At 60.2% G+C, this 57,671-nt stretch carries 38 protein-coding genes and 2 pseudogenes (1 of these 40 running past the window's edge); 16 read left to right on the forward strand and 24 right to left on the reverse strand.

Translation table 11 applies throughout. The features are described 5' to 3' along the window. The 9 genes from F8N62_RS07075 to F8N62_RS07110 all read left to right on the forward strand — a co-directional run. Positions 1-1,182, forward strand: a 1,182-nt coding sequence (locus F8N62_RS07075) for an acetyl-CoA hydrolase/transferase C-terminal domain-containing protein (RefSeq protein WP_318181470.1), incomplete at its 5' end; no start/stop codon positions are given. Positions 1,183-1,332: 150 nt separating this feature from the next. Next, complete coding sequence (araD1, locus tag F8N62_RS07080; RefSeq protein WP_150710277.1) at positions 1,333-2,325, forward strand: AraD1 family protein; 993 nt, start codon at positions 1,333-1,335, stop codon at positions 2,323-2,325. Between the two features lie 10 nt (positions 2,326-2,335). Next, positions 2,336-3,916, forward strand: a complete 1,581-nt coding sequence (locus F8N62_RS07085; RefSeq protein WP_150710278.1) for an aldehyde dehydrogenase (NADP(+)) — start codon at positions 2,336-2,338, stop codon at positions 3,914-3,916. 199 nt (positions 3,917-4,115) lie between these two features. Then, positions 4,116-4,412 carry a DUF5629 family protein gene (locus tag F8N62_RS07090; protein ID WP_150710279.1) on the forward strand — a complete coding sequence of 99 codons (297 nt, stop codon included), beginning with the start codon at positions 4,116-4,118 and terminating at the stop codon, positions 4,410-4,412. Further along, complete coding sequence (locus tag F8N62_RS07095; protein ID WP_150710541.1) at positions 4,405-5,574, forward strand: lactonase family protein; 1,170 nt, start codon at positions 4,405-4,407, stop codon at positions 5,572-5,574. Before F8N62_RS07090 ends, F8N62_RS07095 begins: the two co-directional genes overlap by 8 nt. A gap of 155 nt (positions 5,575-5,729) precedes the next feature. Then, entirely contained in the window at positions 5,730-5,909 is a 180-nt protein-coding gene (locus tag F8N62_RS07100) for a hypothetical protein (RefSeq protein ID WP_150710280.1), read from the forward strand. Between the two features lie 211 nt (positions 5,910-6,120). Next, a complete protein-coding gene (locus F8N62_RS32055) occupies positions 6,121-6,246 on the forward strand; it encodes a hypothetical protein (RefSeq protein WP_263597208.1) in 126 nt (41 codons plus the stop codon). A gap of 115 nt (positions 6,247-6,361) precedes the next feature. Next, positions 6,362-6,574 (forward strand): hypothetical protein, encoded by a 213-nt coding sequence (locus F8N62_RS07105; protein WP_150710281.1) that lies wholly within the window; start codon positions 6,362-6,364, stop codon positions 6,572-6,574. After that, positions 6,571-6,828: a hypothetical protein gene (locus F8N62_RS07110; protein WP_150710282.1), complete on the forward strand. Its 258-nt coding sequence runs from the start codon at positions 6,571-6,573 to the stop codon at positions 6,826-6,828. The genes F8N62_RS07105 and F8N62_RS07110 overlap by 4 nt, the downstream gene beginning before the upstream one ends. Positions 6,829-6,979: 151 nt before the next feature. Here the strand turns inward: F8N62_RS07110 and F8N62_RS07115 are convergent, their stop codons facing one another. The 10 genes and pseudogenes from F8N62_RS07115 to F8N62_RS07160 all read right to left on the reverse strand — a co-directional run bounded on the left by F8N62_RS07115 (position 6,980) and on the right by F8N62_RS07160 (position 22,928). After that, positions 6,980-7,576, reverse strand: a complete 597-nt coding sequence (locus F8N62_RS07115; RefSeq protein ID WP_150710283.1) for a glutathione S-transferase — start codon at positions 7,574-7,576, stop codon at positions 6,980-6,982. Continuing rightward, positions 7,573-11,214, reverse strand: a complete 3,642-nt coding sequence (locus F8N62_RS07120) for an AAA family ATPase (protein WP_150710284.1) — start codon at positions 11,212-11,214, stop codon at positions 7,573-7,575. Before F8N62_RS07120 ends, F8N62_RS07115 begins: the two co-directional genes overlap by 4 nt. Next, on the reverse strand, positions 11,211-12,455 hold the full coding sequence (locus F8N62_RS07125) for an exonuclease SbcCD subunit D C-terminal domain-containing protein (protein WP_150710285.1): 1,245 nt from the start codon (positions 12,453-12,455) through the stop codon (positions 11,211-11,213). The genes F8N62_RS07120 and F8N62_RS07125 overlap by 4 nt, the downstream gene beginning before the upstream one ends. 178 nt (positions 12,456-12,633) lie before the next feature. After that, positions 12,634-12,846 (reverse strand): annotated as a pseudogene (locus F8N62_RS07130) (protein BatD); the annotation flags it as partial. Positions 12,847-13,962: 1,116 nt separating this feature from the next. Further along, a complete protein-coding gene (locus F8N62_RS07135; RefSeq protein WP_150710286.1) occupies positions 13,963-15,096 on the reverse strand; it encodes a hypothetical protein in 1,134 nt (377 codons plus the stop codon). Beyond that, positions 15,077-15,331, reverse strand: a complete 255-nt coding sequence (locus tag F8N62_RS07140; RefSeq protein ID WP_150710287.1) for a hypothetical protein — start codon at positions 15,329-15,331, stop codon at positions 15,077-15,079. Before F8N62_RS07140 ends, F8N62_RS07135 begins: the two co-directional genes overlap by 20 nt. After that, positions 15,328-16,458 (reverse strand): SoxR reducing system RseC family protein, encoded by a 1,131-nt coding sequence (locus F8N62_RS07145; RefSeq protein WP_150710288.1) that lies wholly within the window; start codon positions 16,456-16,458, stop codon positions 15,328-15,330. The genes F8N62_RS07140 and F8N62_RS07145 overlap by 4 nt, the downstream gene beginning before the upstream one ends. Continuing rightward, positions 16,439-20,068 carry a toxin VasX gene (locus F8N62_RS07150; RefSeq protein ID WP_150710289.1) on the reverse strand — a complete coding sequence of 1,210 codons (3,630 nt, stop codon included), beginning with the start codon at positions 20,066-20,068 and terminating at the stop codon, positions 16,439-16,441. The genes F8N62_RS07145 and F8N62_RS07150 overlap by 20 nt, the downstream gene beginning before the upstream one ends. Beyond that, positions 20,065-20,931: a DUF4123 domain-containing protein gene (locus F8N62_RS07155; RefSeq protein ID WP_150710290.1), complete on the reverse strand. Its 867-nt coding sequence runs from the start codon at positions 20,929-20,931 to the stop codon at positions 20,065-20,067. The genes F8N62_RS07150 and F8N62_RS07155 overlap by 4 nt, the downstream gene beginning before the upstream one ends. Next, complete coding sequence (locus tag F8N62_RS07160; protein ID WP_150710291.1) at positions 20,928-22,928, reverse strand: type VI secretion system tip protein VgrG; 2,001 nt, start codon at positions 22,926-22,928, stop codon at positions 20,928-20,930. Before F8N62_RS07160 ends, F8N62_RS07155 begins: the two co-directional genes overlap by 4 nt. A gap of 381 nt (positions 22,929-23,309) precedes the next feature. Here F8N62_RS07160 and F8N62_RS07165 point away from each other — a divergent pair, with 381 nt between their 5' ends. Continuing rightward, positions 23,310-24,893: an ABC-F family ATP-binding cassette domain-containing protein gene (locus F8N62_RS07165; protein WP_150710292.1), complete on the forward strand. Its 1,584-nt coding sequence runs from the start codon at positions 23,310-23,312 to the stop codon at positions 24,891-24,893. Positions 24,894-24,899: 6 nt separating this feature from the next. Here F8N62_RS07165 and F8N62_RS07170 read toward each other — a convergent pair whose 3' ends face one another. From F8N62_RS07170 to F8N62_RS07200, 7 genes are all read right to left on the reverse strand, one after another. Then, positions 24,900-26,540: a BatD family protein gene (locus tag F8N62_RS07170; RefSeq protein WP_150710293.1), complete on the reverse strand. Its 1,641-nt coding sequence runs from the start codon at positions 26,538-26,540 to the stop codon at positions 24,900-24,902. Beyond that, positions 26,537-28,273, reverse strand: coding sequence for a tetratricopeptide repeat protein (locus tag F8N62_RS07175; RefSeq protein ID WP_150710294.1), 1,737 nt, complete (start codon positions 28,271-28,273; stop codon positions 26,537-26,539). The genes F8N62_RS07170 and F8N62_RS07175 overlap by 4 nt, the downstream gene beginning before the upstream one ends. Further along, positions 28,270-29,349 (reverse strand): vWA domain-containing protein, encoded by a 1,080-nt coding sequence (locus F8N62_RS07180; protein ID WP_150710295.1) that lies wholly within the window; start codon positions 29,347-29,349, stop codon positions 28,270-28,272. Before F8N62_RS07180 ends, F8N62_RS07175 begins: the two co-directional genes overlap by 4 nt. Further along, entirely contained in the window at positions 29,342-29,836 is a 495-nt protein-coding gene (locus tag F8N62_RS07185) for a DUF4381 domain-containing protein (protein WP_150710296.1), read from the reverse strand. The genes F8N62_RS07180 and F8N62_RS07185 overlap by 8 nt, the downstream gene beginning before the upstream one ends. Further along, positions 29,833-30,777: a DUF58 domain-containing protein gene (locus F8N62_RS07190; RefSeq protein ID WP_150710297.1), complete on the reverse strand. Its 945-nt coding sequence runs from the start codon at positions 30,775-30,777 to the stop codon at positions 29,833-29,835. Before F8N62_RS07190 ends, F8N62_RS07185 begins: the two co-directional genes overlap by 4 nt. A 5-nt stretch (positions 30,778-30,782) precedes the next feature. Continuing rightward, positions 30,783-31,742 (reverse strand): AAA family ATPase, encoded by a 960-nt coding sequence (locus F8N62_RS07195; RefSeq protein ID WP_003218556.1) that lies wholly within the window; start codon positions 31,740-31,742, stop codon positions 30,783-30,785. A gap of 285 nt (positions 31,743-32,027) precedes the next feature. Beyond that, complete coding sequence (locus tag F8N62_RS07200) at positions 32,028-32,381, reverse strand: hypothetical protein (protein ID WP_150710298.1); 354 nt, start codon at positions 32,379-32,381, stop codon at positions 32,028-32,030. Between the two features lie 503 nt (positions 32,382-32,884). Here F8N62_RS07200 and F8N62_RS07205 point away from each other — a divergent pair. Beyond that, entirely contained in the window at positions 32,885-37,795 is a 4,911-nt protein-coding gene (locus F8N62_RS07205) for an NAD-glutamate dehydrogenase (RefSeq protein ID WP_150710299.1), read from the forward strand. Between the two features lie 86 nt (positions 37,796-37,881). Here the strand turns inward: F8N62_RS07205 and F8N62_RS07210 are convergent, their stop codons facing one another. The 5 genes from F8N62_RS07210 to F8N62_RS07230 form a co-directional block, all read right to left on the reverse strand. Further along, positions 37,882-38,394, reverse strand: a complete 513-nt coding sequence (locus F8N62_RS07210; RefSeq protein ID WP_150710300.1) for a hypothetical protein — start codon at positions 38,392-38,394, stop codon at positions 37,882-37,884. 214 nt (positions 38,395-38,608) lie between these two features. Next, a complete protein-coding gene (locus tag F8N62_RS07215; protein WP_150710301.1) occupies positions 38,609-39,319 on the reverse strand; it encodes an ATPase in 711 nt (236 codons plus the stop codon). A gap of 221 nt (positions 39,320-39,540) precedes the next feature. Then, complete coding sequence (locus tag F8N62_RS07220) at positions 39,541-39,951, reverse strand: cupin domain-containing protein (RefSeq protein ID WP_150710302.1); 411 nt, start codon at positions 39,949-39,951, stop codon at positions 39,541-39,543. A 156-nt stretch (positions 39,952-40,107) separates the two neighbouring features. Then, positions 40,108-40,401 (reverse strand): putative quinol monooxygenase, encoded by a 294-nt coding sequence (locus F8N62_RS07225; RefSeq protein ID WP_150710303.1) that lies wholly within the window; start codon positions 40,399-40,401, stop codon positions 40,108-40,110. A gap of 123 nt (positions 40,402-40,524) precedes the next feature. Then, positions 40,525-41,958 carry a PLP-dependent aminotransferase family protein gene (locus tag F8N62_RS07230; protein ID WP_150710304.1) on the reverse strand — a complete coding sequence of 478 codons (1,434 nt, stop codon included), beginning with the start codon at positions 41,956-41,958 and terminating at the stop codon, positions 40,525-40,527. A 200-nt stretch (positions 41,959-42,158) separates the two neighbouring features. Here F8N62_RS07230 and F8N62_RS07235 point away from each other — a divergent pair, with 200 nt between their 5' ends. Further along, on the forward strand, positions 42,159-42,599 hold the full coding sequence (locus F8N62_RS07235; RefSeq protein ID WP_150710305.1) for a carboxymuconolactone decarboxylase family protein: 441 nt from the start codon (positions 42,159-42,161) through the stop codon (positions 42,597-42,599). 5 nt (positions 42,600-42,604) lie between these two features. Here the strand turns inward: F8N62_RS07235 and F8N62_RS07240 are convergent, their stop codons facing one another. After that, positions 42,605-42,952 (reverse strand): hypothetical protein, encoded by a 348-nt coding sequence (locus tag F8N62_RS07240; protein WP_150710306.1) that lies wholly within the window; start codon positions 42,950-42,952, stop codon positions 42,605-42,607. Between the two features lie 152 nt (positions 42,953-43,104). Between F8N62_RS07240 and F8N62_RS07245 the strand changes: the two genes are divergently transcribed. From F8N62_RS07245 to F8N62_RS07255, 3 genes are read left to right on the forward strand one after another with little or no spacing between them, the layout of a single operon-like run. After that, a complete protein-coding gene (locus F8N62_RS07245; protein ID WP_150710307.1) occupies positions 43,105-43,818 on the forward strand; it encodes an STN domain-containing protein in 714 nt (237 codons plus the stop codon). Then, positions 43,815-44,363, forward strand: a complete 549-nt coding sequence (locus F8N62_RS07250) for an RNA polymerase sigma factor (RefSeq protein ID WP_150710308.1) — start codon at positions 43,815-43,817, stop codon at positions 44,361-44,363. The genes F8N62_RS07245 and F8N62_RS07250 overlap by 4 nt, the downstream gene beginning before the upstream one ends. 34 nt (positions 44,364-44,397) lie before the next feature. Further along, positions 44,398-45,339, forward strand: a complete 942-nt coding sequence (locus tag F8N62_RS07255; protein ID WP_150710309.1) for a FecR family protein — start codon at positions 44,398-44,400, stop codon at positions 45,337-45,339. 19 nt (positions 45,340-45,358) lie between these two features. On the opposite strand, the pseudogene F8N62_RS32130 reads toward F8N62_RS07255, so the two are convergent. Beyond that, a pseudogene (locus tag F8N62_RS32130) lies at positions 45,359-45,430 on the reverse strand (type II secretion system protein GspJ); the annotation flags it as partial. Between the two features lie 303 nt (positions 45,431-45,733). On the opposite strand from F8N62_RS32130, the gene F8N62_RS07265 reads away from it, so the two are divergent. Continuing rightward, positions 45,734-57,671 carry the 5' portion of a filamentous haemagglutinin family protein gene (locus F8N62_RS07265; RefSeq protein WP_150710310.1) on the forward strand. The gene runs 545 nt beyond the window's last position, so 11,938 of the gene's 12,483 nt are visible here — the first part of the coding sequence; the start codon lies at positions 45,734-45,736; the stop codon falls past the right edge of the window.

A 57,671-nucleotide genomic window follows, 5' to 3' on the forward strand; every position in this document is an offset into this window, starting at 1 on the left:
GGGACCTTGCAGATCGGCATCGGCGCCATGGGCGATGCCCTGACCGCCGCGTTGCTGGCGCGGCAGGCGGATAACGGTGGCTACAGAGCGTTGCTGGCGGATGTGAATCTCAGCCAGTGGGCGCAGTTGATCGACCGCGAAGGCGGCGTCGAACCGTTTGCCAAAGGCCTTTATGGTTGCAGCGAAATGTTCGTCAACGGCTTGCTGGTGCTGGCTGATGCGGGGATTGTGCGGCGCAAGGTCTACCCCGATGTTCCGACTCAACAACAGGCGAATGACGGCACGCTGGACGAAGCCGCGCAAACCGATGGCATTTCGGTGCACGGCGGCTTTTTCCTCGGGCCGAGCAGTTTCTATGAGCGCCTGCGCGAGTTGCCGCAAAGCAAGCGGATCGAATTCAACATGACCCGCATCAGCTACATCAACGAGCTCTACGGTCAGGAAGAGCTCAAGCGTCTGCAACGCCTCGATGCTCGCTTTATCAATACCGTGTTCACCATGACGCTGCTCGGTGCCGGTGTGGCCGATCAGCTCGAAAACGGCCGGGTACTCAGCGGCGTCGGCGGCCAATACAACTTCGTCGCTCAGGGTCATGCGCTGGAAGGCGCGCGTTCGATTCTGCTGCTGCGTAGCTGGCGCGAGGCGGGTGGGGAGGTCAGTTCCAACATCGTCTGGGAATACGGCCATTGCACGATCCCGCGCCATCTGCGCGACATCGTGATCACCGAATACGGCATCGCCGACCTGCGCGGTAAAACCGATGCAGCAGTGATCGAGTCGTTGCTGAACATCAGCGATTCACGGTTTCAATCAGGGTTGATCGAGCAGGCGCAGAGCGCGGGCAAATTGCCGAAGAACTTCCGAATCGATCCACGCTTTGCCGATAACCGCCCGGAGCGTTTGCAGGCGATTCAGGCACGGCATCCGCAGCTGTTTCCGGAGTATCCGCTGGGGTGTGATTTCACGGTTGTAGAGCGCGATTTGTTACGGGCGCTGAACTGGTTGAAGAGCAAGTTCAAACTCACGGAAATTCTGGAGCTGGGCAAGGCTGCGCTGGATGCGCCGGAGCCTTCGGCGTTTCCCGAGCATCTGGAACGGATGCAGCTGACTAACCCCGAAGGCCTGAAAGAAGACCTGTTCCAGCGCTTGCTACTCACCGGCCTCAAAGCCACCGCGCAATAACAGCCAACACAAAGCAACTGTGGGAGCGAGCTTGCTCGCGATGGCGCCGGTTCAGTCAACATTGATGTTGGATGTGATACCGCTATCGCGAGCAAGCTCGCTCCCACAGTGGGCATAGCCAACTTCGAGATTCTTTACAGGAGAAAAATCATGCGTTTGGTGCAATTCGAATTGATTAACGGCGAGCGCCGTGTTGGCGTGGTCGAGGACGATCTGGTCCGCGAAGTACAAGACGCTCGCACGGTGCGCGATCTGGCGCTGGGGGCGATTGAAGCCGGGGTCAATCTTGAGCAACAAGTGAATGCCCTCGGCCTGGGCGTCAGCCACGACTACGCAGAACTGCTCGCCACACTGCGCATCCTGCCGCCGCTGGATCACCCGGACCCGGCGCACATGCTGGTCAGCGGCACCGGCCTGACCCATTTGGGCAGCGCTTCGGCGCGGGACAAGATGCACCAGCAGGCCGGCGATGAAACAGCGATGACCGACACCATGCGCATCTTCAAATGGGGCGTGGAGGGCGGCAAACCGGCGGCAGGGCAGGCCGGTGTGCAGCCGGAATGGTTCTATAAAGGTGATGGCAGCATCGTCGTCCGTCCCGGCCAGCCGTTTCCGCTGCCACCTTTTGCCGAAGACGCCGGTGAAGAGCCCGAGCTCAGCGGGCTCTACGTTATTGGCCACGACGGCAAACCCTATCGCCTCGGGTTCGCGGTGGGCAACGAGTTCTCCGACCATGTGATGGAGCGCAAGAATTATCTGTACCTCGCCCACTCGAAATTGCGCAGCTGCAGTTATGGCCCGGAACTTCGGGTGGGTGAACTGCCTCCACATCTGGCAGGCACCAGCCGTATCCTGCGCGACGGCGAAGTGCTGTGGCAGAACGAGTTTCTCAGCGGCGAGGCCAACATGTGCCACAGCCTGGAAAATCTCGAGTACCACCATTTCAAATACAGCCAGTTCCTGCGGCCGGGGGACGTGCACATCCATTTCTTCGGCACCGCGACCCTGTCCTTTGCCGACGGCATTCGCACCCGGCCGGGTGACGTGTTTGAGATCAGTCAAGCCGAGTTCGGCGCACCGTTGATCAACGGCATTGCTTCGGTTGAAGCGGCCTTCGAGCCCGGCACCATCGGCACTCTTTAAGGAGAAATGCATGACCCAGATTCTTGGTCACAACTACATCGGCGGCCAGCGCAGCGCGACCGGCACTGCCATAGTCAACAGCGTTGATGCCACCACGGGCGAGCACCTGCCTTACCGTTTCCACCAGGCCACCCTTGAAGAAGTCGACGCCGCCGCCCACGCCGCCGCAGCCGCTTACCCCGTCTATCGCCGCCTGAGCGCAGAACGGCGGGCGCAATTTCTCGATGCGATTGCCGATGAACTGGACGCGCTGGGCGATGACTTTGTCGCCGTGGTCTGCCGCGAAACCGCATTGCCGGCCGGCCGCATCCAGGGTGAACGCGGTCGCACCAGCGGCCAGATGCGTCTGTTCGCCAAGGTCCTGCGCCGGGGTGATTTCCATGGCGCGCGGATCGATCAGGCATTGCCGGATCGCCAACCGTTGCCACGTCCCGACCTGCGGCAGTACCGCATAGGCCTGGGGCCGGTGGCGGTGTTTGGTGCGAGTAACTTTCCGTTGGCATTTTCCACGGCCGGCGGCGACACCGCATCAGCCCTGGCCGCCGGTTGCCCAGTGGTGTTCAAGGCGCACAGCGGCCACATGGCCACCGCCGAGCAGGTCGCCGATGCGATCATCCGCGCCGCCGAAAAAACCGGCATGCCGGCGGGCGTGTTCAACATGATTTACGGTGGTGGCGTGGGGGAAGCGCTGGTCAAGCACCCGGCGATTCAGGCGGTCGGTTTTACCGGTTCGCTCAAGGGGGGTCGGGCGTTGTGCGACATGGCGGCGGCGCGTGCGCAACCGATTCCGGTGTTCGCCGAGATGTCGAGCATCAATCCGGTGATCGTCTTGCCGCAGGCGCTGGAGGTTCGAGCTGAAACCGTCGCCCGAGACCTCACCGCGTCGGTGGTTCAGGGCTGTGGTCAGTTCTGTACCAATCCGGGTCTGGTGATCGGCGTTCGCTCACCGCAGTTCAGCGCGTTCGTGCAGCAGGTGGCGGGATTGATCAACGATCAACCGGCGCAAACCATGCTCAATGCTGGCACCCTGGGCAGCTATGGCAAGGGTCTGCAAAAGCTCCTCGCCCACCCTGGCGTGACGCACCTGGCCGGCACCCCGCAGCAAGGCAAGCAGGCTCAGCCGCAGCTGTTCAAGGCCGATGTGAGTTTGTTGATCGACGGCGATGAAGTCCTGCAGGAAGAAGTCTTCGGCCCGACCACGGTGTTTGTCGAGGTGGCGGATCAAGCGCAACTCAGTGCCGCGCTGAATGGCCTGCATGGTCAGCTCACCGCAACCATCATCGGCGAACAGCGAGATTTCGAGCAGTTCGGCGAGCTGACAGCGCTGCTGGAACAAAAGGTTGGACGCATTTTGCTCAACGGCTATCCGACCGGTGTCGAAGTCTGCGATTCGATGGTCCATGGCGGCCCCTACCCAGCGACCTCCGATGCACGGGGCACCTCGGTGGGCACCCTGGCGATCGACCGCTTCCTGCGGCCGGTGTGTTTCCAGAACTATCCCGACAGCCTGTTGCCGGACGCGTTGAAAAACGCCAACCCGCTGCGCATCCAGCGGCTGGTGGATGGCCAGCCGAGCCGCGATGCCCTCTGACGGATAGCGCGATCCCATGTGGGAGCGAGCTTGCTCGCGATGGCGGACTAACAGTCAATATTGATGTTGAATATTAAACCCTATCGCGGGCAAGCTCGCTCCCACAGTTGTTCGGCGTCGTGTTCGGGATTTTTGACAAACATAAAGCCACTCCCTCATTGAGCTATCATTGCGTCTTTCCCTTCAAAGACTGACTGCCATGACTGCCGACACCGACACCTTGCTCAGCACCCTCGAACACTGCGACATGGTGGAAATCGACGGGCTGCATGCCTTTGTATTTTCTCTCGACGAAGACGACAACCTGCACATCGAATGCATGGACGGCCGCGACTCCAAACACTGGGAATTCACCCCGGCCCAGATTCAGGCCGCGAGCTTCGATACCACCCTGCAAAGCTGGCTGATCACCGGCGATTCCGGCGAGCACCGGCTGGTTTGCATGAGCGCAATCAGCGGGGATAACGACGAGGACGAAGTGAATGAGGATGCGTAATTTCTGGCCGCTGTTGATGGCCGGCAGCCTCGGCGCCATGGGCGTTCAGGTGGCGTGCGCCGACGACTATCAACTGTTGGTGGGTTCGTACACCGCCGGCCAGAGCCAGGGCATCTATCGGCTGGATTTCGACAGCTCCACCGGCCAGATCAATGCCAAACCGCTGCAAGTGGTCAAGAGTGAAAACCCTTCGTGGCTCACCGTTTCCAGAGACCAGCGCTACCTGTTCGTGGTCAACGAAAATGGCCCGGGCCAGGCTGATCCGGTGGGGCGCGTCAGCAGCTATGCGATTGACCCCCAGACCCATGCACTGAGCCTGATCAGTCAGGCGCAGAGCCTGGGCAACGAGCCGACTCATTCGAGCCTCAGCGGCGATGGCAGTTACCTGTTCGTCAGTAATTACTCGGTGGCCGAAGACCCGGGCGGCACCCTCGCAGTGTTGCCGGTTGGCGCCGATGGCCAACTCCAACCCGTGGTGCAGATGAGCAGTCACCCGTCCAGCCGGGTCAACCCCGAGCGGCAGATGTCGGCGCACGTGCATTCGACGGTGTCTTCGCCAGACGGTCAGTACGTGTTTTCCAATGACCTGGGCGCTGACAAGGTGTTTGTCTATCGCTTCGATCCCAAGGCCAATCCGCAACTGCCGTTAACCGCCGCCACACCGGCGTCCGTGCAGATGCCAGCCGGCAGCGGACCCCGGCATCTGCTGTTCAGCGCTGACGGCAAGCACGCCTGGCTGAGCATGGAAATGAGCGCGCAGGTCGCGGTGTTCGATTACCGCAATGGCCAGCTTGAGCGAACACAAATGGTCGATCTGGCGGCCGGGCAACCGACCTCGGACAAGGCCGCTGCGGCCTTGCATGCCTCGCAGGATGGCAAATTCCTTTACGTCAGCAACCGTGGCACCGCCAATCAGATGCTGGTGTTTGCCATCGACCCGGCGACCGGCCACCTCAAGGAATTGCAACGCCGCTCGGTGGAAGGCGATCACCCACGTGAGTTCAGCCTCGACCCGAGTGGCAAGTTCTTGCTGATTGCCAATCAGAAGAGCAACCAGATTGTGGTCGTCGAACGCGATGCCAAGAGCGGTCTGCTGGGTAAAACCGTGCAGAAACTGCCGATGGATGCCCCGAGCGATCTCAAGTTCCTGGTGCGTCAATAGGCCGCAGGCCCCGGTTGGTGGGGCCTGCAACCTTGTATTAATGACGCTGATATCTGCTAATGCTACAAAAGATTTCAAGGCGCCAACCTCGAAGGATAAGTTTGCTTCACGGCCCCACCGGGCAAGCAAGCCAACTGACTTCGAGGACTACCGCCATGAACTTCAATCTCTTCTCTGTAATTGCTGCCTCCGCCATCTCGGCCAGCGTTGTTCTGCCAGCCAGTGCCAACGTTGAAATCAGCGACAAAAAATCCCACACCCAAAGCTATACCCAGAAATACCTGCAACAGAGCGCCAACTTCTACGCGGCGCTGGATCACAAAACCCAAGCCTGAAATCCAGGCCCTGCACCCTTTATGCAGGAGCGAATTCACTTGAACGGATCGGGCTGAACAAGCTTCGAAACGTGTGAGTGATGTCGCTCCTGCATAACGCGTTTACGACAGCATCATATTGCTATCAATGCAGTGCTTGATATCACATGGCCATGAGTTTAAATTTGACGCGGATTTCTTGACTCCTTCTCCTAAAAAAAGGATCGACCGCATGGCGATGCGTCTGGCCGTGATACTTCTGTTCCTCTATTCGACTCCCATTTTGTCTGCTGCGACCCCTGTTCCTGGCGAGCCTGACGCTGCGCGTGAGCGCATGATGAGTTTTATTGAAGGCTGAAATAGACTGGCTTAATGATCAACGAAGCTGATGGTGACTATGGATATCCCTGAGTGGTTATCGAAGCTTTTTTGATCGATTCTGTGGGCATTGAAACAAGCCCACGGAGAACACCATGGCCAGCTCCATTCTCACTTCTGCCAAATACGGCGCCTACTTGGCCATCGGTCTCTACGTGGCGCTGGTACTGGTCGTCAGCCTTACGGCGCAGACGCAACACGATTTCGAAGCGCCGATTCAGGTTGCTTATCCCGCCATCCAGTTCGAACACCGCGCGCAAAACGCTGTGGTCGAACACGCAGACGTGGCGGGAGTGGCAGGGGCATGAAAGGGGGCAGACTCTGGGTCATCGCCTTCCTGGCGTTCATGACCAATGGCTCATCCTTGTTGGGGATCGGGCAAGGCTCGGCGGGTTCGGTGGCACGCTCCATCGAAGCCAATCACAACCTCGCTCGCAGCATTGAAACCGACAAGGCCATGGGCTTGCTGGCCGGTAACCCGCCGGTGAAACGCCAGGACGACTTTTTCGGCCCGTTCCAGGTGGATTGCTCGGTGTTGCAGATGTGCGAAGTGTTCGCCTGAATGGAGTGTCAATGCGATCCATTGTGGCGAGGGAGCTTGCTCCCGTTCGGCTGCGAAGCAGTCGTAAATCCAGGCGACTCGATGTTGCTGACGAAAAAGAGGGGCCGCTTCGCAACCCAGCGGGAGCAAGCTCCCTCGCCACAAGGGATTGTTACCGGGCCATAATTGCGGTGAACAGGTCTGATTCTAAAAACCGCTGCAACCATGCCTGCAACCGCACATAAGGCGTCTGCCCGAACCACTCGCGGTCCACGTGCGCAAACTGGCGCACGAAGGGCATCACCGCCACATCCGCCAGGCTGGCATGGTCGGCGAACAAATAGTCACGACCTTCTAGCAGCTCCTCCAGCCTGCGCAAAAACACCTCACCCTCGGCTCGATAAAACTCCATCGGTTGCTCGGGATAACGCTCGGCATACTTGTAGTGATTCAAGTGCACCTTGAACACCTGATCGTTCTCTTCGACCAGCGCCTCCATCTGCGCCTGCCCGGCAGGATTCGCCTTGAGCAGCCAGTCCTGCGGATCGTTCTGCGCCAGCGCCCAGTGCATGATCGCCAGGCTTTCATCAAACACCTGACCGTCAACACTCAACACCGGCACCGTCCCTTTGCTCGACAGTGCGAGCATCTCGGCAGGCTTGGCCTTCAGACTGACCTCGACGATATCTACCGCCACTTGCGAATAACGCAGGGCCATGCGTGCGCGCATGGCGTAGGGGCAGCGGCGGAAGGAGTACAGCGTGTTCATTTCACCTCCAGCGTACTCAGGCCGTTGCCCTGGCGGTGGACCTGAATCTGCACCGGAATACGCTCATGCATTTCCTGCACATGGGAAATCACCGCGACCTTGCGGCCCTGCGCCTGCAAGCCATCCAGGGCGTCCATGGCCAGTTGCAGAGATTCCGGATCGAGGCTGCCGAAACCTTCGTCGATGAACAGCGATTCGATTTTCAGGGTGCTCGACGCCATCGACGCCAGGCCCAGCGCCAGCGCCAACGACACCAGGAATGTTTCCCCGCCGGACAGTGAATGCACCGAGCGCAGTTCATCGCCCATTTCGGTGTCCATCACCAGCAACCCGAGCATGCTGCCGCCGCGCTTCAAGCGATAGCGCCGCACCAGTTGGCGCAACTGCACGTTGGCGTGATGCACCAGCAGGTCGAGGTTGTAGGCCTGGGCGATCTTGCGGAACGTGTCGCCAGTGGCCGAACCGATCAAGGCATTCAGACGCGCCCAGCGTTGGTACTCGGTGTAGGAGTCGGCGATGTGTTGCGCCAGCGCCTGATTGGCGTTTTGCCGACGTTGATCTTCGGCCTGTTCGGCGCGCAGTTCGGCGCAGCGCTGTTCACTGGCGGCAAACAGGTTTTGCACATCGGTCAGCGCGGCGGCCAGTTGCCCGGCATCGAGATTGCCGTTGTGCTGCGCCTGGTGACTGAGCAGGCGCTTTTCACGCTCCTGCACCAGAACCCTGGCTTGCTCGATGGCTTTTTCGTTGTGCTGCAAGCGTTGGCGCAGTTCGCTGAATTGCTGGTCGTCGATGTTCAGCAGGCCGTCCAGACCGCTGTCGTCCAGTTCCGGGTGCAAGGCGCGCCACTCGGCGATCCTTGCGCTCAGGTCGCGGTCTTCGGTCTCAAGAGCTTGCTGGCGTTGCTGTTGCGCCTTGAGTTCGGCGGCCAGTTCGACCAGCCGCGTGCGCACGGTTTGCAGTTCCTGATCGGCATTGGCCTGGGCGCTGCGCGCCTGTTCCACCGCTTGATCCAGTTGCTGCTGCCACTGTTCGGCGCTGGCATGCGTGCCCAACAGCTGCGCCAGCTGTTGCTGGCAAGCCTGTTGCTGATCGGCGAGGGCGGTGAACTGCTGCTGAGCCCGTTCCAGTTGCTGGACGCGCGTCAGTTGGCGGTCCTGTTCTTTGTCCAGCGTTTGTTGGCGTTGTTGCTGCTCGCTGAGCTCATCGCGCTGCTGGTCGAGTTGCTCCAGACGCTGGGCGATTTGCTGGTCGAGCTGCATGAAGGTCGCGGCCGGCTCATTGCGCAATGCCTGCAGCGTGTCGGCCGGCAGCAGGCTGCTGAACGCGGTCAGTTCTTCATCCAGACGCTGGCGATCACTGCTCAGTTCGCGTTGTTGGTTGGTCAGGTGCAGTGCTGCCTGCTGACTCGCGGTTTCGGCGTTGCGCAGTTGCTGGGCAAGCCGTGCGGCATCCTGTTGCAGCGTGAGCAGGGCGGTTTGCCGTTGTTCGTCCTGGGCGATGCTCTGGTTCAGCTGGCTGTTTTGCTGGGCCAGCCAGGCGTCGCGTTTACCGGCGTCTTGCGTGAACAGCTGTGCTGATAATGGATGCGCCTCAAGGCTGGGCGCCAGACTTTGCTGCTGCGCCAGCAGTTGCTCCTGCTGTTGCAGCAGTTCTTTTTGTTGAGCAATCACACCGCCCACTTCAGCACGCAATTCGGTGAGTTTTTCTTTCAGCGCATCCACGGCTTTCTGTGCGTTGGCCTGTTCGCTTTCATCGTGGCGGCCGAGGCTTTGCAGCAAGGCTTCGGGTTGATGATAAGGATGATCCGGGCTGCCGCAAACCGGGCACGGCTGATCGTCCTGCAATTGCTCGCGCAGCTCTTCGACGCTGGCGCTGCGAGCCAGACGCTGGCGTTCGAGCAATTCGCGGGTGACGGTCAGGGTCTGCTCGGCGACGACCAATTCGTTTTTGCTTTTCACCCCGTCCTGAGTCAGGCGCTCGCGATCCTGCTGCGCGATTGACTGGCGTTGCTGCAAGTCGGCAAGGCGCGTGTCCAGCTCCTGATGGCTGGCCCACAGGCGTGTCAGTTCTTCAAATGCCCGCAGTTGCTTGCGGTTGTCTTGCAGCAGGGTACCCAGCAACTGAATCTGCTCGGCCACCGCTTCGGGCTCGGCGCCGGCTTCTTTATAAAGAACTTCCAGGCTCTGCTTTTGCGCTGCCAGGGCTTCGGCGGCACGGGCGGCGTTCTGTTCCAGAGAAGCCAGTTCAGCCTGGCCCTTGTTCAGACGATTGCCGATCAACATCAGCTGTTGCAGGCGGCCGCGATAAGCATTCCAGGCCTCGCTGAGTGGCGCCAGATGGGTGCTCTGTTCAAGTTGCCCGGCAATCAGCAGCAAGCGCTCGGCGACTTGTTTTTGCTGATCGAGCAGGCCTTGAATCGTGCTTTGACCTTGGGTGCAAGCCTGTTCGGCTTGCTGCTTGAGGTCAGCGCTGAGGTCGGCGTCCTTGTTCAGACGGGCGAGAGTGCTTTGCGCCTCAAAGGCCTGACGCAACAGCGGTGCGTTGGACGTGTGTTGGCCCTGCGCCTCAACCAGCGCGGTTTGCGCCGCGTTGCGGCTCTGTTCGAGTTGATGCTGGCGCGTTTGCAGGTCGCGTTGTTGCTCGGTGTGCAGCTGAATCTGTGCAGCCAGTGGCGTGAGCTGGGCGCTGAGTTCGGTTTTACGCGCGAACTGGTGGCGTTGCGGGGCGAGTTGCTCCAGGCGTGTCAGCTGCAAACGGTCACCGGCCAGGCGCTGCCAATCCTGTTCGGCGCTGGTCAATTGTTCGGTGGCGCTGTGTTGATCGTCCTGCAACTGACGCAAATCTTTCAGCCAGGTGTGTTGCAGTTCCAGCTGCTTTAGTTGCGCCTGTTGCGCCTTGAGTTGCAGCTGCGCTTCGTTGAAACGTTGATCGAGCTCGGCGCGGGCTTCGGGCGACAGCGGCGTGACGCCGGTGGCTTGATCCTGCAACAGCTTGTGGGCTTCGCGAGCGTCCTTGGTCTTGTCGAATGCGCGACGGCCGAGGCGGGTGTAGAGCGCGGTGTCGGTGAGCTTTTCCAGCAGCTCGCTGCGTTCGTTGTCGTTGGCCTTGAGGAACGCGCTGAATTCACTTTGGGCCAGTAACACGGCGCGGGTGAATTGCTCGAAGTTCAGGCCGAGGACCGTTTCGAGCTGGGTCTTGAATTCAACTTTCTGACTGGCCAGCAATTGGTCCAGATCAATGTCGCGCAAGCTCTGACGGCTGTGTTGCAGCTTGCCGCCAGCCTTTTCCCGGGCGCGATTGGCTTCCCAGCGCGCGCGATAGCGACGGCCATCGATACCGACGAAATCCACTTCGGCATAGCCTTCACCGGTGCCGCGACGCAGCAGGGTGCGCGGGTCTCCGGTGCTGATTTCACCGTCGGCGTCGGGCGCTTTGGCCGACACTTGGGCATTGCTCAACCGGGGCACGGCGCCGAACAATGCCAGGCACAAGGCGTCGAGCAAGGTGCTTTTGCCGGCGCCGGTCGGGCCGGTGATGGCGAACAGGCCGGCGCTGGCCAGCGGCTCGGCGGTGAAATCAATTTCAAACGGCCCGGCCAGGGAGGCGAGGTTTTTCAGGCGGATCGCGAGGATCTTCATGGCTGTTCGCCCTCCATCTGCACGTCTTGCAACAGCTCGGCAAAGTCTTTCAGGGTTTGCTCATCGACCTCGCTGCCGTAGTTATCCTGCCAGGCGCGGCTGAACAATTCCTGAGGCGTGAGCTGGTCGAGTTCGATCAGCGCAGTACCGTCATCGACGCCGTCACGGCTACCGTTGCCGGCGTATTCCGCGGCGATGCGCACCAGTCGCACAGCTTTGCCTTGCAGGGCGGTTTCGACCTGATGGCGCAAGTCGGGTTGCGGCTCGTCGAGGCGAACCCGCACTTCCAGCCACGGCTGACGCTCAGGGTCGGCGAGCAAATCGATGTTCGGCAGGTCGGCCAGTTGCACGAGGATTTCCGCCAAGGGGGCGGGGCCGATACGTTGCAGATTGACGGCGCGGGGAATCAGCTTCGGTTGGACGCTGACCAGGGTTTCGCCGTCCAGCTGAACGTCGAGGATCTGATGCTGATAACCAATCTCGGAGAACGACAATGGGATCGGCGAGCCGCTGTAGCGAATCCGCTCCTCACCGTTGACCTTCTGTGGCTTGTGCAAGTGACCAAGAGCGACGTAGCTGATACTCGGGCCAAACAGGCTGGCGGGCAGGGCTTCGGCGTTGCCGATGATCAGGCTGCGCTCGGAGTCTTCCGACACCGAACCACCGGCCATGTGCGCGTGACTGATGGCGATCAGCGCCTGACCCTTCTTGCGTTTGGCGTTGGCGGCTTCGATCAGCCACTCGTGAACCTGGCCGATACCGCGCAGATAGTTGTCGCCCAGATGCGCGCCAGTCACTTCGGCCGGGCGCAGAAACGGCAGCGCCAGGCACCAGGCGACGGTTTTGCCCTTGGCGTCCGGCAGTGGCAGCAACAGGCGCTCGGCATCGAGTTGGCCGTCATCCAGCCACAGCACGCGGCCCAGCGCATGGGTGCGCAAACGGCGCATCAACGGGGCGGGCAGTTCAATGCGCGAACCGGAATCGTGGTTGCCGGCAATCATCACAATGGTCAGCTTCGGCTGCTGCTCGTGGGCGCTGACGATGAAGTCGTACAGGCGTTCCTGGGCTTTGACCGGCGGATTGACCGTGTCGAAGATATCGCCGGCGATCAGCAGCACATCGGGCTGATCGAGCTTCAGCTGGCGCAATAGCCAGTCAAGGAAGCAACCGTGTTCGAAATCGCGTTCCTGGCCGTGCAGGTTCTGCCCAAGGTGCCAGTCGGAGGTGTGAAACAGACGCAAGGCGAGCTCCGTAGGAAATAGGTGATGGCCGCGAGGAAATGAACAGCGGCGAAAGGGGAGAGAGTTTACTGGCAAACAGTCGGGAGTGCCGAGAGCTAAAAGATCGCAGCCTGCGGCAGCTCCTACACGGGATGGGTGTACGCCCGTAGGAGCTGCCGCAGGCTGCGATCTTTTGATGTTACTTCGGATAAAGCGGCGGCAATCCACTGTCACCCACCGGGTCATGAACCCGTTCGGCAATCGGAATCGCCCGAATGGCCCGCCACAGATCCTCACCCTGCCAATGCTGTCCGGTTTCGCTGTACAGCGCGCCGTTCAAGCCGTCCAGCGCATCCGACAGCGGCACGAACCGTGCCGCCATGTCGGCAAGGGTTTCCGGTTGTTGTCGGGCCTAGGCGTCAAGCGCCTGGCTTTACTGGCAAGTACTTACCTCGCCTCCGAAAAATGCCTTCGCGATTAAATTTGCTCCAAGCAATGGGCGGGGTATGTGAATGATTCTCCCAATTTATGGCAGCAGAAAAATTGGGAAATGACCTACGTCAAAAATTGAATACCCCTGCATTTTTAAATGAGCCAGCTTGCCAAAATTACCATTTTTAAAAACGAAGATCGCCATGAAAAAATCCAGAGCAACGAAGTCATTACACTTGTCCAAATGTATAGGCGCGAATGCCAAATTTTCTGTTGTAGTGATTTTATTTTTTACATTGGTCGGGTGCGGTGACGACAAAGCGCCTACTGTTAGTTGGTTTATGGATAATCCAACCGAAATAAATCAAACCCTAGGTCATTGTAGCTATTTAACAAAGTACAGCCCTGTGCCGAATTACACGTGGTGTGCGAATGCACGAACTGCATCCATAACGCTAAGTAGGAGGCGAAGTGATCTCGAAAAAGAAAAACACTTGGCTGCTGCAAGGGATACTCCTGAGAACCTCAAAACAATTCATTGGTATGAGGGTAATCGCCCTGCACGACAGGCGAAACTCAGGGAGTGCAAAATAAGTGCAGGGAAAGGGGATGTTGCGTTTGATCATGGCTGCTTTAAGGCTACACGAGCCGGAATGAATCAGTATGTAAGGGGCGGGTCAGGCGCATTCGACGGCGAAACTATGGGTGAGTTGACGCAGATACTACGCGCTGTATCTCCACGGCCTGACGCAGTCCCGCCCCACGCGCGCCAATCTCGTGCGTCGCGCAATACCCTTGAAAGTGCGGCCCCGGCGGACAAGCCTCCTCCGGGACTGGAGCCAGTCGTGCTTCTTGATCGGGTAACCAAAAAAGTCGTTGCACCATAAACTGACAACTGAGTGCAGGCCTTCTATCTCAATAACGCGCTGGTTGTACTTATCGCCGACGTTGATCAGTGTTTGGATAAGCCGACTAAACAGCAGTGTCGTTCCACTAATATAAAAAACGAGCCTAACCACGGGGTGGGGGACTCGAACGGCGTGGGTTTGGGAAATCCACTCGCCGTTTGCGTTCATATACACTCAGCCAAAACACTTCATGCTCTACGTTTGTCCGTCGGATTCAATCGCTGCACTTCAGCAAAAATCTCGGTGATTGTCCGGCGAGGTTGACGTTTGTGTAGCTGCCGAACCAGCTCACTCATCCGTACGAGTTCTTCACTCGGCTTCGCCCATTGTTCCTCCGGTAACGGCTCGGACCATTGGCGCATCACCTCGGGCAAGGCGTGCGGGGCCATTTTCTGAAGGCGGCGAATTTCCCATTCGGTCAGGTAGTTGGGAATCGTCCACAGGGTCATAACGTGGTACAGGTACCAGAAAAAGCCTGAAACCCGACCGCGTTCGCCGTCGCGGATTTGCTCGTGCATGCGTGCGCGGGCGTTGCGGAAGGTGTGCAGGCCTTCGTGAGGTGGGTCGTCGGGGCCTTGCAGGTCTAGCGGGTCCTGGATGGATTTGAGGTCGTTGACTTCGAATTCCATGTAGCCGCGAATTGCTTCCCAATGGCTGATGGCGATGGGCAAGCCGGCGCAGGGGAATTCGACGCTGGTGAGGATTTCGCCATGCTGGAAACCGATGCCCATGCCGTATTGGCGACGGATACCGTACTGGGTGGCGCTTTGGGCTTCGATGACCCAGGCGGACAGGGATTCCCAGGCGACGAAGAGCGGGTCGGTGGCGTCTTCGGGCATGAAGCAGACTTCGCGGCGTTGGCGGTTGAAGCGGGTGGGGATGATTTCGGCGCGTTTGTTGTGGTTGTGGAGCCAGACGCAGAGGCCGATGAGTAGGGTGAGAAAGCCGGTTACCAGGGCGAGCTCATACGCCTCTTCTATGAACATACGAGTTGTGATGTCTTGTATATCTTCCCAGCTTTGGCCGAACAGAAAAAACATGAAACCGCTGAATAGAGGAATCAGAAAAGCAATCATAAATGCACCACTGAATGGTCCGCCTAATATGACTTGCCATGAGAACACCTCTGGCGATCCCAACCCGAAGTCCATATACACCTCATTCAACTCCCCGATATGAGGGCCATGAGGCGGCAGCGGTGTTGGAAGCGGCAGCGGCGCGAGATAGGTGATCTTCCCGCTTGGAAAGGGTTCGATATCTCCGGCTTTGTGCGATTGCTCAAGGTGTGGTGTCGGCACGGGGTTATCCAGGTTTTTGGGCATGGTCGACCGTCTCCAGCAAATGGGTTTCAACCAGCAACACGGGAGGATGCTCGGTGACTGTGTTGGGCGGCAGCGAAGGAAAACGGCCTTCGCCACGAGGGTTGAGATGAATGACGTGGGTGCGGGAGACCCTCTGGCCGTTGTCCGCCAAAGTCTGCCCCGATTTGTAGGAGCAAGGCTTGCCCGCGATGACGGCGGTGTGAGCGACGCGAATCGTCCAGTCAGAACACTTCATGCGCGACGTTTGTCCGTGTTGTCGACCTGATACACCTCAGCGAAAATCTCGGTGATTGTCCGGCGAGGCTGACGTTTGTGTAGCTGCCGAACCAGCTCACTCATCCGTACGAGTTCTTCACTCGGCTTCGCCCATTGTTCCTCCGGTAACGGCTCGGACCATTGGCGCATCACCTCGGGCAAGGCGTGCGGGGCCATTTTCTGAAGGCGGCGAATTTCCCATTCGGTCAGGTAGTTGGGAATCGTCCACAGGGTCATAACGTGGTACAGGTACCAGAAAAAGCCTGAAACCCGACCGCGTTCGCCGTCGCGGATTTGCTCGTGCATGCGTGCGCGGGCGTTGCGGAAGGTGTGCAGGCCTTCGTGAGGTGGGTCGTCGGGGCCTTGAAGGTCTAGCGGGTCCTGGATGGATTTGAGGTCGTTGACCTCGTACTCCATGTAGCCGCGAATCGCTTCCCAATGGCTGATGGCGATGGGCAGGCCGGCGCAGGGGAATTCGACGCTGGTGAGGATTTCGCCATGCTGGAAACCGATGCCCATGCTGTATTGACGACGGACGCCGTACTGGGTGACGCCTTGGGCTTCGATGACCCAGGCGGACAGGGATTCCCAGGCGACGAAGAGCGGGTCGGTGGAGTCTTCGGGCAAGAAGCAGACTTCGCGGCGTTGACGGTTGAAGCGGGTGGGGATGATCTCGGCGCGTCTGTTGTGGTTGTAGAGCCAGACGCAGAGGCCGATGAAGAGGGTGATGAGTCCTGTTGTCGCTGCATATCCATAACCTTCGTGGAATATACCCGTCATTGAGTCCCAGATATCTGCCCTGCCGTAACCAAAAACAATCCCAAGAAATCCAGTAAATAGTGGGAACAGAAACGCAACCATAAATGCGCCGCTGAAAGGCAAACCTAAAATGACCTGCCATGAGAACACTTCCGGCGATCCTACCCCGAAGTCCATGTACACCTCATTCAACTCCCCGATATGAGGGCCATGAGGCGGCAACGGTGTTGGAAGCGGCAGCGGCGCGAGATAGGTGATCTTCCCGCTTGGAAAGGGCTCGATATCTCCGGCTTTGTGCGATTGCTCAAGGTGTGGTGTCGGCACGGGGTTATCCAGGTTTTTGGGCATGGTCGACCGTCTCCAGCAAATGGGTTTCAACCAGCAACACGGGAGGATGCTCGGTGACTGTGTTGGGCGGTAGCGAAGGAAAACGGCCTTCGCCACGAGGATTGAGATGAATGACGTGGGTGCGGGAGATCCACTCTCCTTTGGTATTCAGCACTTGCACGCACACCGCCAGTTCCAGTGTCTCGACCACGGGCGCCATCGGCGCATCACTATTCGGCGGATATCGCAGGCATAAAATCAGCGGATCTGCTTGCACGACTTGCAGGCTGTCCGTCACTTCATTACTGATCACGTCCTTGCGTTCACGCGCGGTACCGCGGCTGTCGAGTGGGCGGTAAAGCCGATGGGCGCCAATGCCCAAGCGGTGGGAGGGTTTCCCACTTAACGGTGGCTGGAAGTCGCTTAGTTTCACCCTCGGTAGCTCCAGATGGATATCGCTGGGTTTGGCGCGCAAAAACAGGTTCTTCAGCAATGAGTCATGCTTGATCAAGCCAAGTTGTGCAGAAGGGGCGTGAAGTAAATCGCCGAGATAACGTTGGTACTGATCCAGGGTGTAGTTACCGCGTTCATCGGTGTCCAGGCTCCAGGGCGTGGTTTTGAGCCATTTGTCGTGAGCGCTAATGTTGTAGCGGTTGAACAACCAAGTGCCGCCAAACTCCAAAACGGTAAACAAAAAGCCGGCCAGGTTGACCCGGAAAAACACGGTGGACAGGCGTGTGCCGGCTGCGGCCCAAGCGGCTGTGCGTGCCGCGGCACTCCTTGCAGTCACTACTTTAAAAGTGGCGTGCACGGTATGACTAACGCCATAAGCATTAACAGCTGTCATGCCGGCTGCACCCACTGTAGCAAGAGCAGCACTGCTTTGGGCCGCGCGGTTGCCGCTGCGCGTTGCTTGCTGCCAGTTCTGCTGCTGGGTATTCAGGCTGATTACAGAGGCCCCGAAACCGAATAAATAGGTAAAGTAACCCAGTCCAACATGCATTTTTCCCATCTGCACATGCACATTCTGCAAGGCGTGATGTTGAAGAGCCTCGACTAACTTATCGCTGCGTGCCTTCAGAGCAGTGTCCGCCAGGCTTTGAGCTGCGGTGAACCCAGCAGCTCCGGTAGCGGTTACTGCATTCATCAACTGTCCTAGTTTCTGTTTGTCTTTCGTCTGTTTCGTCAACTCCCGATAAGTCACCACCAAATTCACCGCCTGCGCCAAAAACACCAACAACCCCAACCCCTCGCTCTTGATCAAATCTGCCTTCGGCACACTCTGAACCCCCAGCCGAATGTTCTTCAGCAAACTCCTCACCTCCTGCTGCTGCGCCGGTGGAAATACCACCGTCACCCCCGCCCGAGCCGGGGTGGCGCCGAAGGTGCGCACCGACTGATCCGGCAGTTCGGCAATCGGGCTCAGCGCGCCCGCCAGTCGGCCTTCGAGTTGCGTCAATTGCGCACGCACCCGAGCTATCTCGTTCTGCAACTCAACCGCCCGTTGGGTCTTGTGTCCCGGCAGGTTTTTGTTGTGGGTAAGCCGGTTGCGCTCACGGGTCAAACTCTCTTGGTAAGCGCGCTCGCTGAGCACGTCCTTGATGTCGGTTTGCAGCGCCGCGTGTTCGGCCGGGGTGGCGACGGTGAACGTCACTCCAGTGCTTTTCGCCGCATCGAGGATCCGCGCCGGCAGCGCTTTGGGCAGATGGCGGAACAGTTCGTCGAGGTCGGGGACTTTTCCACCCGCCAGATCGAAGCCTTCCAGCGCGCGGCTCAGGCCCAGGTTCAACGCTGGGCTGTAGCTGTGTTGCACCGCGTCGGCCATGGCGCGGTTGTATTCGGGCAAATCGTCGAGGGCAGGCAGGTGCGCTTGTTCGATTTTTCGCAGGGTTTCCAACCAATCGGGCAGATTGCTGAACAGGCCGGTACCCGCATTGGACACCAGGCTGTATTGCACCAGCAGCTCAGGCCTGACGCGCAGCGGCAAGGTATAGAACGGGGATCGCGTCAACTCCGGGTGTTTTTCCAGATAGCCCAGCAACTTTTCACTGGCGTGGTCGCTGCGGCAGATGTCTTTGATGCAGGCGTATTCGGCAGCGAAGACCTCGGCCAATTGCTGCGGCTCGTGCGCGTCGTAGTACCAGGCCGAACGATGGTAACGCCCGGCACATACCAGCATCGTACGGTCAGCGGTGATGCGTTCGAGCAAGCGGTTCCAGCGCCCGAGGTCTGCGCGGTGCTGAAACAACGCGTCGTCCATGGCGGGGCGGTCGATGAAGTCGTTGATCCCGCGTTTGCCCGTGAAATCGGAGCCCTCGATCACGTCCTCAATGCGTTTGTTTTGTTCCTTGCCGAGCTTGATCAGCGTTTTGAGGTGCTGCTCAACGAAGTCGGTGGGGGCCATCGCAAAGTGCTGGCGGGTGTAGTAACTGCGGTCCGCGTCGTCAATGGCGCGCCTGTGTGCAGTGATGTCTGGATTGCCCCCCTGATACTTGAGCATCTTCTGGACTTCGGCTTGGGCTTCCTTGCGCAGCTGCACCAGCTCCGGGGGTGCCGGCACATCGAGCGGCTCGACCTTGCCGCCCTTGTTCAGGTACTGCAGCAAGGCTTTTCGGGTGTGTTCTCTAGTCGGCTCGGGCAACTGTTGCAGATCGACAAGCAGCGCATTGACCGCCGGGTCGTCGCTGGCATTGGCCAGGTTGCCGACATCCGCGGGACTGAGCAGGCTCAAGGACTCGATGTAGCAAGCCAGCAAGTAATCGCGTTCGTTGTGGTCGGCGTTGCTCCAGTCGTCGACCCAACCGACCACGATGTCTTGATATTCGGCCAGATCACGCAGTACGCCGAGGTCGTCCTGTACCACGAGGAACAGCGTGTCGTCCTGATAAGCCGGGCGGACCCGCCCGAGAAACTCGCCAATGTGCGCCTCGCGAAAGCGCTGCGGTTGTTCCCACAGATAAGGTTCACGTTCGTGCTCGGGGGCATCGCTGACGTGCACGGTCGGCAATAGAACGGCGTCCGGCGGCGACTCGGCTTCCTGCTCTTCGCGGTCTTTTGCGACTTGTGCCTGCCGGGTCGGAACGCTCGCAATTTCTGCCAACCACTGTTTGCCTTGCTCGACTGTCAGCAAGTGCGTACCACCGGTTTCGCAATCCACCGGGCCGAGATCGACGACCTGCATGAAGTGCTCGCGTTCGTCGCGGCTGTCGAGCACTTGCGCGCATTTGGCCGCTGTCCATTGCACTTCGGCAAAGTTCACATACAGGGTGCTGCGCCTTGAAAACACTAGCGCCGGGCGCTCTTCGATGGGCGTGCGTCGATCACCATCAACCTTGGCGCCCTTGTGCAGCAGGGCGCTGACCAGACCGTTGAGTACCTGATATTCGTGCAGGTGGCCGGTAACGCTGTCGATGACATACAACCAGCCATCGCGCAGCATGCGAATACCCAGCGGACGGGTCGTCAGCGCGTAGGGCAATTTCAGTTCGGAGCCGGGGTCGAAGGGCTTTTCCACCAAGCCATAGCGCAGGGGCAGTAACTGCACATGGGTTTTGCGCAGGGGGCAGGCACCGGGGGAGCCGATGGCGGTTTTCGAAGCGGCCGCCGCCGCAAGATTGGCAGGGTGGGTCATGCGCGTTCCCCTTCAGTGGCAAAGCGGCAGGCCAGATCGGCGGCCAGCGCAACGCGCTCGCCGGGCGATTGCAGCGATGGTGTATGGAGCAATCTGGCGATGTGCGGATGCTGTTCGAGTGCCGAGCCATCCAGCCAGGCCATGACGTTGGCGTAATAAAAAAGCTCGGATTGGCCACTCAGGCCCAGGGCGATGGCTTGTGCTTCCAGCTGTTCAAGCAACGGCCAACGTTGAGCGACGGTTTCGCCGCAATGGCGTGCAGGAAAGAACGTGAGCAAATGGGCGTCGAGTTCGAGCAATGCACGGCGCCGATCAACCTGTTCCAGTGCTGCATTCAGTTCAGGGCTCAGGCGATAGGGTGTCGACAACTCAGGGCATTCAGGCAATCGGGGTTGATGACGCTGCCAACTCGCACTGACGCTATCGGCCGTTACCACGCAAGAAAGCGGGCCGAACAAGCGCTGATCGCCGCTGCCGAACAGCGCTTGCGCCACGGCCGCATCGGCCAGGCGCAAAACCACCGGCAGGCCTTCGGGTAACTCGACGGTCAGCAGTTTGCGTAAATGTTGAGCGACGTCATGCGCGGGTTTGGTGCTGAACAACAATACGCCCCACTCTTCGTGCGCCTGTTGCAGGTAGAACTGAAAAACCGGATCGTCAGATTGTTGGATCCCCACCAGCAGCGGTGAGATATCCCGCAGCGCGGTGAAGGGCGCGCAGTCATACAGTGCAATGGTGCTTGCGCCCGGGCTCAGTTGTTTGAGGCGTTCCGGCAAGTTGCTCAGGGTCGCGCCGTCCAGCAACAGGAAAGCCTGTTGCTCGCTCCAGGGCAGGTCTTCAGGCAGGGAAGTCGAGAGGCTCATGCTTGGGCGGCCTCGCAAATCAGGCAGCGCGAGGCGCGAGTTGAAATCAGTGCTCGGTGTTGCTGCACCACGTGGAACGCCACTTCCAGCAAGGGCAAGGCACCGGGCATCAGCGGCTCCGCCGGCAGGCTCACGGGCGGAGTACCGCCCTGCAGAATCGGCACGCTGCTGAAAATGCCCTCCGGCCCTAGCACCAGCCATTGACCGCCACCCATGATCGCGAGGTGCGCCCCGCCATTGATGACGACTTGTTGCACGGCACTGAAGTGAAGTTGTTGCATGGCGCTGAGGCGTTGATTGGCAACGCGAACATGTTGATCGCCAAGGACCAACAGGTGGTCGTCCTGCTTGAGTTCGGTCAAACGGTTGCCATGGGTCAAATGGCGTTCTTCGCCGCGCAGGTCCTGGCTGGAAATGCCGCCGACCACCACGGAGCGCTGGTTGTCGACCTGAATGCGTTCATCGTTCAGAACGAGTTGCACGAAGTCGCGCTGGGCACGCAGGGCAATCTCCTCGGCACCTTTTCTGTCCTCGATGCGCAGCTCGTTGTAACCGCCACCGCCGGGGCTGCTCTGGCTACGGAAAATGCTGCGAGTGTGCTCGGCCGGCAAATCCAGTGGCGCCGGTGTCGCGGCGTTGGGCAGGCAGGCAACGACGACGGGTTTGTCTGGATCGCCATCAGTGAATCCCACCAGCACTTCCATACCGACTCGCGGGATCTGCACACTGCCGTAGCGGTCATGGGCCCAAGCAGTGGCGACACGCAGCCAGCAACTCGACTGTTCGTTTTGCTGGCCGTCGCGGTCCCAGAGCAACTGGACTTTCACGCGACCGTACTGATCACAGTAAATCTCTTCCCCCGGCGGCCCCGTAACGACGGCATGCTGGTTGCCCGTCATCCGGGGCTTGGGGTGTTCAAGGGCCGGTCGGTAAATCACATCCCAAGGCGTGGCGACAAATTCGTTACGGTAACCCTGACGGAATCCATCTTCCGGGTTGGCGTCAGGCATCGACTCCTCAAGCACCTGCGGTTGTAAGCCGACATGCTCGACTTCAGTCAACAACCACAGTCCATTCCATTCAGCGCGAGGGTGTTCGGTCATCTCGAAAAAATGGCCGCTGCGCATTGCACTTTGATCGCTACGCCCATTCGCTTGCCGGTAATCGGCGCGGTGGCGCTCCAAGGCTCGATTGGCCAGATGTTTACCGCGGTCTCGATGGGTGAACTGGCCTGGAAAGGCGTAGTCCTCCAGGTGAGGCAGCAGCGGGTGGCTGGTCTCGCTGTCGAGTTGCACGCGTGGTTTCTCGAAGTCGTAATCACGACGGCTGACGTGCGTGGTTCGGGTTGCCAGTCGCAGCTTGAAACGGTCAATCACCGGCGCTTCGGCAATCATGCCGCTGTCTTGCCTGTACGCGGTTGGCTGGTCGGGTTTCGAAAAACCTGTTTGATCGTCGCCGAATACCAGCACATGCCCATCGGCGCTGTGCTGGAAATGAAAGTGCAAGCCTTCTTCTTCACACAACCGTTGAAGAAAAAGCAGATCGGTCTCGTACTGAACACAATAAAGTCGAGGCCGGTACTCGGCGCTTATTTGGAAGCGCCAGGCATCGGCCTGCATGCCCTGGTCCTTCAGCACTTTCGCAATGATTTGCGGCACGCTCTGGTGCTGGAAAATACGCTGGTTGTGGCAGTGGGTGAGATACGCGAGGTGGGGCACCAAGGTCATCTGATAGCGGGTCAGGCGTTTGCCGCAATCACCTTGAGCGATTTGATAGACCTGCCCGTGAAGTCCAGCGCCGTCAGGACCGAAGCGTAGAAAAGCCGAGCGATGCAGCAGTGAATCGAGGTCCAGGTCGGGGCGTTCGCTGACCAGCTCGAGTTTGACTTCGTAAGGCCGGTTGAACGCTTCTTTGGCACGGAACTCGAGTACCTGAAGGTCGTGTGGGAAACCTTCAATATCGAGTCTGAAAGTGACGGGTTTTACGGTGCTGAACATCCACATATCCTTGTGTCTATTTCAAGTCACAGGACTTTGCGCGGACTGCCGAAATGGCACAGTCAGACAGATCGATATTTAGCGTAGGACGGATCCGTTAATCCGGATCGCTTTCGAAGGTTCTGACCGGACATAGTGAAATCCATAGGAATAGGGTGGGGCTGCGAGGGAGCTCGCAACGGCGATAAGGGAGGGGCTGGCTCCTGACTGCGGGTGCCGACAGGTTTCGGGTCTTCAGATTGTTGGTGACTACATCAATTGGATTTCGATTTCCACACGACTCGTGTCGTCGATGTACATTTGCCCCAAGACGTCTGGTGCTGTTGCGCACCGTCAGGGAGTGGTTCAGTGCCTATCGGGCCGATTGTTTGAGGAGACGTCATGACCCAACGATTAATTCAACTTGATCATGTGTCGTTCAACCTGCCCGACGGGCGCGTTTTGTTCAATGACTTGAACCACACCTTCAGTACCAGGGCCACGGGAATCGTCGGCGCCAATGGCTGTGGCAAGTCTTTTCTTGGCCGGCTCCTGACGGGGGAACAACTGCCCACCAGCGGCATCGTACGTCGTGAGGGGCGGGTTTACGCAGTGGCGCAGTTACTGGAACCCGAGCGCTATCCCAGCGTTGCGGCTCTCGCCGGTGTCGACCATATTCTGGCAGCGTTGGATCGCATTGCCCAAGGTAGCGTCGACGATGAGGATCATGCGCTGGCCGTCGACCAATGGGATTGCGCCACTCGCCTTGAAGCAGAACTGGAGCAGATCGGCTTGGGTCATTTGAACGCCGACGCGCGCACCGACGCACTCAGTGGTGGCGAACGGCAACGGGTGGCGCTGCTGGGGGCATGGTTATCCAAGGCTGACTGGCTCATTCTGGATGAACCCAGCAATCACCTGGATATTGACCAGCAACACAAGCTCGCGCAGCAGATCGACCGCTGGCCTAACGGCCTAGTGTTGATCAGCCACGACCGGGGTCTTTTGGAGCACGTGACTGAAATCGTCGAGCTTTCACCCTTAGGGCTGGCGGTTTATGGCGGCAACTACAGTCAGTATGCGGCGGCAAGGGAGCAAGAACAGCAGTCGTTCCAGTCGGCATTGCAAGGGCAGCGGGCACAGGCCAAGCGCGAGCAACGTGAGATGGCCGTGCAGATGGAGCGTCAGCAGCGGCGTAATGCACGCGGCGACCGTCAGGCCCGCGAAGGCAATCAGACCAAGCTGATCACCAACGCCCAGAAAGAACGCAGTGAAAACAGTCAGGGGAAATTGCGCCTCAATCAACAGTTGGCCCGGGAGCAGCAACAACAACGTATTGCAGAGGCGCGTGCCCGGTGTGCGCCGGACATTCAGCGCATGATGCTGTCCCCGGAAAGCATGGTGCCCAATGGCAAGCTGATACTGCAGCTCAACGACGTCGTGCTGCCGTTCGGTCACACGACGCCCGTCAACCTGACGCTGACGGGGCCAATGCGTATGACAATCCTGGGTGCCAACGGTAGCGGCAAGTCGACCCTCTTGCAGGTGATCGCCGGCCGACTGCCTGTGCGCGAAGGCGAGCTCATACGCAGTTGCCAAGTCGGTTGGTTGGATCAACATGCCGGATTGCAGTACCCCGAACGCACGGCAGTGCAATGGCTCTACCAGAGTAATCCGGAGTTGCCCGAAGCTGAGACGCGAACCCGCTTGGCCCAGATGGGGATTGATGCGGATCGTGTGATGCTCAAGACTTGTCAGTTGAGTGGGGGCGAACGCCTGAAAATAGCCTTGGCTGCGCAGCTGCATGCACAACGGCCACCGCAATTGCTGTTGCTGGACGAGCCCGACAACCATATGGACTTGCCCAGTAAAATTGCGCTGGAGCAGATGCTTAATCAGTACCAGGGGGCGTTGATCGTCGTCTCTCACGACAGCGATTTTTTACAGGCCATTCATCTGGATGCCGAATTTCGTCTCAATAGGTAGAGAACGTTACTTCGGATAAAGCGGCGGCAAGCCACTGTCGCCCACCGGGTCATGAACCCGCTCGGCAATCGGAATCGCCCGAATGGCCCGCCACAGATCGTCACCCTGCCAATGCTGCCCGGTTTCGCTGTACAGCGCGCCGTTCAACCCATCCAGCGCATCCGACAACGGCACGAACCGTGCCGCCATGTCGGCCAGGGTTTCCGGTTGTTGGCGGGCCCAGGCGTCGAGGGCCTGGCGGGTGGCGTGGGAGTCGTTGGCCTGACACGCGCGCTTGAGGTCGTCGAGCACGGTGCGCGGGCTCGGTCCGGTTTGTGCGGCGCGCAGGATTGCCGGCTGCCAGCGGGCGCGCCACCAGAGGCCGAAGCCCAGCAGGGTGGTGCAGGCGAGAACCAGCGTGCTGAATTTCCACCACCACAGTGCTTCGTTGTCGGCCGCTGACGTAACCAGCGGCGTGCCGGTCGGGGTATCGACCATCAAGCCCGGGTTGTTCGCCACTGGCAGGGTCCGGGCGGGCAGGTTGCTGTGTTCCAGGTGATCTTCAAAGGTGTTCCACCAGACCACGTCCACCGCGGGCAGCTCGATGTCGCCGCTGCGCACGGGCACCAGCGCCTCACGGTCTTCGCGACTGCCGACCAGCCCCCGGTCGCTGTTCTGATTGACCAGCACCGGCTGGTCCGGATAACGCCGCAAGCCATTGACGTCGGTGGCCGGCAACGGTGGCAATTGCGAGCTGGACAAGCCTTCGGCTTTCAACGTCAGGCTGCGGGTCAGCGAATCGCCGACCTGAGCGTGATCCGGTTCGGGGTTCCAGCTTTCGCTCAGGCTCAGGCTGCGCGCCGGCAGCCATGGCACATCGGCCGGATAGGACGCGGGTTTTGCCTTGACCGTCAGCGGCAACTCGACCGAACTCACGCGCATCAACTTGCCGGATTTCGGCACTTGGGATTCGGCGTCCTGGGCCGGCTGCGCGTCCACCAGCGTGGCACTGAATATCTGCGCCGGTATGGTCAGCGGGCCGCTGTGTTGCGGGTAAATCGCGTAACGCAGTTCGATCACGCCGTGGCGCAGGCCGTTGATGTCCTTTTCGTAAGTACGCGACTCACCCAGTTGCTCGATGCGCGCATCGGGGATCTGCAAGGGGGTCAGGCTGCTGTCGTCGTATAGCGAAACGGAATGGTAAATGCGCAACGTCAGGATCGCCTGGGCCTGCACGTACACGCTGTTCTGATCGAGGCTGGCGTCGATGAATACCGGCGCCAGTGCGTGCTTGCTGTCCCGGGTGTCGCTTTCGACCACTTGCAAGGTGATCGGCTGGCTCTGCACGTCGCCCAGTTGCAGTGACGGGATCACCACGCTGCCGTTCTGCCGGGGCAGCAGCGTGACGATCCAGCGCGTGGTGGCGCGATTGTCGCCGTTGAGGGTGGTCAACTGGTTGACCTGGCGGGTACCGCGCACCTCGAACAGCGGCTCCAGCGTTGTCAGGTCAGGCTTGCCAAACTGGGTGACATCGTTGGATTCCAGGGTCAGCTCGACCGTTTCCCCGGAGTTCAGGCGGCTGCGATCAACACTGGCGACCAGCTCTGCTGCCTGGGCCTGAACGGCGCAGAGCAACACTACTGGCAAAAAGGCGGTGAAGCGGGTCATCGGGTGTTTTCCTGATCCTGATGTTGTTGCTGTTCGTACCAGAATTTGCGTCTGAGCAATTCTCCCGGGTCATCCGGGATCTTGCGCAGCCATTGCTCCAGCGCCTGGCGCTGTTCGCCGTCAATGGCGTCGCTGGCGGGGCGCAAGGGCGGCGTGGTGCTTTGTTCGTCGCCCAACTCGCTGCCGGGCACCTCATTGGTGCCCGGGCGCGGCGGCGTTGTAGTCGACTGCTCCGCGTCCGGTGTATTCGCCTGAGCGTTGGAATCCGCATCACCCTCGCTCGATGCTTGGTTGGTTGCGCCAGGTGACGGTTCTTGCGTGGTCGCGCTGTCGTCGCCCTGGTTTTTGTCCGGTTCAACGGGTGGTGGCGTATTTTTCTGTTTGATCAGACTTTCTACCAGCGTCTTGTTGGTCTGCGCCGGGCGCAGGTCCGGTTGCAGCTCCAGGGCTTGTTCGTAGGCATCCAGCGCGGCTTCAAGCTCACCACTTTTCGCCAGAGCGTTGCCACGATTGTAGTGGGCGTGGGCGTCATTGCTCTCGGCGAACCGCTGGGCGGCAGCGCTGTAGTCGCCGGCCTCATAGAGCGCCACGCCTTGCCACTGGCGGTCTTCGAAATGCTCTGCGGCCTCGGCCGGATGCTTCTGCTTGAGCAGGTGCAAACCGCGCTGGTCGGGCCGCAGCCACAGGTCTTCGAAATCGAAGGCGTAGCTGGGCTGCGGCGACAGGAACAACAGCGGCAGACAAAACAACCAGCCACGGCGGCCGGCGCACGCCGCCAGCAGCAACAGCGGCAGCAACAGCCAATAACCCTGATCGGCCCAGGTATCGAGGCGCAGGGTCTGGCCGTCATCGCGCAGGTTGCGCGGGCCATCCAGCAGGCCGAGCGCGCGCAGGTCGGCATCGTCGAGGCGCGCAGGGCGATAGCGCCCGTCGAGGCCGTTGACGAATGCTTTCAGGCTCGGCTCGTCGAGGTGCGGCACCAGAATCGCGCCCTGATCGTCCTTGAGGAAACTGCCATCCTCCTGGGTGATCGGCGCGCCCTCGGCGGTGCCGATACCGAGCATCAGAAATTGCGTCGACTTGCGGTCCAGCGCCTGCTGAATGCCTTCGCGTTCCAGCTCATTGAGCGACGAGCCGATCAGCAGGATCCGGCCGTCACCCAGTGCCGCCTGATTCAGCAACGCCAGGGCCTTGGTCACCGCGAGGTCGGCGCGATGACCCGCTTGAGGCATCAGTGACGGCTTGAGCGCCTCCAGCAGATTGCGGCTGGTGGAGAGATCATCGGATAACGGCACCAGCGTGTGCGCGCTGCCGGAGTAGACGACGATAGCGGTCTGGGCGTCGCTGCGGTTTTGCAGCAGGTCGAACAACTTGCGGCGGGCTTGCTCCAGCCGGTTCGGCGTGACGTCGGTGGCGAGCATTTCCGGGGTCAGCTCCAGGATCACCACCAGCGGGTCGGCCGGTTTCTGACTGGCTTGCTCGACACGCTCCCAGCTCGGCCCCAGCAGCGCGAACAGGGTGAGCAGCCACGCCACGCCGAGGGCGACCCAGGGCAATTTGCTGTCGCGACCGTTACCACCGCTGAGCAACGCCGCGTGAAAGGCCGGGGGCAAAATCATCTGCCAGCGCCCGGCGCGTTTTTGCCGATGCCAGAGTTGCCAGATCAACCAGCCGAGCAGCGGCAACAACAGCAGCCACCAGGGGCGGAACCAGTAAGGCCACAGCGCACTCATCGGCGCCTCCGCAGGCGCAGGCGTTTGAGCCGTTGGCGCCAGTCGGGCAGTTGCGTCTGCAAAAACAGATCCTTGGTAAACAGTCGCTGCAACGGGTTATCCGGCCACAATTCACGAACCACCAACAGCACACTCAACAGCAGCGCCATCGCCAGCGGCCACTGATACAACGCCTGTGCAGGGCGAGCCTGGGTCGGTTGCTGGGTCACCGGTTCCAGCTGGTCGAGGGTTTCCTTGATCCGTTGCAACTCCAGGCCATCGCGGGCGCGGAAGTACTGGCCGCCCGTCGCGTCGGCGATGGCCTTGAGGGAGGGTTCGTCGAGGTCCAGGCTCGGATTGATGCCGAGAAATCCTGCGGTGCCGCTTTGCTCGGGATCAGCGCCGATGCCGATCGGGTAGATTTTCACGCCTTCCCGGGCCGCCAGCCGCGCCGCGGTCAAGGGGTCGATTTCGCCGCCGTTGTTCGCACCGTCAGTGACCAGAATCAGCACCCGGCTTTGTGCCGGACGCAGGCGCAGGCGTTTGAGCGCGAGACCAATCGCGTCGCCGATGGCGGTGTTCTTGCCGGCGATGCCGATACGCGCTTCGTCGAGCCAGATGCGCACGGTGCGCCGGTCAAACGTCAGCGGCGCCTGCAAATAGGCCCTGCTGCCGAACAGGATCAGGCCGACGCGGTCACCCTCGCGGCTTTCCAGAAAATCACCGAGCAAATGTTGCACCAGTGAGAGTCGGCTGACCTCATCGTCACGCCACTGCATGTCAGGGAAGTCCATGGAACCGGAGACGTCCACCGCCACCAGCAGATCCCGGCCACTGGCAGCAATCGGCAACGGCTCGCCAAGCCATTGCGGGCGTGCGGCGGCGATCAGCAACAGCAGCCACAGCAGCATGAAGGGCGCTTGTTGGCGCCACGCCGGCAGATTGGCCCGGGCGCGGCGTCGGGCCAGGCCTTCGAGGTCGCTGAGGAAGCTGACTTTGAGCGCCGGTTCGCCGCTGTCGGCCACCGGCAGCACCAGGCGCATCAGCCAGGGCAATGGCAGCAGGGCGAATATCCACGGCCAGGCGAACTCAAACATGTTTTCGAATCCAGGTGTCGACGGCTTGCGTCAGGCCGGCGATGGCCTTGTCGTCGAGTTTGCATTCGGGTTTGTACGCCCCTTCGACCAGCACCATCCAGCGCGTCAGGCCGGCGGCGGGGCAGCGGTTGTCGAGGAACGCCAGCCATTTGCGCCCGTTGAGGGTGTGGCTCTGGCTGTAGGGGTAATGGTTGCGGCACAGGCGTTTGAGCAATCCGTTGAGTTGCTGCAGCCAGGCGCCCGCCGGCGCACCGTCGTAGGGTTTGGGCATCAACGCGAGTTCGGCCAGCGCGGCGATGCGCACCGGGTCCAGCGGTTGTTCGACGCGCACCACAGGGCGTTTGTTCGGCAGCCAGCGTCGTGCTTTCCAAAGCCCGAAGCCGACAAGGGGCAGCAGCAACAGCAAGAGCCACCACCCCGGCGCCGGAGGCCAGAACGCGATGGGCGGCGGGGAAATCAGTGGTTGCAGTTGATCGAGGCTGCTCATCGACCTTTCCCCGGGTGCTGCGGGTTCAGGTATTCGCGCAGTTGCTCGACCATTTCACTTTGGGTGCTCAAGGGCATCAGCAACACGCGCAGTTTTTGCGCGAGCAGTTCCCAGCGGGCGATGCGTGCTTCGGCCTGGGCGCGATAGGTCTGGCGCAGATCGTAATTGAGGGTGTCGAGTTCCAGTTGCGCACCGCGTTCGGCGAAGCGCAACAGCCCGGCGGCGGGCAGGGCGTGATCCAGCGGATCGGACACCGGTAATAGCAGCACGTCGCAGTGGCGCGACAACAGGCTCAACTGTTGCTCGGAGCCTTCGGTCAGCGCCCGCTCGTCGCAGATCACGATCACCAGGCTGCCTGGGCGCAGCACTTCGCGGGCACGGCGCAGGGCGAGGTTGAGCGCGTCGCGGTTCTGTTCGTTTTCGGTGTGCAGCGATTGATTGACCCGCACCAGCCGGTTAAGCAATTGCAGCAGGCTCTGTTTGCTGCGCCGTGGCTTGATTTCGTAGTGCTCGTTATCGCCGAACACCAGCCCGCCGACCCTATCGTTGTGCCCCAGCGCGGCCCAGCCAATCAGGCTCGCGGCCTGAGCGGCGAGCACCGACTTGAACATCAGCCCGGAACCGAAGAACAGTCGGCGACTTTGCTCGACCATGATGAAGATCGGCCGTTCGCGCTCTTCATGGAACAGCTTGGTGTGCGGTTCCTGTGTGCGGGCGGTGACGCGCCAGTCGATGGTGCGCACGTCGTCGCCGGCCTGATAGACCCGCACCTGATCGAAATCCACACCACGCCCGCGCAGCTTCGAATGGTGCAGGCCGATCAACGGGCTGCGCTGGCTGGGCGTGGAGAACAACTGCACTTCGCGCACGCGATGGCGCATCTCGATCAGCTCGGAGAGACTGACGCGGATGCCCGGCTCGGGCGGCAGGATAGAATTCATTGGGGTCAAGCGACGGCTACGACGTCGAGAATCCGCTGGACCACACGGTCCTGATCGATGCCGGCGGCTTCGGCTTCAAACGACAGGATGATGCGGTGACGCAATACGTCGAACAGCACGGCCTGAATGTCTTCCGGGCTGACGAAGTCGCGACCGGCGAGCCAGGCGTGGGCCCGGGCGCAGCGGTCGAGGGCAATCGAGCCACGCGGGCTGGCGCCATAGGCGATCCACTCGGCCATCTCCGGATCGAACTTGGCCGGGGTGCGCGTGGCCATGACCAGTTGCACCAGGTATTCCTCCACGGCGTCCGCCATGTACAAGCCGAGGATTTCCTTGCGAGCGGCGAAGATTGCCTGCTGGCTGACCCGGCGTTCGGGCTTGGTTTCGCCGTTCAGGGCTTCGCCCCGGGCCTGTTGCAGGATGCGGCGTTCGACGGCGGCGTCCGGGAAACCGATTTTCACGTGCATCAGGAAGCGGTCGAGCTGGGCTTCGGGCAGCGGATAGGTGCCTTCCTGCTCGATCGGATTTTGCGTGGCCATCACCAGAAACAGCGGTGACAGCTCGTAAGTGCTGCGCCCGACACTGACCTGGCGCTCGGCCATCGCTTCGAGCAACGCCGATTGCACCTTGGCCGGGGCGCGGTTGATTTCGTCCGCCAGCACCAAGTTGTGGAAGATCGGGCCTTGCTGGAACACGAAGCTGCCGGTTTCCGGGCGATAGATTTCCGTGCCGGTGATGTCGGCAGGCAACAGGTCGGGGGTGAACTGGATGCGATGGAACTGGGCTTCGATGCCTTCGGCGAGTTCTTTGATGGCCTTGGTCTTGGCCAGACCCGGGGCGCCCTCGACCAGCATATGGCCGTCGGCGAGCAGGGCGATGAGCAAGCGCTCGATGAGTTTTTCCTGGCCGAGAATCTGCGTTGAAAGAAAGGTTCGCAGCGCTAGCAGCGCTTCACGATGTTCCATCGATGACTGTTCCTGGAAAGGGTGACCGAAGACGTTCGAATAACGCCAGGGCTGGGGGCGTTACTTTAATCCATCGCGGGGGGCGGCGACTAACGGCATTTTGTGCAAAGTGTGGAGAGAGATGAGTGAAAGTGTTTGATTTTTGTACAGAGGAGGCAAGTTAGCGTTCTCTCGGGCCTAATCGCGAACAAGCTCGCTCCCACAGGCAATCGCCTGTATCTGAAGGAACACGCTCACCTGTGGGAGCGAGCTTGCTCGCGATTAGGCAGCCATAGGCGCTGAAATTCAGAGTTCGCTGATATAGGTGCCTGTCCCTTTGAGGATGTTCTGCAGGGTCACTTCAACTTCCGCCAAATCACTCGCATCGGTGCTGTGCGTAATCTCCAGCGAATCATCCCCATTCAACGCATCCGCATCCGCCGCAGCGATTTCGATCAGCAAACGCGTAGCGCTCAGCGTCACCTTTACTCCGTCCAGGGTCGAAGGCTCGCCGTCGAGGGTGATCTCCAGCTCGTCCTCGTCCGGATAACGGCTCATCAGGAACATCTCACCCTGTTCGCTGTGGCAGGCGAGCATGGCCATGTTGTCTTCTTCCTCGTCACACGGGTTGACGATCAACAGGGAGGTGGTCATTTGCATGGGGATTTCCTGGCTCGGCGAGCGTTGTGAACACGACAAAGGGCAATTCTGCCAGCCCTCGGGAATTTCTGCTCGGCTGACTGTCAGAGAATGTGTCGTGAACATCCGGGGGGCTGTGGGTCATTTCTGGCACGAATGTACTGTAAATCCGGGCATAAAACGCCCAATTTCCTACACGACTGCTAGTGTTGTCCGATGCACAGGCCAAGAGCTGCGTGCCGTTGACCGAATATGTCGCAGCACCGCAAGCACAGGCCTTGCCGCACTGGTTAAGCTGCGCATCGAATGGATACCTTTAAAGACATTGTGCAATTGATCGCAGAGTCGTTTTTGCAGATGCCCATTCATGGAAGGTGAATGTGACCTGAGTGTCTCGTCCAGCTTCACCCACCTGTCACCCTGTTTCCTCTGCCCGAGAATCAGGAACAGGGTGACGGATCGCCCCGAAAGGGGTTTTGCACGCGACGCTTCCATCAATAACAAGCCCAAGCGGAGTACCACAGATGGCGTTCTTCACCGCAGCCAGCAAAGCCGACTTCCAGCACCAACTGCAAGCGGCACTGGCCCAGCACATCAGTGAACAGGCACTGCCACAAGTGGCGCTGTTCGCTGAACAATTCTTCGGCATCATTTCCCTTGACGAGCTGACCCAGCGTCGGCTGTCCGACCTCGCCGGCTGCACCCTTTCTGCATGGCGCCTGCTGGAGCGCTTCGATCACGCGCAACCGCAGGTTCGCGTCTACAACCCCGATTACGAACGCCACGGCTGGCAGTCGACCCACACCGCGGTCGAAGTGCTGCACCACGACCTGCCATTCCTGGTGGACTCGGTGCGTACCGAGCTGAACCGTCGCGGCTACAGCATTCATACCCTGCAAACCACCGTGCTGAGCGTGCGTCGCGGCAGCAAAGGCGAGTTGCTGGAAATCCTGCCGAAAGGCACCCAGGGCGACGACGTCCTGCAAGAATCGTTGATGTACCTGGAAATCGACCGTTGCGCCAACGCGGCCGAACTGAACGTCCTGAGCAAAGAGCTGGAACAGGTTCTCGGTGAAGTCCGCGTTGCGGTCGCCGATTTCGAACCGATGAAAGCCAAGGTCCAGGAAATCCTCACGGGCCTGGACAACAGCCAGTTCAATGTCGACCCGCAAGAAAAAGCCGAAATCAAAAGCTTCCTGGAATGGCTGGTGGGCAACCACTTCACGTTCCTCGGCTACGAAGAGTTCGTGGTGCGCGATGAAGTCGACGGCGGCCACATTGTCTACGACCAGAATTCCTTCCTCGGCCTGACCAAACTGCTGCGCACCGGCCTGACCTACGATGACTTGCGCATCGAAGACTACGCCGTGAACTATCTGCGCGAACCGACCCTGTTGTCGTTTGCCAAGGCCGCGCACCCGAGCCGTGTCCACCGTCCGGCTTACCCGGATTACGTGTCGATCCGCGAGATCGACGCCGACGGCAACGTCATCAAGGAATGCCGCTTCATGGGCCTGTACACCTCGTCGGTGTATGGCGAGAGCGTGCGGGTCATTCCGTACATCCGCCGCAAGGTCGAGGAAATCGAACGCCGTTCCGGCTTCCAGGCCAAGGCTCACCTGGGCAAGGAACTGGCTCAGGTGGTTGAAGTGCTGCCGCGCGATGACCTGTTCCAGACCCCGGTCGACGAGCTGTTCAGCACCGTGATGTCGATCGTACAGATTCAGGAACGCAACAAGATCCGCGTGTTCCTGCGCAAAGACCCGTACGGCCGTTTCTGCTACTGCCTGGCCTATGTGCCACGCGACATCTATTCCACCGAAGTGCGCCAGAAAATCCAGCAAGTGCTGATGGATCGTCTGAAAGCTTCGGACTGCGAGTTCTGGACCTTCTTCTCCGAATCGGTGCTGGCTCGCGTTCAGTTGATCCTGCGCGTCGATCCGAAGAACCGTCTCGACATCGACCCGGTGCTGCTGGAAAAAGAAGTGGTGCAAGCCTGCCGCAGCTGGCAGGACGACTACGCCAGCCTGACCGTTGAAAGTTTCGGTGAAGCGAGCGGCACCAACGTGCTGGCGGATTTCCCGAAAGGCTTCCCGGCCGGTTACCGCGAGCGCTTCGCTGCGCATTCGGCGGTGGTCGACATGCAGCACCTGCTAAGCCTGACCGAAAAAAACCCGCTGGTGATGAGCTTCTATCAGCCACTGGGTCAGGTCTCCGGCCAGCGCGAGCTGCACTGCAAGCTGTATCACGCCGATACCCCGCTGGCATTGTCCGACGTGTTGCCGATCCTGGAAAACCTCGGCTTGCGCGTGCTGGGTGAATTCCCGTATCGCCTGCGTCACAACAATGGCCGCGAGTTCTGGATTCACGACTTCGCGTTCACCGCTGCCGAAGGCCTGGAACTCGATATCCAGCAACTCAACGACACCTTGCAGGACGCCTTCGTCCACATCGTGCGTGGCGATGCCGAGAACGATGCGTTCAACCGTCTGGTGCTGACCGCCGGGCTGCCATGGCGCGACGTCGCGCTGCTGCGCGCCTACGCGCGCTACATGAAGCAGATTCGCCTGGGCTTCGACCTCGGTTACATCGCCAGTACCCTGAACAACCACACCGACATCGCTCGCGAGTTGACCCGGTTGTTCAAAACCCGTTTCTACCTGGCACGCAAGCTGACCAGCGATGACCTGGAAGACAAGCAGCAACGTCTGGAACACGCGATCATCGCCGCTCTGGACGAAGTCCAGGTGCTCAACGAAGACCGTATCCTGCGTCGCTATCTGGACCTGATCAAGGCCACGCTGCGGACCAACTTCTACCAGACTGATGCGAACGGCAAGAACAAGTCCTACTTCAGCTTCAAGTTCAACCCGCACCAGATCCCAGAGCTGCCGAAGCCAGTACCGAAGTTCGAAATCTTCGTTTACTCGCCTCGCGTCGAAGGCGTGCATTTGCGCTTTGGCAACGTGGCTCGCGGCGGCCTGCGCTGGTCCGACCGTGAAGAAGACTACCGCACCGAAGTCCTGGGCCTGGTAAAAGCCCAGCAAGTGAAGAACTCGGTGATCGTGCCGGTGGGCGCCAAGGGCGGTTTTCTGCCGCGTCGCCTGCCACTGGGCGGCGGTCGCGACGAGATCGCCGCCGAGGGCATCGCCTGCTACCGCATCTTCATCTCGGGCCTGTTGGACATCACCGACAACCTGAAGGACGGCGCGCTGGTTCCGCCGGCCAACGTCGTGCGGCATGACGACGATGACCCGTACCTGGTGGTCGCGGCGGACAAGGGCACTGCGACCTTCTCCGATATCGCCAACGGCATCGCCATCGACTACGGCTTCTGGCTGGGTGACGCGTTCGCCTCCGGTGGTTCGGCCGGTTACGACCACAAGAAAATGGGCATCACTGCCAAGGGCGCGTGGGTTGGCGTACAACGTCACTTCCGTGAACGCGGGATCAATGTCCAGAAAGACAGCATCACCGTGGTCGGTGTTGGCGATATGGCCGGTGACGTGTTCGGTAACGGTCTGTTGATGTCCGACAAGCTGCAACTGGTCGCCGCGTTCAACCACCTGCACATTTTCATCGACCCGAATCCTGAACCGGCGAACAGCTTTGCCGAGCGTCAGCGCCTGTTCGACCTGCCGCGTTCGGCGTGGTCGGATTACGACACCAGCATCATGTCCGAAGGCGGCGGGATCTTCTCCCGTAGCGCGAAAAGCATCGCGATTTCCCCGCAGATGAAAGAGCGCTTCGACATTCAGGCCGACAAACTGACCCCGACCGAACTGCTGAATGCCTTGCTCAAGGCGCCGGTGGACCTGTTGTGGAACGGCGGTATCGGCACCTACGTCAAAGCCAGCAGCGAAAGCCATGCCGATGTCGGCGACAAGGCCAACGACGCGTTGCGCGTCAACGGTAACGAACTGCGCTGCAAAGTCGTGGGCGAGGGCGGTAACCTCGGCATGACTCAGCTGGGTCGTGTCGAATTCGGTCTGAATGGCGGCGGTTCTAACACCGACTTCATCGACAACGCCGGTGGCGTGGACTGCTCCGACCACGAAGTGAACATCAAGATCCTGCTGAACGAAGTGGTTCACGCCGGTGACATGACCGACAAGCAGCGTAATCAGTTGCTGGCGAGCATGACCGACGAAGTCGGCAATCTGGTGTTGGGCAACAACTACAAGCAGACTCAGGCACTGTCGCTGGCGGCTCGCCGTGCATTCGTGCGAATCGCTGAATACAAGCGTCTGATGAACGACCTGGAAGGTCGCGGCAAGCTCGATCGCGCCATCGAGTTCCTGCCGGCTGAAGAAGCGATCAACGAACGCCTCGCGGAAGGCCATGGCCTGACCCGCGCCGAGCTGTCGGTACTGATCTCCTACAGCAAGATCGACCTCAAGGAAGCGCTGCTCAATTCCCAGGTGCCGGACGACGACTACCTGACACGCGACATGGAGACCGCTTTCCCGCCGAGCCTGGTCAGCAAGTTCTCCGAAGCCATGCGCCGTCACCGTCTGAAGCGCGAGATCGTCAGCACCCAGATCGCCAACGATCTGGTGAACCACATGGGCATCACCTTCGTTCAACGACTCAAAGAGTCGACCGGCATGAGCCCGGCGAATGTTGCGGGTGCGTATGTAATAGTTCGGGATATCTTCCACCTCCCGCACTGGTTCCGGCAGATAGAGGCCCTGGATTACCAGGTTTCGGCTGACGTGCAACTGGAGCTGATGGACGAGCTGATGCGCCTGGGCCGTCGCGCGACGCGCTGGTTCCTGCGTGCCCGTCGCAACGAGCAGAACGCTGCCCGTGACGTCGCGCACTTCGGTCCGCATCTGAAGGAGTTGGGTCTCAAGCTCGACGAACTGCTGAGTGGCGAGATCCACGAAAACTGGCAGGCCCGTTATCAGGCGTACGTCGAAGCCGGTGTGCCGGAATTGCTCGCGCGCATGGTGGCCGGCACCTCGCACCTGTACACGCTGCTGCCGATCATCGAGGCTTCCGACGTGACCGGGCAGAATCCTGCGGACGTGGCGAAGGCATACTTTGCCGTCGGCAGCGCGCTGGACATCACCTGGTACCTGCAACAGATCAGCGCACTGCCGGTTGAAAACAACTGGCAAGCCCTGGCCCGTGAAGCGTTCCGCGATGACGTCGACTGGCAACAACGTGCGATCACCATCTCGGTCCTGCAACAGGGCGACGGCACCCAAGACGTGGAAACACGCCTGGCGCTGTGGATGGACGAGCACGAGGGCATGATCGAACGCTGGCGCGCCATGCTGGTGGAAATTCGTGCCGCCAGCGGCACCGACTACGCCATGTACGCGGTGGCCAACCGTGAGTTGCTGGACCTGGCGTTGAGCGGTCAGGCGGTCGTGCCTGCTGCCACTGCCACGGCCAATGCTAACGCTGAGCTGGAACCTGCGGCCTGATCAGTCGCTGAATGAAAAAGCCCCGTCTCGAAAGAGCCGGGGCTTTTTTATGTCTGGCGATTTGAAGGAAGGGGTGTGCTGACTATTCAATCGACATCGAAAAAATCGTTGTACTCGTCGGGCCGGGTGCCACCGGGGTAGCCGACATTTCTTTCGAGAATTTCGATGTTGAACTTGAAGGCGTCTCCCGAACGGTCATTGAAAGAGTGAGACTCCCTGCGACTGGCGGTTTTCTGGGTTGATTTGATGACGCCCCCACTCCGGGCTTTCAAGTAAACACTGGCGATACCCGAACCCAGATTATCCAGGGTAATGATCGTTTTGTTATCGTCCAGCAGGTTGAAGGAAGTTGTGTCCCCTCCGGCAGCTGGAAAGGCACCCAGCTGTCCGTCAGCGTTTTTGCTGATGTAATTGCCGAAGTAGGCGGGGCCTCGAATCTGCAGGTTGTAGTAATCGTCATAACAGGCGAAATACGCAATGAACTTGGGGTAGCTGCGCGTTACTCCCCCAGGATTTGGCTTGCGGGGCGGTAAGGTGGTGAGCAGGTTGGCTTCACCGATGGAGTAACGCTCGCCTAATACCAGGTCGACAAAGGTCAAGCGTTTGTTGTCGTACGCTACGTGTGCGTAAAAAGATCTTTTTTGATTGAAGCTCATCGTGTTCTTCCATGAATTAAAGTGTGTGCAGATTTCGTTCTGCGAACGACAGAGTAGAGGAGTCGAGCATGATGAGATCAACAAAAAAATTACTCGATATTGCCGAGTGGTGCCAATGATCCTCTTCGCGAACAGTGTCGCGAAGAGGAGGCGAGCATTAATAGCGCTTAGAGACCGGAGTGTTATCCAGTAGTGACACATTACTTGATGGGCGGGTGAGAAGTCGGGACAGCGACTGATCAAAGTTCTGCAATACGCGAACTTGCACCTGCTGTTGCTCATTGATATCCGCGACAATTTCTTCGCTGCGTTTATAGTCCGCCCATACCGGGCTAAGTGCTTTGGCGTCGTGCCCGCGGGCCGTGCCGATGTAGTTCAACTTCGCGTCATAGAAATCCGCGCTGACAGTGGCCTCGATGTCGGAACTGCGCGAGGTCATCAATTGACTGCGCGTATCAACGATGGCGACCACATCAGGTTTTGCGGCACTGAGGCTTTGCATATCCGGGTACACAGTCACCGAGCCGAACTGGCGTTTCAGGGAGCCCTTGACCCAATCCACCGCGAGGTCTGGATTGGAGGTGGCGACGTAAGCGTCGTGAATCGGCTGCACCAGCAGGCTTTGGCCAAAACCGGTGCCGGCGTTGGCTCGGTAGTCCTCAAGATAAGCGCGATTGGTCTGGGTATTGCGGCTGTAGACGATGCCCAGAGACACTTGATCTCCGTTGGCCACTTGGGTGGCGCTGCTGCGCCCGACCGGTTCGCTGAACAAGCCGTCCAGGGAAGAAACGGCGGTCGGCGCCGTGGGAATTGAACATCCGGTTAAAGCAGCAGCAATCGTCAACGTGCTGAGAAAGACAAGTTTCATGGGTGTTTCTCCAGTGAAACAACTTGGGTCAGTTGCCCGTGTATAGCGGCAGTGTTGTTCAGATTAAACCTGTCCCGACGGGATGAAATAACCAATATCCACTCTTGTGAGGAGACCAATAGTTTTATTTGGTTTAAACCACAGGCGCTAATTACATGAGGAAATAAAAAGGCCCGAATGGATAATTCGGGCCTGTTTATTTATGGCTGTACGCCCAGCTATCAGTTTTCCAGCGGGATCAGCACTTTCTCGTCAGGCGATAACACCATGAACACCAACAACTTCGCAGGCTTGTTTGCACTGGCGTTTTTCGAGACCAGATGTTCCGAGCCCGCCGGTTCATACCAGTACTCGCCGGCCTTGTAAGTCTTTGGCTGGCCACCTTTCACCTGGGAAATGACCGCGCCGGAGATCACATAGGCCATCGCGGTGCCTTCATGTTTATGCGCGATTGAAGACTGGCCGGGTTGGTAGTCGACCTCAATCATCATGGCTTTCTTGCCAGGCACGTTTTTTAGCGCCTCATCCTGCAGAACCGTGACTTTTTCCGAGGGGTCGTGGGCGAATGTCGAGGTAGCAACGGTCAAGGCCATTGCAGCCAGCGAAGCGGCAAAGAAGCGCAACATTTTCATGGTTATCACCTGCGGTAAGTTGTGGTCAGGAGCCACACTAGTCCGCAAACCGGCGCATTCAAACAGCCAATTCGAGAGAAGGTGAGGGGACCAATCGGTATAAAAGATCGCAGCCTGCGAAGGAGCTGCCGAAGGCTGCGATCTTTTGATCTTGATTTAACGAATCGGAAAACTGTTGAAATCCACGACATTCGCCAACTGGTTATCGATCAGGCTGATAAAGCCTTGAACTTCAGGGCAATTGAAATGCATGTGCATGGCCGCTTCCGATTGCCAGCGGGCGCTGACGTTCCAGCGGTTGCTGTCCTCGGGGCAGCGGTCGACCATATAGGAATCGCAGCCCGGTAGTTCGCGCAGGGTTTCGACAATCTTTTGCAGTTGCTTACCCAGCTCATCCGAGCGGCCGGCGGCGGCCTGTACCCTTACGGTGTTGATCACTTCGTTGGACATTGCTCACACTCCTGAATCAGGCCGGACGAATCCTGCTCATTGAGGGATAACGCCTAGGCAGGATAGGCCTGCACCTGCGGACCGCCAATAGCCAATCGCCGGATAAAAACCCAGACCAATCCGTCAGGCGACTTGCTGCAAGATGTCCCGCAAGCGGTCCAGAGCGGTATCTATGTCCAGGGTTTCAATGGCGCCAAACCCCATGAGAAGCCCGGCGCGCGGCGTTTGCTGATCGTAAAAGATGTCGATGGAGTACAGTCCGACCTCGACTTTTTTCGCCAATTCGATCACCAACGGCATATCCATTGGTACTTTTGCCATCAGCACCATGTGGAAGCCCGCCGTGCTCGGGATAGCGTCGAACCAGGGCGACAGGTCTCCCGAGACACGCGTGAGAAGGCGTTCCCGACGCCCGGCATAGATCGCGTGGCAGCGCCGGATATGTTTGAGCAGACAGCCTTCGGCGATGAACTTGGCCAGCGCCCATTGCGGCAGCGTGGAGGTATGCCGGTCGGTGAGTTGCTTGGCCCGGATCACGGCGTCGAGAATCGCCGGTGGCAAAATCGCGTAACCAAGGCGCAACTCCGGAAGCAGGGTTTTCGAGAAGGTCCCCACGTAAGCGACGATTCCGCGCTCATCCATGCTTTGCAGTGAGTCGGTGGGCCGGCCTTCATAGCGGAATTCGCTGTCGTAATCGTCCTCGATGATGATCGCGCCCAACTCATACGCGCGTTCCAGCAGTGCCACCCGGCGCGCCTGACTCATCGGCATGCCGAGGGGAAACTGATGCGATGGCGTGACGTAAATCAGCCGCGTGCCCAAGGGGATTTTGTCGACCACGATCCCCTCGGCATCGACCGGTACGCCGATCACCGTGGCACCGTGGCTACCGAACAACAGGCGCGCGGGTGGGTAACCGGGGTCTTCCATGGCGACGATGCTGCCGGGGCAGGTCATCACGCGGGAGATCAGGTCCAGCGCCTGTTGCGCGCCGTTGCACACCACAACGTCTTCATCCTGACAAATCACCCCACGGGAAAACGCGATGTGCCGGGCGATCGCATTGCGCAGCGCCGGCAGGCCTTCGGACAAGCTGTAGAAACCCTTGGAACCGCCCATCTGGCGCAAGGCGTGAGAGGTGCAGCGCCGCCAGTCATCCTGCGGAAACTGGCCTTTGCTGGTGGCCCCGCCGATGAAGTCATAACGCAGCGAGCCTTCCAGGGTCGGGTGGTTCAGAAACACCGGCATCTTGCGCCATGACTCAATGACTTCAGCGCTCGCCAGTTGCGAATGGCTTTGCTTGGGCAACGCTTTGGCGGGCCGGGCGTTGACGTAAGTGCCTTTGCCGATCACACCGGTGAGGAAATTCTCATAGGTCAGTTGCGCGTAGGTGTCGGAAATGGTCTTGCGCGAAATGCCCAGTTGCCCGGCCAGCAAACGACTGGGTGGGAGCTGCGTCCCGGCGGCCAGACGGCCGGATTCGATAGCGCTGCGCAATTGGTTGTACAACTGGCCTGCCAGGTCCTTGCGGCCGTTGATGACAACATGAAGTTCCATACCGGCGAGGCTCCTGGGCGGGTGGGCGCGTGTGCGTCGCGCCAGATTACCCGCAAGCGCGGCTGCGCAGAAGTTGCGTGGCGGAAAAACCGTGGATTGGCCTGCTGCGGGTGGTGCAGTGGTAATTCGCCGAATTGGATCTGTAATGCGAGGGGCTCAGCGCCTACCGTGAACGCTTCAATCGATGCACGAGGCACGCCATGAATTCCCGTCTGGATTACTACAGCGCGTCGCCCAAGGCGATGAAAGCCATGATTGCCATGGAGGCGCTGACCAGCAACCTGAGTATCGAACCGGCGCTGTTGCACCTGATCAAGATCCGCGCTTCGCAGCTCAATGGCTGCGCGTTCTGCACTGACATGCACTCCGTAGATGCGCGGCGCCTCGGCGAGACGGACCGGCGCCTGTATTCAATCGTGGTCTGGCGCGACAGCGGCTTCTTCAACCCACGCGAACGCGCCGCGCTGGCCTGGACCGAAGCAGTCACTCTGCTCTCTGAAAGCCATGTGCCGGACGACGTCTACGCCCAGGCCCGGGAGCAGTTCAATGAAGGCGAGATGGTCGACTTGACCATCGCTGTCACTACCATCAACAGCTGGAATCGACTGGCCGTGAGTTTTCGGCAAACGCCCAGTGCCTGATCCGGTTATTTGCCGATCAGCAAGGGTGACGTCACGTTCGAAGGCGCGGGTCGTTGCGGTTTTACCGACGTGCCGAAGGTGTTCCCCATGCGCGTGCTAGTGGCGGCGGGGGTCGCCAGGCCGATCTGGTTTGCCGGGCGCTTGTTGATCGGAACATTGATGCCTTGCTGATTTTTCTGTGCTGCAGCGGCCCCTTCGGGGTTGTTGCCCATTTGCTGGCTCAGGCACTTGTAGTCTGGCGCCTTGTAGCCATCGACCGAGACTTCGACGCACCCCTTCGTTTCTTCGGCCCGGGCCAGTGACAACCCGGTCATCAGCAACACGCCCGCCGCAACGCTCACAAAGTATTTCATTGAAGGCCTCCTTGCCGGCCCTGAACGGGCCGCGCATGGGTTCGAGTCTAATGCACTGCGGTTTAACGTCTCGTGATGGTTTTTTTGCACCGCCCGTCACATCAGGTTCATAAACAGCCATCAGGATGACGTTTTTCAGGGGTAGGTCAGCCGTGCAGCGAGGCAAAGCGAGGGAAGCGCACCAGAGTTCATCGATACAGGTTCGCCAGGCATGTCTGGCATTGCTGTTCTGGTTGCAAGCGTCCGCCGTGATTGCCGACCCGGTTGATGCGCGTGCGCCTGCGGATCTGGATATTCCGGCCCAGGAACTGGGCAGTGCACTGGAGTGGTTCAGCCGCTCGACCGGCATGGCTGTGCTGGTGGATCACCAGTTGACTCGCGGCCGGCGTTCAATTGCTGTCAAGGGGCGGTTGAGCGCAACCGATGCATTGACCCGGATGCTCAGTGGCAGTGGACTCATGGCCAGGTATGCCCGTGCGGATGCCTTCACTTTGCAAGTGGCCGAGGTGTCTTCCATTGCGGGGCCGGCAAGCAGCAGTGCGTCGCTTGCCGGCAGTAGCTATGCGACTTCGGTTCAAGCGGCGATCGAGCGCAGCCTGTGCCGTTCACCCTTGATCCGGCCAGGCAGCTTTCGCGCTTTGCTGCAACTGTGGATCGGCCGCGACGGCGTTGTGCAGCACAGTCGACTGGTCAGTTCTACCGGTGATTTCAAGCGAGACGCCGCGCTGGTGGAAAGTCTACGTAACCTGGACATCGAACGTCCGACGCCGAGCTCGCTCAGTCAGCCGGTCACTTTGCTACTGCTACCGGAGTCATCAGGTAAACGCATGGAATGCTCAAATGGGAAGGGAGTTTCCGGGGGATGAAAGACACCGGCAAAGGTTCGATGGTCACGTTGTTCGTGGCCTCGTATGACGATTTCAAGGCGCGCCTGCGCCGACGCCTTGGCTCGGAAGATCTGGCCAATGACGTCCTGCATGAAACGTACTTGCGGGTTGACCGCATGGAAGATCTGCCGAACATTACCCAGCCCAATGCTTATCTGTATCGCATGGCCCTCAATATCGCGGCTGACCGACGCCAATCGGACGCACGCTTGCTGACCGGCAGCGAGGTGGACGAGCTGTTGCAGGTTTCCGATGAAGCACTCGATCCTGCCCGGGTTGTCGGTGGGCAAAAGGAAATTCAGTTGCTGCTCAATGCCCTGTACGAATTGCCCGCTCGTCGGCGCAAGATTTTCATCGCTGCACGCCTGGAAGAGGCGCCACACCTGGAAATCTCCCAGCGTTTCGGGATCTCGACCCGGATGGTCGAGAAGGAAGTCAAAGCTGCTTTGACCCATTGTGCCGGGCGCCTGGAAAGAAAATTCATTCAGCGGTTCGGTCCCGGCGCGGGAAAACCGTCTAATTGAAAGAGTCCAGATTAATCCGTGAGTATCCCCGCGCTTGAACATTTTCCGTTTTCCATCGCCTGAGCCAGCCTCTCAGGACCGGCTCACCTCTGAAGCCCGGAACTGGCTGGTGCTGCTGACCTCCGGCCGGGCGACTGTCGCCGATGCCCGAGCGCTGCGCGAATGGTGCGCGCAAAGCCCCGAGCATGCCCAGGCATTCGAGCAGGCAAAGCGGTTATGGCAACAACTGCGGCCGGCTGTCGAACAGGCGAACGCGCCTCGACACCTGGGGCGTCGGGCGTTCCTGGGGGGTGCCATTGCCGCATCCGCCGCGTTCTTCCTGATCCGTTCGACCGTGCCCGGCGGTTTTTCCGGGTTGGGTGCGGACTACATCACTGAAGTCGGCGAGCAGCGGCAAGTGATGCTGGCGGATGGCGTCAGTCTGGAACTCAACACCCAGACCCGAATCAATCGCCGCACCGGTACCGATGGCAATCAGGCGTTCGAGTTGGTCAGCGGTGAAGTCGAAGTCCTGACGCGAACTCAGGCGTCACTCAAGGTTCAGGCCGGGCCAGGTTGGCTCGTCGCCAGCCAGGCCAGGTTCAACGTGCGCAACACCGATCAGAACGTGTGCGTCACGTGCCTGGACGGCGCCTTGCAGGTGGATGTGTCGGGCCGCAGCATCTCCCTGCAATCCGGCCAGCAACTGACCTACAACGCCCAACAGGTCGGCGCCCCGCAAGCCGTCGATACATCAGCGGTCATTGCCTGGCGTCAACAGGTGCTGGTGTTCAACGACGCGACGCTGGCGTCGGTCATTGACGAAATCAACCGCTACCGTCCCGGCATGTTGTTGTTGCTTAACAGTGAATTGGGCAAACGCAAGGTCCAGGCGCGGTTCAACCTGGATCAACTGGCCGGGGTCGCGTTGATGATTCGTGATGCCTACGGGGTCAAGTGCACTGAATTGCCGGGTGGGGTGGTGGTGCTGAGTTAAGACAGGTGCTTCGAGTCGTTCACTCCAAAGGCCCCAACACCTGCCGGTATTTCTCGACCCCTTGGGGTGTTTGTCGGGTCAGGCTGATTTCACTGGAAAAACGCCGTGACCGCCAACTTCATCACCAACACCTCCGGCAAAAACCTCGATATCAACAACACCAACGTCTGCAACGGTAAAGGTCGTGAGCCGCTGCCTTTGTAATCCTGTCGTTTTGATCTGACGCACCGATGGCAGCCCCGTTTTTGGGCTGCCATTTTTTTTGGCTACACGCCATTCGTGAAGTTTGTGTGACATCCGTTCGGTCGCACCTCTCGCCAACCGCCTATGACGTAACAGCAGGTTCTACTCGGCCTGCGGCCTCTTGCGCCAATTGAAAAAGGACCTGGTAGTGATGCTCGTTCGCCAAGCTCGTCGCAATACCCATTCTCTGTCTGTCCGCCGTGACACCACGCCTGCGCTGGCCCCGGCGCAGTGGTTGCTCAAGCCATTGGCCCAGGCGATTGCGCTGTGCCTGGTGGCCGGCAGTGCCGAGGCGGCAACGGCGTTCAGCTCGAACTGGTTTGCCGCCAAGGGCGTGGTGCAGCAGGCGGCATCGCGGCCGTCGAATGGCTTGCCGGGCATGCCCCCGCCACTGGCGCAGCAGCAGCGGGCCCGGCAGCAGCTGGCACGCTCGGTGCAGACGCTCAACAACACCGTGGCGGCCATCGCCGCGCAGCAGGCCGCACAAGCCGCTGGGCGCGCATCGGCATTCGGCACGGTGCAGTTCGTGCCCAATGGCCTGGGCGAGGGCGGTTTGAAGGTCGACACCGGGCTGACACAGGGCTGGGAGAACGCCAAGGGGCCACAGCAGACCCAGTCCGGTGGCAGGACCACGGTGAAGATCGAGCAGACTGCCGACAAGGCGATTCTCAACTGGGAAACCTTCAACGTCGGGCGCGACACCACTGTCGAGTTCGCCCAGCAATCGAACTGGGCGGTGCTCAACCGGGTCAACGACCCAAGCGCCCGGGCGAGCCAGATCCAGGGCCAGATCAAGGGCGACGGCACGGTGATGCTGATCAACCGCAACGGCATCGTGTTCAGCGGCACCAGCCAGGTCAACGTGCGCAACCTGGTGGCGGCGGCGACCAACATCAGCGATGTGCAGTTCCGTGACCGTGGCCTGTATTACGACAGCACCGGCAGCCAGCCGACCTTCACCGATGCCGCCGGCAAGGTGCTGGTGGAACGCGGCGCGCGCATCGAAACCCACACGCCGAAGCTGTCCACCGATTCCGGTGGTTACGTGCTGCTGCTCGGTAATGAGGTGGAAAACGCCGGCACCATCAGCACCGCCAAGGGCCAGACCGTGCTCGGTGCCGGTGACCGCTTCTACATCCGCAAGGGTTCGGGCACCGAAGGCAATGGTTTCTCCACCACCTTCGGCAACGAAGTGATTCCGGGCTTCAAGGCAGGCGGTTCGGGCAAGGTCAGCAACAATGGGTTGATCCAGGCCTCGACCGGCGACATCACCATGACCGGTCATGAGGTGGTGCAAAATGGCGTGTTGCTGGCCAGCACTTCAGTCAACACCCGCGGCACCCTTCATTTGCTCAACCCGTCGACCGACACCACTGGCAGCGTGACCCTGGGCCAAGGCAGCGTCAGTGCGATCATGCTCGACAGCAGCGATCTCACGGCCTTGAACAGTCAATACGACGCCGCGCAGACCGGCGTGACTTTGAACAACCGTATCCGCAGCGACCAGTCGCACATCGACATCGGCAGCGGCGGCACCGTGGAGTTCCAGGACGGTTCGATCACCCTCGCCACCGGCGGTCAGGTCGCCGTGGCGGCGGGGCTGCGCAGCCTGGTGCGCAATGGCGCATTAATCGATGTGTCCGGGTCGCTGGGCGTCAAGGTGGCGATGGAAGCCAACAACATCAAGATCAACGTGCAGGGCAACGAGCAGCGCGATTCGTCGGTCAACCGCAATGAAGGCAAACTCAGTAACAACGACGTGTGGGTCGATGTCCGCGAACTGATCTTCGTCCCGGCCGGCACCAATGGCTACGCTACCGATCGTTGGTACACCGCCGGCGGTTTGCTGGAAGTGGGCGGTTACCTCGGCACCCAGGGCCACACCATTGGCGAATGGATGGCCCAGGGCGGCACGGTGAGTTTCACCGGCAATGACGTGGTGACCGAGAAGGGCTCGCTGATCAATCTGTCCGGCGGCACCCTCGATGTACAGAGCGGTTTCATCCGCCAGAGCTGGCTGCGTGGCGCTGATGGGCGCTTGTATGAAGTGTCGCGCGCGCCCGGCGACATGCTCTACACCGGGCTCTACAAAGGTTATGAAGACAGCAGCGAACGCTGGGGCCAGACCAGTTACTACCACAACCCGCTGATTGCCCCGAGACGGCGCGCCGAGTCCGGCTACACCGTGGGCCGCGATGCCGGGCAACTGGTGATCGCCACCAACAATGCGGTGCTGGATGGCCAGTTGCTCGGTGAGGTGTTCCAGGGTGAGCGTCAGATCCAGGCACCCCGCGCCGGCCTCGACGGTTATGCCCAGGCCCAGACCGCCAGGGCGCGACGGGCACAGTTGATCGTCGGCAGTTACCTCCCCAGTTGGTCGGCCACCGCCAACGGTTTGATATACGCCCATGAAGCGGTGATGGATCAGGTGCAGATCGGCGGTGAGCGTCCCGCCGATGGCAACGACCAGGGGTTGACCGGTGCGGTGTCGGCTGACCGCAAGGGCAAGTTGTTCCTTGATAACGACATGGTCAATGGTTTCGCCCTAGGGGCGTTGAAGGTCGCGGCCAAGGGCACCGTCGACGTCGACGAAGCCGTGACCGTTGCTACCGGTGGCGATATTTCATTGTTCGGTCAGGATGTGCGGGTCAAGGCGGACCTGACCGCGCGCGGCGGTAGCCTGAATCTGGGTCGGGGTGTGGCGGCAGCCAGCCTGCCGCCGTCAGGGGTGACCGTGGCCGAAGGCGTGCATCTGGACACCCGTGGCGTGTGGGCCAACTTGCGCACCGACCTGACCGACGCCAACAGCCTGGCCTATCTCAACGGTGGTGTGGTGACGATCCGCAGCACTGGCGACATCAACCTGGCCAGCGGCAGCGTCATCGACGTGTCGTCCGGCGGTGCAGTATTGAGCAACGGCAAGACCCGGGGCGGCAAGGGCGGTGACGTCACCCTCGAGTCCAGCGCGGAGCGGGTGCCGGGTCAATCGCAACTGGTCATGGACGGCGAAGTGCGCGGCTATGGCGTCACGGGCGGCGGCACCCTGAAGATCCAGGCCAACAAGGTGCTGATCGGCGATGCCAGCGGTCCCGTTGCGGCTCACACCCTGAAGCTGGCAGCGGATACGTTCAACAAGGGCTTCTCGGCCTACAACGTCATCGGCCTGACGACCTTGCAAGTGGCGGACGACGCGGTGATGGACGTGTCGATGCCGGTTTACCGCTTCTCTGATTCGGCATCGAACCAGCCTGGAGGGGCCGATCCGACGACGGCGCTGGAGTTTTGGACGCCTGCGCTGTTTCAGGAGAACCCGGTCAAGGGTGTACTGACTCAACGCGGCGGCGCGAGTCTGTCACTGCAGGCGGGTAGCAGTGAGGTCAACCAGATGGACCCGGCCAACAGTACCTTGACCATCAGCCTGGGTTCACGCATCAGTGTCGACCCCGGTCAGCGCATCAACCTGCGCAGTGCCGGACAGATTACAGTCGACGGTGAACTCAACGCCTGGGGCGGTACCATCGACATGCGCCAGCAGCAGTTTGGTTTGACCGATGCTGAAAAGACCCCGCAGTTGGCCGATCCCAAGGTGCACAACCGTTCGATCTGGATTGGTGATCACGCAGTATTGGATGTGGCCGGTCGTGCAACAACCGCCGTTGATTCGCTAGGTAGGGTTTACGGTGTCGTAGGCAAGGGCGGCAGTATCATTATTGGCGGCGAGATCAATGCGAAGAAGGCCACCGCGACTTCGGCTGATGCGTATGTGATTGTGCGCCCAGGTGCGCGTCTTGAGGCGTCCGGGACCCAGGCAGTCCTGGATGTCGAAGGAAGGGGGGCGACCCGGGTTGCCACCGATGGTGGGCGAATCACCTTGAGTTCGTACAACGGTCTGTTTATTGATGGCAGCCTGCGCGCCAATTCTGGTGGGGCGGGAGCTGCCGGAGGGCAGTTGGAAGTCATTCTTGATTCGCCGCTATACCGCGATAGTCTCGCAGGCAGCGATGTCCGGGTAGCGAGGGAAATGATCATCGGCCAAGGGCCGGATGGCAAGCTGTTACCGACTGAGTTGCAGCCGGGTGAGACCGCTTCGCTGCTGAACTACGGCTATACCCGATTGAGCGCTGACAAACTGATGACTGGCGGTTTTGACAACCTGAGCCTGTTCAGCCATGGCTTGCTGACTTTCGACGGTGATGTCGACCTGCGCATGAACCAGAGCCTGAGTTTATTCGCGGGTTCATTGTCGATGGCAGAAGGTTCCAAAGATGCTGCACGCATTAATCTGGCCGCTTCCTACATGCGTCTTTCCGGCATCGGGTTCTACGACGGACAATCTGGCTACGGCCCAAGGCTGCTCAATAGTGCGACCGATAGGGTATCTGCCTCGCGATTGAGCGCCACGGCGAACTTGCTCGACCTGGGCAACAACCTCTCGTTCGGTGCCAGTGGGGCCCTTAGACAACTGAGTGGACCGGATAAGTTGTACAACCGTCGCAGCTTTGAGCTTGTGACACTCGACAGCGCCGGTGACATCCGCTTTCTCGGAAAACCCGATACACAAGCGAGTTCCACCGTCTGGACGGCGGGCGACCTGCATCTTAGCGCCGCACAAATCTATCCGGCTACACGAGTCTGGGCCGAGTTGCGCGTGGGTTACCAGGGCACAGCATTGACGGGGGGGGGAATTCAGCCGGGTCATACATTGAGTTTCAGCAGCCATGGTTCGGCCCCAGCGGCGCCGCCGTATTCGGTCTTCGGTACGCTTCAATTGTTCGCCGACAACATCGAACAGGGTGGGGTTATTCGTGCGCCATTGGGCCTGATCAAAGTGGGCTCTGTCAGTGAAATTGGTGATACCCGTACCATTCGCCTCTTGCCGGGTAGCGTGACCTCAGTGAGCGGCGCCGGATTGCTCATGCCCTACGGCGGCACAACCGATGACACTGACTACCGTTTCAACGGCCTGCCTCTGGTGTTGAAAGGGATTGCGAACGAATCAACCGGCGTGATCCTGGCTTCCCATTACACCGAGGCGCAAACAGGTTCTCTTATCGACCTGTCGGGCGGTGGGGATTTGCGCGGGGCCGGGTTTGTCTCCGGACGTGGCGGCTCCACCGACGCACGTTTCAATCCGCTGGTACGCAATGCCGCCGATGGCACGTTCAGCCTTCCGGGTCTCGGTACCAATCCGGTGTACGCTATCGTTCCAGGCAATCAAAGCCTTTATGCACCAATGTTCGGTGAGGCGGGTGCCAGTGATCCGCGTATCGGCCAGCAGATCACCATCGGCGCCGGCGTTCCTGGTCTGCCGGCGGGTACGTACACTCTGTTGCCGTCCACGTTCGCCTTGCTGCCCGGCGCCTTCCGGGTCGAAGTCAACGGCCAGGCGATGGCAAGCGCAGCAACTGGCGCGCTGAAAATGCGCAACGGTTCCTGGACCAGCGCCGGGCAAATGTCGATTGCCAATAGCGGGCTGCACGACAACCTTGCCACTCAGGTCATCCTGACCTCGGCCGATGTACTGCGCCGCTATTCCCAGTACAACGAAACCAGTTTCAACCAGTTCGTCTACAGCGACGCGGCACGTCGTGGTGTGCCACGCGGGCAGACCACCCTTGATGGCAAATCGCTGACCCTGTCCTTTCAGAACAGTGATCGCGATATTGCCCTGGATTTCAAAGGCAAGGCGTTATTCGACGCCGCCGGGGGAGGTGCACTGGGAACAGTCGCAGTGAGGGGCACAGCTTTTGAAGTGCTGGGGGCTGGTGCCTCCCGAACCCAAGGCTTCGACGGTATCTCGCTTTATGCGAACGACCTCAACAACCTGGAGGCCGGTCGCTTGACCATCGGTGCGACGCCGAAAGTGCAATACGACATGGGCGGCAACTTCATTCAATTCAGCGGCAATACCAGGAACATTACCCTGCGCGAAGGTGCGATGCTCTCGGCGCCTGAAGTCATCCTGTGGACCACTGGCGTAGCTGGCGGCATCACTATCGAATCCGGGGCGGGCATCAATACCCTGGGTCGCGGCAACGTGCCCTACGATTCAACGGCGGGTTTCATCTATCAGCCAGGGCAAGCCAGCCTGCTGATGGCGTCCAACGGCTGGACCAATGTGTTGGCGCCGGACGCGGCCGTCGGTACTGCAGGAGCGGGCAGTATTCGGATTGGTACTTGTCCCGCGCACGGTTGCATCAACCCTTCATTGCTCTATTCCAGCGGCAGCATCACGGCTGCCACGGACAACCGGTTCGAAATGGGCGAAGCGGTGCGTTTCGGTACTCGTCACCTGGCCCTGGCCGTGGGCTCGGTGAACGCTGGCAGTGCCGAGGCGCTCGCGGCGGCGGGCAGCCGTTTGCCGGCGGGCCTGGTCCTGAACCAGAGCGTGCTCGATCGCTTGTTACGTGGCGATACCCAATTCGGCGCGCCAGCCTTGGAAACCCTGAGCCTCACCACCCGCGACTCGTTCAACTTCATCGGCGGGGTCACGCTCGACACCCTGGACGCGGAGACTGGCAAGAGCCGTCTGGAAAACCTGGTGTTGGTCACCCCGGCCATTTACGGCCTGGGCGATGCCAATGATGTGGCGACCATTCGCACCAAGAACCTGATCTGGAACGGCGCGACCCAATCCCCTGGCGCCGTGGTCAACGGTGGCGCCGGTACCGGCCATGGCACGTTGGATATCCAGGCACAACGCATCGAGTTCGGCTACGGCCCAAACCCGCAACCCAATGGTCAGGACCAGAACAACCGGATGGCCTTGGGTTTTGCCAACGTCAACCTCAACGCCAGCGAACGCATCACCGCCAACCACAAGGGCAGCCTGGCGGTTTACGAGCAGCAGGGCGCGTACGATCCGATCAAGGGCTACGCCTACAGCGGCGGCAACCTCAACCTGCGTACGCCGCTGCTCACTGGCGAAGCCGGCTCGGTCAACCTGCTCAAGGCGGGCACCAGCCTGACCCTGAGCTCGCCAATGGGCGACCATACCGCTGTCGCCGATGCCCTGGGCGCGGAATTGAGCCTGGAAGCGCGCAACGTGATCGTCGACGGCCGCATTGCCCTGGCCAGCGGCAAACTGACGGTGAAGGCCGAGGACGATGTCACGCTGACCCGTAACGCCGAGCTCGACCTGGCCGGGCGCACGCTGCCGTTCAACGACGTGAAGAAATACAGCTGGGGCGGCGATGTGGCGCTGTACAGCAGCAACGGCAATATTCGCCAGGCGGCCGGTTCGCGCATCGACCTGTCGGCAGTCAACAATCAGGCCGGTAACCTGAGCGCCGTGGCCTTGGCGGCGGGCGCCGGGGTTGTGGATCTACAAGGTGAAATCCTCGGCAGCAGCAGTGGTTATTACGACGCGGGCGGCACTTGGGTGCCGTACAAGGCTGGGGGTGTAGACATTCGTGCACAGCGCCTGGGCAGCAGCGCTGACCTGAACGGGGAATTCGCCGCACTCAACCAGCGCTTGAACGCTGGGCAGGTGTTCGGCAGCCGCAGCTTCCAGCTCAAGCAGGGCAACCTGGTGATCGGCGACGGGCTCAACGCCGGTGAAATCAATGTATCGGTGGACAACGGCAGCCTCACCGTCGTAGGCCTGATCGATGCCAGTGGCGAGCGGGTCGGCAGCATTCGCTTGTCGGGCAAAAATGGCCTGACCGTGGCCGGCGGCGCGGCGCTCGATGCCCACGGCCGCATGCTGCGGGTCGACAGCTACGGCAAGATCATCGATGCGCCGAACCGGGCGATGGTTGAACTCAACTCCGGCGATGGCCTGCTGACACTGGCCTCCGGTGCGCGGATCGATCTGCGTCACGGCACCGACGTGGCCATCGGCAACTTGCCGGGACAGCACGATGGTCGTTCGCTTGGCACGCTGGAGCTCAACGCACCGCGACTGGGGGCGGGCGATATCGCCATTGATGCGACCGGCGCGCTGAACATTCAGGGCGCACGCTCCATCGGGCTCAACGCCACCCGACGCTATATCGATGCCGCCGACGGTACCGACCCGGCGGCCAGCGGTCGTCCGTATCAGGTCATTGACCAGGCTTATCTGGACGGCATTCACCTCGACAGCACCACGTTCATCAACGCCGCCCTGGCCAACGCCGATTTGCTGCAACGCAAACTGGCGGGCCTGAACAACGCCACCTATGCGGACGCATTCCACCTGCGTCCCGGAGTGGAAATCGCCAGCAAAACCGCCGATGGCGACCTGGTGGTGCAGGGCGATCTGGACCTGTCCGGCTACCGCTACGCGAGCCTCAATCCGCACACGCAGAAGACCTCGGTCTACGGTTCCGGCGAGTCCGGTAGCCTGGTGATTCGTGCCGGTGGCAACCTGGATATTTACGGCAGCATCAACGATGGTTTTGCGCCTCCACCGGAAACTGTGGATGACACTGGCTGGAAGCTGGTAGCCGGCGTGCAGCCGTTCGGCGGCGACTTGATCGTGCCGGGCGCGGGTGTGACCCTCGCCGACGGCACCCGGTATCCGGTCGGTGTCGCCTTGAACTATGACCTGCCGATCCAGGCCGCCACACTGGCCAGTGGCACGCTATTGCCAGCCCAGGCCGTGCTGGCCGAGGCATACACGTTTAGTGCCGGCACGGTGTTGGCGGGCGCGGTGCATGACGCGGCGGGCAATCTGTTGTACGCCGCTGGCACATTGATGGGGGCTGACGTCACGTTGCCGGTGGGCGCTCGTCTCGGCGCGGGTACGCGGTTGAATCGAACCACTGCGATGCAAGCCATGCTCTGGCCCAAAGGTGTGCCGCTGCCAAGTACTGTTTTAGACGGCGCGAATGTGGGTGTGACGCTTAGTGGTTCGCTGGCGCTGTTGCGTGGTTCGCTGATTCCGTCGATGACGGATGTGAAGCTCGCCGATGGCACAGCCTATATCGATTTGCGTCCTTTGAGCGGTACTCAGCAGGGGCGCAACTGGGCGGTGGCGAGCATGTTGCCGTCGGGCAGTGCGTCCTGGTCGATGCGGGTAGTCGCGGGGGCGGATCTGGAGGCAGCGGACAGTCGAGCGGTAAAACCGGTGACCGCTGACGGCACCTTACGATTGGCCGATACTCACTACGGTTTGAAAGTAGAAGTCAAGGTGGCACAGCTGGTGTGGAGTGAGGGCAACTACTACGGATTCCCTGCTTTCCAACCTGTAACGGAGGGCGACTTGTATATTTGTGACGAAGATCCAAGCCTCTGTGAACCCATGGCTCGCTGGACTTGGGCGCCTGGAAACTACATGGGCATGCCTGACTACGCACCTGTTGATGACGTTGAAGGCTGGTGCGTTAACTTCGACCCGGCACTTTGCGTTGAAACGAAACCAGGCACCGAAGTCAATACCCATACCCAAATGTTCAGTGTACTGCGAACCGGCACCGGCGATCTGGACCTGATCGCTGCCGGTAACCTGAGCATGGACTCACCCTTCGGCGTGTACACCGCCGGCACTCAGTCGAGCAATATCGACCCACGTTACAACCAGCCCCGCGGGCGCATTTCGGACGATGGATCGGTGCTGGGCAGCGCTGGCAGCGATTATGAGAAATGGGTCAATGGCGGCAGCGATAGCCTGTATCAGGCCTGGTTCCCGCAGATGGGCGGTAACCTGACCATCAATGCGGGGGGGGCAGTGTCCGGTGATAGTGTTGGAAGCAAGCTTGCTGGTCAAACCGGACAACGTCAGCAAAAACCAAGCGTCGCTGTAGGTAATTGGCTGTGGCGGCAGGGGACGGGAAACAATGACGTGCCAACTGCGTGGTGGATCAATTTTGGCAGCTATGCAAACGAGCCTCTTGCCGGGGTAAATTTCGGGAATACTCCCGATCCTGCACCTTATCTGGTGGGATTCACCGGTTTCGGCACGCTAGGGGGCGGCAACATCAGCCTTCGGGCGGGTGATGATAGCGGCATGCTCAGACCCATGGGGTCATTTGGCGGCGATAATGTAGCTCCACGAAGCCAAGGGCTGATTGTTGCTGTTGCCAGCACCGGGCGCGTAGGAAGCGACGGCAGCCTGCAATTGACCGGTGGCGGTGACATGGACATTCGCATCGGTGGCTCGCTCAACCCGTCACCCCACGCCGGAGCGAGCGCGGCCGGGGTAAGTACTCCGCATCACGATCTGCAGGGAGCGCTGATCAACCTGCGCGGCGCCGCGCAATTGACTGCATCAGCGGCGGGCGCAGTGCGATTGCATTACGGCTCGAATGCCGGTGATCAGGACCTGCGCGAAGTCCGCGGCTACGACCCGTTCACCTCTACCACCAGCGCTGCCACCGGCGGCTTGGTCCTGATTCCAGGGGATTCGGGCATGCGCCTCAATACCCGAGGCGATCTGGTCCTGGGTGGCGCGGCAGACGCAGGTCGGGTGCCATTGCAGAACTCCACTGCGTTCACTACACCAGACGGGATAGTGCATGCCGGTGGTGGTTTGACTGGTTTCTCCTTGTGGACTGATCACACCGCCATTGACCTGTTTTCTGCAGGAGGTAACCTCGCTCCGAGTACCTTGATGGCGGAAACGTTGAATGACACCATCCCTGCCGGGAGCAATATTTCACCCACGGACGGTCGCTTCGTGGTGCCCTCAATCCTGCGTGCGGTAGCCGGGCAAGGTTCTATCTATTTTGGCCCGTCCGCTGGCTATCTCAATGGATCTTCTGTCGCTCCGGGCATTTCCTACTCGTTGCTGCTCGCACCATCGACTTCAGGACAGCTTGAGCTGCTCGCAGGCGATTCCATTTACGCCGGCGGTTATGCAATCAACCAGTCTGGCGCCAGCCCGTTGTCCATAGCCACGCCATTTGCTCCAGCCTTCAATGGCTATGCCAGAAACGGAGGGAATATCCGTACACTGATGTCGAACAGTGGCGTCGACGGTATCACTGCCGGCCAAAACCGTCGTTATCCATTGTTCGCATTTGGCGCCGATAGCTACTCAGGTCTGAGTAGCATTCAGGCACCTGCGCGGTTTTATGCGCTGACGGGAGATCTGGTTGGCGTTCGTAGTGGTGAGACTCTTTTTAACTCGATCACGAAGCGTACCTGGTACGAAGCCGCCGGACCGGTCTGGATGTTGGCGGGCCGCGATATTGTTGCATCCGGTACAACCTTGGGGCAGCCCGTTCGAATTGCAGGAGAAGGTTTGGGTTCGAATTTCGTCGCCACCGGCAACCTGTTCATCCACAACAACGCAAACGACGTCTCACGTGTCTCCGCTGGCCGCGACATTCTCTACAGCAGCTTCGACATCGGCGGCCCCGGCACCCTGGAAATCACCGCCGGGCGCAACATCCTGATGGAAGACCGCGCCAGTATCACCAGTATCGGACCCATTCGCGCAGGGGATAGCCGTCCGGGTGCAAGCCTGGTGTTGCAGGCCGGCGTTGGGGCGGAAGGGCTGGATTACTCGCGCTTCATCGACCGTTACCTGGATCCGAAAAACCTCGCCGTCACCGGCACGTCATTGGCCGCGCAACCGGGCAAGGTGGTCAAGACCTACAGTGAAGAGCTGCTGTCGTGGCTGACCCTGGGCTACGGTTTCAGCGGCAACGAAGAGCAGGCGCGTGCATTCTACGCCGCATTGCCGAGTTACGAGCAGGCGGTGTTCGCGCGGCAGGTGTACTTCGCCGAATTGCGTGCCGGTGGCCTGGAATATTCTGACGAGAACGGTCCACGCCAGGGCAGTTACCTGCGCGGTCGCAACGCAATTGCCGAGCTGTTCCCGACCAACGACGTGGCCGGCAATGCGATCCGCTACGACGGCGACATCACCTTGTACGGCGGCGCGGGGGTCAAGACGCTGTTCGGTGGCGATATCCAGATGCTCACCCCCGGAGGTGGCCAGGTGTTCGGTGTCGAAGGTGCGGCGCCGCCGTCCACCTCGGGTGTGGTGACCCAGGGCGAGGGCAATATCCAGCTGTATTCCCAGGGCAGCATTTTGCTGGGGCAGAGCCGGGTCATGACCACGTTCGGCGGCAGTATTCTTGGCTGGTCGGCCGGGGGCGATATCAATGCCGGCCGGGGCTCGAAGACCACCGTGGTGTTCACGCCGCCCAAACGTATCT

This window comes from Pseudomonas fluorescens (assembly GCF_902497785.1).
Classification (GTDB): Bacteria; Pseudomonadota; Gammaproteobacteria; order Pseudomonadales; family Pseudomonadaceae; genus Aquipseudomonas; species Aquipseudomonas fluorescens_BO.

What these genes read in the sequence shown, in the direction of transcription:
- F8N62_RS07185 (WP_150710296.1), bottom strand. Translation starts at nt 29,836, where the DNA reads ATGAGCAGCCTCGATCAACTGCAACCACTGATTTCCCCGCCGCCCATC.
- F8N62_RS07215 (WP_150710301.1), bottom strand. Translation starts at nt 39,319, where the DNA reads ATGAAACTTGTCTTTCTCAGCACGTTGACGATTGCTGCTGCTTTAACC.
- F8N62_RS07155 (WP_150710290.1), bottom strand. Translation starts at nt 20,931, where the DNA reads ATGAGCCTCTCGACTTCCCTGCCTGAAGACCTGCCCTGGAGCGAGCAA.
- F8N62_RS07105 (WP_150710281.1), top strand. Translation starts at nt 6,362, where the DNA reads ATGGCCAGCTCCATTCTCACTTCTGCCAAATACGGCGCCTACTTGGCC.
- F8N62_RS07090 (WP_150710279.1), top strand. Translation starts at nt 4,116, where the DNA reads ATGACTGCCGACACCGACACCTTGCTCAGCACCCTCGAACACTGCGAC.
- araD1 (WP_150710277.1), top strand. Translation starts at nt 1,333, where the DNA reads ATGCGTTTGGTGCAATTCGAATTGATTAACGGCGAGCGCCGTGTTGGC.
- F8N62_RS07170 (WP_150710293.1), bottom strand. Translation starts at nt 26,540, where the DNA reads ATGACCCGCTTCACCGCCTTTTTGCCAGTAGTGTTGCTCTGCGCCGTT.
- F8N62_RS07100 (WP_150710280.1), top strand. Translation starts at nt 5,730, where the DNA reads ATGAACTTCAATCTCTTCTCTGTAATTGCTGCCTCCGCCATCTCGGCC.
- F8N62_RS07230 (WP_150710304.1), bottom strand. Translation starts at nt 41,958, where the DNA reads ATGGAACTTCATGTTGTCATCAACGGCCGCAAGGACCTGGCAGGCCAG.
- F8N62_RS07095 (WP_150710541.1), top strand. Translation starts at nt 4,405, where the DNA reads ATGCGTAATTTCTGGCCGCTGTTGATGGCCGGCAGCCTCGGCGCCATG.
- F8N62_RS07135 (WP_150710286.1), bottom strand. Translation starts at nt 15,096, where the DNA reads ATGCCCAAAAACCTGGATAACCCCGTGCCGACACCACACCTTGAGCAA.
- F8N62_RS07140 (WP_150710287.1), bottom strand. Translation starts at nt 15,331, where the DNA reads ATGAAGTGTTCTGACTGGACGATTCGCGTCGCTCACACCGCCGTCATC.
- F8N62_RS07175 (WP_150710294.1), bottom strand. Translation starts at nt 28,273, where the DNA reads ATGAGTGCGCTGTGGCCTTACTGGTTCCGCCCCTGGTGGCTGCTGTTG.
- F8N62_RS07190 (WP_150710297.1), bottom strand. Translation starts at nt 30,777, where the DNA reads ATGAATTCTATCCTGCCGCCCGAGCCGGGCATCCGCGTCAGTCTCTCC.
- F8N62_RS07115 (WP_150710283.1), bottom strand. Translation starts at nt 7,576, where the DNA reads ATGAACACGCTGTACTCCTTCCGCCGCTGCCCCTACGCCATGCGCGCA.
- F8N62_RS07120 (WP_150710284.1), bottom strand. Translation starts at nt 11,214, where the DNA reads ATGAAGATCCTCGCGATCCGCCTGAAAAACCTCGCCTCCCTGGCCGGG.
- F8N62_RS07205 (WP_150710299.1), top strand. Translation starts at nt 32,885, where the DNA reads ATGGCGTTCTTCACCGCAGCCAGCAAAGCCGACTTCCAGCACCAACTG.
- F8N62_RS07180 (WP_150710295.1), bottom strand. Translation starts at nt 29,349, where the DNA reads ATGTTTGAGTTCGCCTGGCCGTGGATATTCGCCCTGCTGCCATTGCCC.
- F8N62_RS07225 (WP_150710303.1), bottom strand. Translation starts at nt 40,401, where the DNA reads ATGTCCAACGAAGTGATCAACACCGTAAGGGTACAGGCCGCCGCCGGC.
- F8N62_RS07195 (WP_003218556.1), bottom strand. Translation starts at nt 31,742, where the DNA reads ATGGAACATCGTGAAGCGCTGCTAGCGCTGCGAACCTTTCTTTCAACG.
- F8N62_RS07220 (WP_150710302.1), bottom strand. Translation starts at nt 39,951, where the DNA reads ATGAAAATGTTGCGCTTCTTTGCCGCTTCGCTGGCTGCAATGGCCTTG.
- F8N62_RS07085 (WP_150710278.1), top strand. Translation starts at nt 2,336, where the DNA reads ATGACCCAGATTCTTGGTCACAACTACATCGGCGGCCAGCGCAGCGCG.
- F8N62_RS07145 (WP_150710288.1), bottom strand. Translation starts at nt 16,458, where the DNA reads ATGCCCAAAAACCTGGATAACCCCGTGCCGACACCACACCTTGAGCAA.
- F8N62_RS07160 (WP_150710291.1), bottom strand. Translation starts at nt 22,928, where the DNA reads ATGTTCAGCACCGTAAAACCCGTCACTTTCAGACTCGATATTGAAGGT.
- F8N62_RS07200 (WP_150710298.1), bottom strand. Translation starts at nt 32,381, where the DNA reads ATGCAAATGACCACCTCCCTGTTGATCGTCAACCCGTGTGACGAGGAA.
- F8N62_RS07165 (WP_150710292.1), top strand. Translation starts at nt 23,310, where the DNA reads ATGACCCAACGATTAATTCAACTTGATCATGTGTCGTTCAACCTGCCC.
- F8N62_RS32055 (WP_263597208.1), top strand. Translation starts at nt 6,121, where the DNA reads ATGGCGATGCGTCTGGCCGTGATACTTCTGTTCCTCTATTCGACTCCC.
- F8N62_RS07150 (WP_150710289.1), bottom strand. Translation starts at nt 20,068, where the DNA reads ATGACCCACCCTGCCAATCTTGCGGCGGCGGCCGCTTCGAAAACCGCC.
- F8N62_RS07110 (WP_150710282.1), top strand. Translation starts at nt 6,571, where the DNA reads ATGAAAGGGGGCAGACTCTGGGTCATCGCCTTCCTGGCGTTCATGACC.
- F8N62_RS07240 (WP_150710306.1), bottom strand. Translation starts at nt 42,952, where the DNA reads ATGAAATACTTTGTGAGCGTTGCGGCGGGCGTGTTGCTGATGACCGGG.
- F8N62_RS07235 (WP_150710305.1), top strand. Translation starts at nt 42,159, where the DNA reads ATGAATTCCCGTCTGGATTACTACAGCGCGTCGCCCAAGGCGATGAAA.
- F8N62_RS07250 (WP_150710308.1), top strand. Translation starts at nt 43,815, where the DNA reads ATGAAAGACACCGGCAAAGGTTCGATGGTCACGTTGTTCGTGGCCTCG.